Source organism: Shewanella khirikhana, from assembly GCF_003957745.1.
Taxonomy (GTDB): Bacteria; Pseudomonadota; Gammaproteobacteria; order Enterobacterales; family Shewanellaceae; genus Shewanella; species Shewanella khirikhana.
The window spans coordinates 2,017,319-2,074,989 of record NZ_CP020373.1 but is presented as its reverse complement, the minus strand read 5'-3'; the positions used below and the strand labels follow the sequence as shown (position 1 = coordinate 2,074,989).

General features: G+C 53.6%; 45 protein-coding genes, 4 tRNA genes and 1 pseudogene (2 of these 50 running past the window's edge). 29 read left to right on the top strand and 21 right to left on the bottom strand.

The window, feature by feature from the left end:
- The 5 genes from STH12_RS09025 to STH12_RS09005 form a co-directional block, all read left to right on the top strand.
- Positions 1 to 66: transfer RNA gene (locus STH12_RS09025), tRNA-Lys, on the top strand; it begins 10 nt to the left of the window's first position.
- Between the two features lie 42 nt (positions 67 to 108).
- Positions 109 to 184 (top strand) — tRNA-Lys (locus STH12_RS09020).
- A gap of 38 nt (positions 185 to 222) precedes the next feature.
- Positions 223 to 298, top strand: a tRNA-Lys gene (locus STH12_RS09015).
- 39 nt (positions 299 to 337) lie between these two features.
- Positions 338 to 413: transfer RNA gene (locus tag STH12_RS09010), tRNA-Lys, on the top strand.
- Between the two features lie 120 nt (positions 414 to 533).
- On the top strand, positions 534 to 1,682 hold the full coding sequence (locus STH12_RS09005) for a DcaP family trimeric outer membrane transporter (RefSeq protein WP_126167237.1): 1,149 nt from the start codon (positions 534 to 536) through the stop codon (positions 1,680 to 1,682).
- Positions 1,683 to 1,814: 132 nt separating this feature from the next.
- Here the strand turns inward: STH12_RS09005 and STH12_RS09000 are convergent, their stop codons facing one another.
- The 5 genes from STH12_RS09000 to acs form a co-directional block, all read right to left on the bottom strand.
- Entirely contained in the window at positions 1,815 to 2,783 is a 969-nt protein-coding gene (locus tag STH12_RS09000; RefSeq protein WP_126167236.1) for a sensor histidine kinase, read from the bottom strand.
- A 9-nt stretch (positions 2,784 to 2,792) separates the two neighbouring features.
- Positions 2,793 to 3,137, bottom strand: coding sequence for a hypothetical protein (locus STH12_RS08995; RefSeq protein ID WP_126167235.1), 345 nt, complete (start codon positions 3,135 to 3,137; stop codon positions 2,793 to 2,795).
- Positions 3,138 to 3,293: 156 nt separating this feature from the next.
- A complete protein-coding gene (locus STH12_RS08990) occupies positions 3,294 to 3,554 on the bottom strand; it encodes a GrxA family glutaredoxin (RefSeq protein ID WP_126167234.1) in 261 nt (86 codons plus the stop codon).
- A gap of 74 nt (positions 3,555 to 3,628) precedes the next feature.
- Entirely contained in the window at positions 3,629 to 5,404 is a 1,776-nt protein-coding gene (gene radD / locus STH12_RS08985) for a DNA repair helicase RadD (protein WP_126167233.1), read from the bottom strand.
- A gap of 150 nt (positions 5,405 to 5,554) precedes the next feature.
- Positions 5,555 to 7,507, bottom strand: coding sequence for an acetate--CoA ligase (gene acs, locus STH12_RS08980; protein WP_126167232.1), 1,953 nt, complete (start codon positions 7,505 to 7,507; stop codon positions 5,555 to 5,557).
- 179 nt (positions 7,508 to 7,686) lie between these two features.
- Here acs and STH12_RS08975 point away from each other — a divergent pair, with 179 nt between their 5' ends.
- Together STH12_RS08975 and STH12_RS08970 are read left to right on the top strand one after the other, a co-directional pair.
- Positions 7,687 to 11,127, top strand: coding sequence for a hybrid sensor histidine kinase/response regulator (locus tag STH12_RS08975; protein ID WP_126167231.1), 3,441 nt, complete (start codon positions 7,687 to 7,689; stop codon positions 11,125 to 11,127).
- Between the two features lie 95 nt (positions 11,128 to 11,222).
- Positions 11,223 to 12,512 carry an NAD(P)/FAD-dependent oxidoreductase gene (locus tag STH12_RS08970; RefSeq protein WP_126167230.1) on the top strand — a complete coding sequence of 430 codons (1,290 nt, stop codon included), beginning with the start codon at positions 11,223 to 11,225 and terminating at the stop codon, positions 12,510 to 12,512.
- A 55-nt stretch (positions 12,513 to 12,567) separates the two neighbouring features.
- Here the strand turns inward: STH12_RS08970 and STH12_RS08965 are convergent, their stop codons facing one another.
- The gene (locus tag STH12_RS08965) at positions 12,568 to 13,230 is read right to left on the bottom strand and encodes a response regulator transcription factor (RefSeq protein WP_126167229.1); all 663 of its coding nucleotides are present in this window, start codon (positions 13,228 to 13,230) and stop codon (positions 12,568 to 12,570) included.
- 202 nt (positions 13,231 to 13,432) lie between these two features.
- Positions 13,433 to 13,858 (bottom strand): acyl-CoA thioesterase, encoded by a 426-nt coding sequence (locus STH12_RS08960; protein ID WP_126167228.1) that lies wholly within the window; start codon positions 13,856 to 13,858, stop codon positions 13,433 to 13,435.
- A 357-nt stretch (positions 13,859 to 14,215) separates the two neighbouring features.
- Here STH12_RS08960 and STH12_RS08955 point away from each other — a divergent pair, with 357 nt between their 5' ends.
- On the top strand, positions 14,216 to 17,605 hold the full coding sequence (locus STH12_RS08955) for a glycosyl hydrolase family 18 protein (protein WP_237158812.1): 3,390 nt from the start codon (positions 14,216 to 14,218) through the stop codon (positions 17,603 to 17,605).
- 79 nt (positions 17,606 to 17,684) lie between these two features.
- Positions 17,685 to 19,277: a lytic polysaccharide monooxygenase gene (locus STH12_RS08950; RefSeq protein WP_126167227.1), complete on the top strand. Its 1,593-nt coding sequence runs from the start codon at positions 17,685 to 17,687 to the stop codon at positions 19,275 to 19,277.
- 95 nt (positions 19,278 to 19,372) lie between these two features.
- On the opposite strand, the gene STH12_RS08945 is transcribed toward STH12_RS08950, so the two are convergent.
- The gene (locus STH12_RS08945) at positions 19,373 to 20,434 is read right to left on the bottom strand and encodes a 3-deoxy-7-phosphoheptulonate synthase (protein ID WP_126167226.1); all 1,062 of its coding nucleotides are present in this window, start codon (positions 20,432 to 20,434) and stop codon (positions 19,373 to 19,375) included.
- Positions 20,435 to 20,583: 149 nt separating this feature from the next.
- Positions 20,584 to 21,396, bottom strand: coding sequence for a posphoenolpyruvate synthetase regulatory kinase/phosphorylase PpsR (gene ppsR, locus STH12_RS08940; RefSeq protein WP_126167225.1), 813 nt, complete (start codon positions 21,394 to 21,396; stop codon positions 20,584 to 20,586).
- A 124-nt stretch (positions 21,397 to 21,520) separates the two neighbouring features.
- Between ppsR and ppsA the strand changes: the two genes are divergently transcribed.
- The 4 genes and pseudogenes from ppsA (at position 21,521) to STH12_RS08920 (ending at position 28,096) form a co-directional block, all read left to right on the top strand.
- A complete protein-coding gene (ppsA, locus tag STH12_RS08935) occupies positions 21,521 to 23,890 on the top strand; it encodes a phosphoenolpyruvate synthase (RefSeq protein ID WP_126167224.1) in 2,370 nt (789 codons plus the stop codon).
- Positions 23,891 to 24,049: 159 nt separating this feature from the next.
- A pseudogene (gene ydiJ / locus STH12_RS08930) lies at positions 24,050 to 27,072 on the top strand (D-2-hydroxyglutarate dehydrogenase YdiJ).
- 48 nt (positions 27,073 to 27,120) lie between these two features.
- Positions 27,121 to 27,579, top strand: coding sequence for a DUF1285 domain-containing protein (locus tag STH12_RS08925; RefSeq protein WP_126167223.1), 459 nt, complete (start codon positions 27,121 to 27,123; stop codon positions 27,577 to 27,579).
- A gap of 103 nt (positions 27,580 to 27,682) precedes the next feature.
- The gene (locus STH12_RS08920; protein ID WP_126167222.1) at positions 27,683 to 28,096 is read left to right on the top strand and encodes a MarR family winged helix-turn-helix transcriptional regulator; all 414 of its coding nucleotides are present in this window, start codon (positions 27,683 to 27,685) and stop codon (positions 28,094 to 28,096) included.
- 197 nt (positions 28,097 to 28,293) lie between these two features.
- Here the strand turns inward: STH12_RS08920 and STH12_RS08915 are convergent, their stop codons facing one another.
- Both STH12_RS08915 and STH12_RS08910 read right to left on the bottom strand, forming a co-directional pair.
- Positions 28,294 to 28,647: a hypothetical protein gene (locus STH12_RS08915; RefSeq protein ID WP_126167221.1), complete on the bottom strand. Its 354-nt coding sequence runs from the start codon at positions 28,645 to 28,647 to the stop codon at positions 28,294 to 28,296.
- 214 nt (positions 28,648 to 28,861) lie between these two features.
- On the bottom strand, positions 28,862 to 29,896 hold the full coding sequence (locus STH12_RS08910; RefSeq protein WP_126167220.1) for a Glu/Leu/Phe/Val dehydrogenase dimerization domain-containing protein: 1,035 nt from the start codon (positions 29,894 to 29,896) through the stop codon (positions 28,862 to 28,864).
- A 253-nt stretch (positions 29,897 to 30,149) separates the two neighbouring features.
- Between STH12_RS08910 and STH12_RS08905 the strand changes: the two genes are divergently transcribed.
- Positions 30,150 to 30,593, top strand: a complete 444-nt coding sequence (locus STH12_RS08905) for a DUF4826 family protein (protein ID WP_126167219.1) — start codon at positions 30,150 to 30,152, stop codon at positions 30,591 to 30,593.
- 163 nt (positions 30,594 to 30,756) lie between these two features.
- On the opposite strand, the gene STH12_RS08900 is transcribed toward STH12_RS08905, so the two are convergent.
- The 6 genes from STH12_RS08900 to STH12_RS08875 all read right to left on the bottom strand — a co-directional run bounded on the left by STH12_RS08900 (position 30,757) and on the right by STH12_RS08875 (position 36,546).
- Positions 30,757 to 31,875, bottom strand: a complete 1,119-nt coding sequence (locus STH12_RS08900) for a cupin domain-containing protein (RefSeq protein WP_126167218.1) — start codon at positions 31,873 to 31,875, stop codon at positions 30,757 to 30,759.
- A 50-nt stretch (positions 31,876 to 31,925) separates the two neighbouring features.
- A complete protein-coding gene (purB, locus tag STH12_RS08895) occupies positions 31,926 to 33,296 on the bottom strand; it encodes an adenylosuccinate lyase (RefSeq protein WP_126167217.1) in 1,371 nt (456 codons plus the stop codon).
- Between the two features lie 33 nt (positions 33,297 to 33,329).
- Positions 33,330 to 33,944, bottom strand: coding sequence for a high frequency lysogenization protein HflD (gene hflD, locus STH12_RS08890; RefSeq protein ID WP_126167216.1), 615 nt, complete (start codon positions 33,942 to 33,944; stop codon positions 33,330 to 33,332).
- A 3-nt stretch (positions 33,945 to 33,947) separates the two neighbouring features.
- Positions 33,948 to 35,081: a tRNA 2-thiouridine(34) synthase MnmA gene (mnmA, locus tag STH12_RS08885; RefSeq protein WP_126167215.1), complete on the bottom strand. Its 1,134-nt coding sequence runs from the start codon at positions 35,079 to 35,081 to the stop codon at positions 33,948 to 33,950.
- Between the two features lie 181 nt (positions 35,082 to 35,262).
- The gene (locus STH12_RS08880) at positions 35,263 to 35,736 is read right to left on the bottom strand and encodes an NUDIX hydrolase (protein ID WP_126167214.1); all 474 of its coding nucleotides are present in this window, start codon (positions 35,734 to 35,736) and stop codon (positions 35,263 to 35,265) included.
- Positions 35,737 to 35,745: 9 nt separating this feature from the next.
- A complete protein-coding gene (locus STH12_RS08875) occupies positions 35,746 to 36,546 on the bottom strand; it encodes an rRNA large subunit pseudouridine synthase E (protein WP_237158811.1) in 801 nt (266 codons plus the stop codon).
- 270 nt (positions 36,547 to 36,816) lie between these two features.
- Here STH12_RS08875 and STH12_RS08870 point away from each other — a divergent pair, with 270 nt between their 5' ends.
- Positions 36,817 to 39,042 (top strand): NADP-dependent isocitrate dehydrogenase, encoded by a 2,226-nt coding sequence (locus tag STH12_RS08870; RefSeq protein ID WP_126167213.1) that lies wholly within the window; start codon positions 36,817 to 36,819, stop codon positions 39,040 to 39,042.
- 249 nt (positions 39,043 to 39,291) lie between these two features.
- On the opposite strand, the gene cspD is transcribed toward STH12_RS08870, so the two are convergent.
- Positions 39,292 to 39,498 carry a cold shock domain-containing protein CspD gene (gene cspD, locus STH12_RS08865; protein WP_011760171.1) on the bottom strand — a complete coding sequence of 69 codons (207 nt, stop codon included), beginning with the start codon at positions 39,496 to 39,498 and terminating at the stop codon, positions 39,292 to 39,294.
- A 204-nt stretch (positions 39,499 to 39,702) separates the two neighbouring features.
- On the opposite strand from cspD, the gene clpS reads away from it, so the two are divergent.
- Positions 39,703 to 40,011, top strand: coding sequence for an ATP-dependent Clp protease adapter ClpS (gene clpS / locus STH12_RS08860; protein WP_126167212.1), 309 nt, complete (start codon positions 39,703 to 39,705; stop codon positions 40,009 to 40,011).
- 53 nt (positions 40,012 to 40,064) lie between these two features.
- The gene (gene clpA, locus STH12_RS08855; protein WP_126167211.1) at positions 40,065 to 42,326 is read left to right on the top strand and encodes an ATP-dependent Clp protease ATP-binding subunit ClpA; all 2,262 of its coding nucleotides are present in this window, start codon (positions 40,065 to 40,067) and stop codon (positions 42,324 to 42,326) included.
- Between the two features lie 228 nt (positions 42,327 to 42,554).
- Here the strand turns inward: clpA and infA are convergent, their stop codons facing one another.
- The 3 genes from infA to aat form a co-directional block, all read right to left on the bottom strand.
- The gene (infA, locus tag STH12_RS08850; protein WP_006081934.1) at positions 42,555 to 42,773 is read right to left on the bottom strand and encodes a translation initiation factor IF-1; all 219 of its coding nucleotides are present in this window, start codon (positions 42,771 to 42,773) and stop codon (positions 42,555 to 42,557) included.
- 110 nt (positions 42,774 to 42,883) lie between these two features.
- Positions 42,884 to 43,597, bottom strand: a complete 714-nt coding sequence (locus STH12_RS08845) for an arginyltransferase (protein ID WP_126167210.1) — start codon at positions 43,595 to 43,597, stop codon at positions 42,884 to 42,886.
- Positions 43,587 to 44,297: a leucyl/phenylalanyl-tRNA--protein transferase gene (aat, locus tag STH12_RS08840; RefSeq protein ID WP_126167209.1), complete on the bottom strand. Its 711-nt coding sequence runs from the start codon at positions 44,295 to 44,297 to the stop codon at positions 43,587 to 43,589. Before aat ends, STH12_RS08845 begins: the two co-directional genes overlap by 11 nt.
- A 51-nt stretch (positions 44,298 to 44,348) precedes the next feature.
- On the opposite strand from aat, the gene STH12_RS08835 reads away from it, so the two are divergent.
- The 12 genes from STH12_RS08835 to STH12_RS08780 form a co-directional block, all read left to right on the top strand.
- Positions 44,349 to 44,816, top strand: coding sequence for an outer membrane lipoprotein (locus STH12_RS08835; RefSeq protein WP_126167208.1), 468 nt, complete (start codon positions 44,349 to 44,351; stop codon positions 44,814 to 44,816).
- Positions 44,817 to 45,733: 917 nt separating this feature from the next.
- Positions 45,734 to 46,228 carry a type VI secretion system contractile sheath small subunit gene (tssB, locus tag STH12_RS08830; RefSeq protein WP_126167207.1) on the top strand — a complete coding sequence of 165 codons (495 nt, stop codon included), beginning with the start codon at positions 45,734 to 45,736 and terminating at the stop codon, positions 46,226 to 46,228.
- A 65-nt stretch (positions 46,229 to 46,293) separates the two neighbouring features.
- On the top strand, positions 46,294 to 47,769 hold the full coding sequence (gene tssC / locus STH12_RS08825) for a type VI secretion system contractile sheath large subunit (protein ID WP_126167206.1): 1,476 nt from the start codon (positions 46,294 to 46,296) through the stop codon (positions 47,767 to 47,769).
- Positions 47,770 to 47,775: 6 nt separating this feature from the next.
- Positions 47,776 to 48,204, top strand: a complete 429-nt coding sequence (gene tssE / locus STH12_RS08820) for a type VI secretion system baseplate subunit TssE (protein ID WP_126167205.1) — start codon at positions 47,776 to 47,778, stop codon at positions 48,202 to 48,204.
- A 3-nt stretch (positions 48,205 to 48,207) separates the two neighbouring features.
- A complete protein-coding gene (gene tssF / locus STH12_RS08815) occupies positions 48,208 to 49,974 on the top strand; it encodes a type VI secretion system baseplate subunit TssF (RefSeq protein WP_126167204.1) in 1,767 nt (588 codons plus the stop codon).
- Entirely contained in the window at positions 49,938 to 50,939 is a 1,002-nt protein-coding gene (tssG, locus tag STH12_RS08810) for a type VI secretion system baseplate subunit TssG (RefSeq protein ID WP_218567781.1), read from the top strand. The genes tssF and tssG overlap by 37 nt, the downstream gene beginning before the upstream one ends.
- 10 nt (positions 50,940 to 50,949) lie before the next feature.
- Complete coding sequence (tagH, locus tag STH12_RS08805; RefSeq protein WP_126167203.1) at positions 50,950 to 52,293, top strand: type VI secretion system-associated FHA domain protein TagH; 1,344 nt, start codon at positions 50,950 to 50,952, stop codon at positions 52,291 to 52,293.
- Entirely contained in the window at positions 52,293 to 52,826 is a 534-nt protein-coding gene (gene tssJ, locus STH12_RS08800) for a type VI secretion system lipoprotein TssJ (RefSeq protein ID WP_174234579.1), read from the top strand. The genes tagH and tssJ overlap by 1 nt, the downstream gene beginning before the upstream one ends.
- Positions 52,827 to 52,828: 2 nt before the next feature.
- The gene (gene tssK / locus STH12_RS08795) at positions 52,829 to 54,160 is read left to right on the top strand and encodes a type VI secretion system baseplate subunit TssK (protein ID WP_126167201.1); all 1,332 of its coding nucleotides are present in this window, start codon (positions 52,829 to 52,831) and stop codon (positions 54,158 to 54,160) included.
- A 3-nt stretch (positions 54,161 to 54,163) separates the two neighbouring features.
- Positions 54,164 to 54,955, top strand: a complete 792-nt coding sequence (icmH, locus tag STH12_RS08790) for a type IVB secretion system protein IcmH/DotU (protein ID WP_164551173.1) — start codon at positions 54,164 to 54,166, stop codon at positions 54,953 to 54,955.
- 9 nt (positions 54,956 to 54,964) lie between these two features.
- Positions 54,965 to 57,556 carry a type VI secretion system ATPase TssH gene (gene tssH, locus STH12_RS08785; protein WP_126167200.1) on the top strand — a complete coding sequence of 864 codons (2,592 nt, stop codon included), beginning with the start codon at positions 54,965 to 54,967 and terminating at the stop codon, positions 57,554 to 57,556.
- An 86-nt stretch (positions 57,557 to 57,642) separates the two neighbouring features.
- Positions 57,643 to 57,671, top strand: the 5' end (the start) of a protein-coding gene (locus STH12_RS08780; RefSeq protein WP_126167199.1) for a sigma-54 interaction domain-containing protein. The gene runs 1,432 nt beyond the window's last position; 29 of the gene's 1,461 nt are visible here — the first part of the coding sequence; it begins with the start codon at positions 57,643 to 57,645; its stop codon lies beyond the right edge, outside the window.

Here is a 57,671-nt window from a genome sequence, read left to right as displayed (position 1 = left end):
CTCAGTCGGTAGAGCAGTTGGCTTTTAACCAATTGGTCGAAGGTTCGAATCCTTCACGACCCACCACTCGCTTACAGCGAACATTCCCCAGGCACCGCACCTCAAGTTGGGTCGTTAGCTCAGTCGGTAGAGCAGTTGGCTTTTAACCAATTGGTCGAAGGTTCGAATCCTTCACGACCCACCACTTCCTTGAAGTGAACAATTCGCAGTATCGCACCAGATGGGTCGTTAGCTCAGTCGGTAGAGCAGTTGGCTTTTAACCAATTGGTCGAAGGTTCGAATCCTTCACGACCCACCACTTCCTCGAAGTGAACCTTTCGCGATATCGCACCCAGATGGGTCGTTAGCTCAGTCGGTAGAGCAGTTGGCTTTTAACCAATTGGTCGAAGGTTCGAATCCTTCACGACCCACCATCTTCCTGCTTCAGCTCTCCCTTTTCTACTTTTGTCTCATAGACCTATTGCTAATATTTAAGCGTTAACAAATTGTTCATAGTGCCTCAGATTAATAATAACAATCAGGGAGCAACGAGCATGAAACAAGCACCAGTCTCAATTGCACTGGCAACCGCCCTTATGGCGATGGCAGGCAGCGCTGCGGCTGAAGTTGGCAAAACCGACTTTAAGTTTGGTGGTTACATTAAAGCCGATGTGATGTTCAGCGATTACAGTAACGGCGCACCGGATTCCGGCAATCTTTCCCGTCAGTTTTATGTCCCCGGCACCATTTATGGTACCGCCGGCAATGGCAAACAAGTTGTTGATTTCCAAGCCCGCGAAACCCGATTTAACTTCAAAACAGTTACCGATCTCGATGGCCATAAACTGTCTGGCTTTATCGAACTCGACTTTATGACCCACACTGACGGCAACGAGCGTGTATCCAACAGCTACTCGCCCCGTATTCGCCACGCCTTTGTCAGCTACGACAACTGGACAGTGGGTCAAACCTGGACCACTTTCCAAAACCCAGGCGCCTTGCCTGAAAACCTCGATTTCGTAGGCGCGGCTGACGGTACGCCCTTCGTGCGTCAGGCACAGGTTCGCTATACCAATGGCGGCTTCCAGTTTGCACTGGAAAACCCGGAAACCACCCTCAGCGCCAACGCTACCGGTGCCCGCATCACCAGCGGCAGCGGCATGATGCCCGATGTGGTGGCCCGCTATAACTTCAAGACCGAAGGTGGCGCCTCGTTCTCGCTGGCCGCTATCGGTCGTCAGCTGAATATCGAGCAGGGCACCTATGACGATTCTGCCATGGGTTACGGCGCAAGCTTCGCCGGTGTGATCCCGGTCGGCAAGGATGATCTTAAATTCACCGCCACCTGGGGTGAGGGCCTTGGCCGTTACTTTGCGCTGAACTACGCCAACGCCGGCGCGCTGGATGCCAATGGCAAGATTGAAACCATCGGCTCATACGGCGGCTTTATTTCTTACCGTCACTGGTGGAATGAGCAGTGGCGCTCAAGCTTCACCCTCTCTGGCATGAAAGCGGACAACCATGTTGATTTGACCGGTGAGAACGTTAACAAGGACGCCATGTCGGCCTATGTGAACCTGCTTTACTCGCCAAGTAAGCCACTGACCTTCGGTGTGGAATACATGTATGCCACCAACAGCAAGGAAAATGGCGTGGATGGCGACCTGAACCGGGTGATTTTCTCGGCCAAGTACGTACTCTGATAGCCATATCTGCTACATGAAAAAGCGAACCCTCGGGTTCGCTTTTTTGCTATGAGTTTATTATGAGCCAGGGCTTAGCCAATGCGTTTGTGGAAGCCTTTGGGCAGCAATTCACTCCCTTGCGCAGGTGCTCTAACCTTCGCCAAGATCCGGAAACACCATATCCAAGGCAAAGCCCCTTTCACTGGCGGGCAGAATGATTTTTCCGCCAAGCTGCTGATTAACCAAGTTAAATACAATACTCATCCCAAGACCTATGCCGCCTTTGGTGCGTGCCGTGGTGCAAAAGGGCTCAAAGATGTGCTTCCTGGCTTCGGGGCTCAGGCCCTTGCCGTTGTCCCGGTAGTGAATGCAATAGTTGCCATCGGCAAGGCGCTCACCGCTGATCTCTATCTTATTATCCGTGCCGGCATCGAAGGCGTGCATCACGCTGTTACTGAGCAAATTGGTCAGGGTTTGGGAGTGTACTCCGGGGATGGTCGTCAGGTTCCAGTCTTCGGGGATGTGAATACTGGCTTTGGCCTGCACCGATTTGAGCAGGGGCTTCAGTGCCAGCAGTACCTGGCGGTAATACTGGGCAAGGTTAATCAGCTCTTTGTCGGCACAGTGTTGGTCGGCGGCGGTGCGCTTAAAGCTTTCCACCAGTTCCACCGCCCGGTGCAGGTTCACATCGAGCAGCATCAGCGCACTGTCGGTCGTCTCTAGGTATTCGTCCAGCTCTTCGGTTGATAGCTCACCACTTTGATAATGGGTGCGAAGGGCATCGCGCTGCTCACTGAGCACGCTGTGGCTGGTAATGGCAACACCGAGCGGTGTATTGACCTCATGGGCAAGCCCGGCCACCAGATTACCCATGGCGGCCATTTTCTCTGACTCTACAAGCCGCTCCTGGGCGTCTTTAAGCTCACTGATAACCTTATCAAGATGCGCTGTGCGCTCAGCCACTTTCGACTCTAGCTGCTGATTGGCCCTTTCCAGCAGTCTTTCATGGGAAAGGCGGTCAAGTTCGGCCTCAATGCGGCCAGAGAAGAGTTTAAACAGCTCCAGCACCCGAGCTTCATCTTCAATGGGCCGTCGATACAGGGCGACGATAATGCCCATCACTTCGCCTTAAAGGTCGTGCAGCGGCGTGCCGAGGTAACCTTCGATTTGCATGTCTTTCAACAGCTTGTCGTTTGGAAAGCTGGCGGCGACATTGGCGCGGTAGCAACATACAGAGTCATCGGCGGCATTGGCGCAGGGGGTATCAGCGAGGGAATAGGAGATGTTGTCTACCAGGGCACCATCGGCCACCAGTGCCAGGGTATTGGAGCAATATTGTTCCTTATCCAGGGTGGCAACGAAGGTGTAATCGGCGTGGATGGCATCGTGCAGGGCGAGGGTAATGCTGTTGAAAAAGGCCTCTCCACGGGTGTTGGAGACCTTTTCTATGATGGTGGCAAGCATGGGATCCATTGGCAGTTCCTCGCGCTGTCATGGTTCCAGCTTAGCTGTTAACCGTGCGCCGTGCCAATAAGGTTGCGTGGCTACTGCAGCAGAGGGCGCCAACCAAGCCCGGTGCTTGCCAAATAAAAAGCCCGCCGGATGGCGGGCTTAAAAAGACCTGTAAAATCAATCCAGCAGATTGTTTTCGCGCACGTAGGCTTCGAAATCGGTGCAGCCACCCACGTGGGTTTTGTCTACAAAAATCTGTGGCACGGTTTCTACCGGTTTGCCAACAGTCTTGGACAGATCTTCTTTGCTGATCCCTTCGGCGTGGATATCCACGTAGCGGAAGCGGAAGTCTTCACGTTTTTCGGCAAGCTGCTCGCACAGTTGCTCGGCGCGAACACAGTAAGGGCAGCCGGGACGGCCAAAAATTACAACGTACATGTAGGCTCCTTTGGAGTTTAGCTTGGGGCTTTTATAACACAGGCCACCGGGATTTGATATTGGGATAGGCAGGATCAGAGTGCAAAACGTGCGCCCGTCTGATATTTGCCCCGATAATCAAAGAATTTGTCGATAAGTTGCCAGCCAAACTTGGTCTTTTTCAACAGCAGCATGTCCGGGGCACGAAACTTGTCCTTGTCGGCTACGATGGCGCCGGCATCCCTGTATTTGGGCAGCTTAATGCCGGGCGCTCTTTGGTGCCTGAGCAGGAAGGCGGCAAACAGTGCCTTGCGCTGGCCATCGGTCGCCAGTTTAAAGCGCTCGTTAAAGCTGTTGCCATCCATGTCCTGATAGATAATCGTCAGCCCCTCATCGCTCGCTTCAAGCAGCATATCCGCCACTTTGAACAAATGATGGTGCTTGTGGGACAGCACGGCTTTTAAGTGCTTATCTGGGTCCACCAAGGCGGAGTCGCAGCCTCGGCATATTCGGGCAGCGATATCGTTTTCAATGCCGCAGTCAGGGCAGATGCGTGCCCGGTAGCGAAAATCACACTGGTTGCCATCTTCCAGAAGTCCCTGACAGCGGCGCCCGTAATGCTCGACTATGTCGCCGTCAGCATCTGTCTTGCCCCAAAACAGGTTGGCAAAGCCGCAGGCCGGACAAGGCACCTGCACAGGCACACTTTTGCTGTCGGGTCTGGGCTTACCCACTTCGGGGTGGAACAGACTGAAGCCATTGGCGGCGTAATCGAGGATAAGGCACTCGCTTTTGCCGGGAAACAGCCTAAGACCACGGCCTACCATCTGCTGAAACAGACTGACAGACGCGGTGGGGCGCAAAATGGCAATCAGGTCCACATGGGGCGCATCGAAGCCCGTGGTGAGTACAGACACATTGACCAGAAACTGCAGCCGCTCGGCCTTAAAGTCATCGATAATTCGGTCTCGTTCATCGGCCGGGGTATCGGCGGTAATAAGCGCGGCGCTAAGCGGCGGCTCGGCGCCATTTTTCTCAAGCAGTTTCAGCACTTCCTTGGCGTGGCGTACCGTGGCGGCAAAGATAATGATGCCCCGTTTGGCTGACGCCAGGCCAGCTAACTGCTCCACAATCGCGGTGGTGGCACGGCCGCTCTGGTTCAGGACTGCGTTGACTTCAGCCTCTGAATAGTCGGCGTCGTCTTTTGGGATAAGGCTGTCGAAGTTGTACTGGGCTGCAAGGCCATCAAGCAGCCTTGGTGGTGTTAAAAAGCCCCTTTTAATCAATACCCGCATCGGCAAGTCGTAAATGCAGACATCAAAAACGGCTTTGTCTGGATTGCCCACGTGGCCGTGGATGTGGCGCTTATAGATGTAGCCTTCGCCGAGCCGATAGGGGGTGGCGGTAAGGCCCAGCAGCAGTAGCTTGGGGTTATTGGCCTTAAGGGCGGCAAACAGGCTGTGGTACTGGCTGTTGCTGTCGAGGCTCACCCGGTGGCACTCATCGATGATCACCAGTGAAAAGGGCTCGCTGAAGGCCTGCGGATTACGGGCCGCCGATTGGATCCCTGCAATTACGGTTTTACCGCTGCTGTCTTTCTCGCCAAGTCCGGCGGAATAAATGCTGCCTTCGCCTGCCAGCACTGCCACTTTCTCTGCATTTTGTGCCACCAACTCCTTCACGTGGGTCAGCACCAGCACCCGGCCTTTGGCAATGCGGGCAAGCTCTGCAATCACCAGGCTTTTTCCGGCGCCTGTGGGCAACACCAGCACCGCCGAGTCGCGACTGTGACGAAAGTGGTTAAGCGCGGCGTCGATGGCATCTTGCTGATAATCGCGAAGTTGGATTGTGGGCTTAGGCTTGGTCGTCATGGGCGTTGCGTCATGGGACATGGGAGTTGAGCAGACACGGGGTAGGGCGAGTGTAGCAGCAATCGGGGTGTGGCTGAAACCTGGCGAACAGGGACAGATAAAAAAGGCCCCTGAAACAGGGGCCAAACTTGAGGAGAAGACTGAGGTTGGTTAGTCAGCGCGGTTCAAGCGGCTCTCGATAAGGGTGTCGATAACCGATGGATCCGCCAGGGTAGAAGAATCGCCCAGGTTGGTGATTTCGTTTGCCGCAATCTTACGCAGGAAACGGCGCATGATTTTGCCTGAACGGGTCTTTGGCAGACCTGAGGCCCACTGGATAAGATCCGGTGTTGCCAGGGCGCCGATTTCTTTACGCACCCACTGACGCAGCTCCTGACGCAGCTCTTCAGTGGCTTCGGTGCCCTTGGTCAGGGTCACGTAGGCATAGATGCCCTGGCCCTTGATGTCGTGCGGGTAACCCACAACAGCGGCTTCTGCCACCAGATCGTGGGCTACGAGGGCGCTTTCCACTTCAGCGGTGCCGAGGCGGTGGCCGGATACGTTAATCACATCATCCACACGGCCGGTGATCCAGTAGTAACCATCTTCGTCACGGCGGGCACCGTCACCGGTGAAATACATGCCACGGAAGGTTTTGAAGTAGGTCAGCACGAAGCGCTCGTGATCGCCATACACGGTGCGCATCTGCCCAGGCCAGGAGTCCAGCAATACCAGGTTGCCTTCGGTGGCGCCTTCGAGGATGTTGCCTTCGTTGTCAACCAGTGCTGGCTGCACGCCAAAGAAGGGGCGGGTGGCCGAACCGGGTTTGGTGTCGGTAGCGCCGGGCAGTGGGGTGATCAGGATGCCGCCGGTTTCGGTTTGCCACCAGGTGTCCACAATCGGGCAATGCTCGTGACCAATAACTTCGTGGTACCAGCGCCAGGCTTCGGGGTTGATAGGCTCGCCCACCGAACCCATGATGCGCAGTGACTTGCCATCGAAGTTGTCGAAATGCTGCTTGCCTTCGGCCATCAGGGCGCGGATAAGGGTCGGCGCTGTGTAGAGGATGTTAACCTGATGACGGTCGACAATCTCACCCAGACGGGCAGGGCTTGGGTAGTTTGGAATGCCTTCATGGATGAGGATGGTGGCACCATTGGCCAGCGGACCATAAACCATATAGCTGTGGCCGGTGATCCAGCCCACATCGGCGGTACACCAGTACACTTCGCCTGGCTTGTAATCGAACACATATTCGTGGGTCATGGAGGCGTACACCATATAACCACCTGTGGTGTGCAACACGCCCTTGGGGTTACCGGTAGAGCCTGAGGTGTACAGCAAAAACAGTGGATCTTCAGCGCCCATTTCTTCGGCGGGGCAGTCATCAGATACGCTTGCTATCACATCGTGCCACCACACATCCCGGCCTTGCTGCCAGTCGACATTGCCACCGGTGCGCTTAAGCACAATCACGGTTTCCACTGTGGTAACTTCAGGGCGGTTCAGTGCTTCATCGATGTTGCCCTTAAGCGGAATTTTACGGCCGCCACGCACGCCTTCATCGGCGGTTATCAGTACCTTGGATTTGCCATCAATCACGCGGGAAGCGATGGAGTCAGGTGAGAAACCACCAAACACCACTGAGTGGATGGCGCCAATGCGGGCACAGGCCAACATGGCAACTGTGGCTTCAACCACCATGGGCATATAGATGGTTACCACATCGCCTTTTTGCACGCCTTGTGCTTTCAGGGCGTTGGCAAAGCGGCACACTTCACCGTGCAGCTCACGGTAGGTGACTTTGCGCTGTTCGCTGGCATCATCGCCTTCCCAGATGATGGCGATATCATCGCCCTTGGTGGCCAGATGGCGGTCAAGGCAGTTGGCGGATGCGTTCAGGGTGCCATCGTGGAACCATTTGATATACAGATTCTGGTCGTCGTAGGAAGTGTCTTTGACCTGGGTAAATGGCTTTATCCAGTCGATGCGCTTGGCTTGCTCTCCCCAGAAACCCTCAGGGTTGGAAACGGATTCCTGGTACATCTTCTGATATTGTTCGTTGTTTACCAGTGAGTTTTGTGCAATGTCGGCAGGCACTGAGTAGAGAGACTGCGTGCTCATAGGGCTTCCCTTTTTATAATTTGTTGCGTGGCTTCGAGTATGGGCATCGGGCCCGCGTCACACTATTAGACCTTGGTCTAGTTTGTTTTTTTCCTTATTTTTTAGCCTGTTGCGCCTTGTTTGTTGGCTGGATTTCCCGCAGATTTCGAGGCACAATGGGTTAAAAAAATGAGCATACTATGAATCTGACCCTCTTTGTCGCCGTGATTGCGGTTTTTTACGTGTTTCTGTTGTTCCTGCTGGCGTGGGGCGCAGAGCGCTGGTTCAGCGGTGTTACCAAAAAACTGCAAACCTGGATTTATGGCCTGAGTCTGGCGGTGTACTGCTCGTCATGGAGCTTTTTGGGCACTGTGGGGCAATCCGCCGGTGACCTCTGGTCCTTTCTGCCCATCTTCCTCGGACCCATACTGATTTTTACCCTTGGCTTTGGCATGCTGCGCAAAATGGTGGTGGTGTCCAAGGCGCAAAATATCACCTCGGTGGCCGACTTTATTGCCGCCCGCTACGGCAAATCCCAGGTACTTGCGGCACTGGTTACCCTGATAGCCCTCTTTGGCATCATGCCCTATATCGCGCTGCAGCTGAAAGCCATGGTGGCGTCGCTCAATTTGTTCCAGCCAGAGGGCAAGCCCCTTGATGGGATAAGTGTGGCGCTGATCATCTCCGTGGTGCTGGCGGTGTTTGCCATCCTGTTTGGTACCCGCAAACTCGATGCCACCGAACACAACCCGGGGATGATGCTCGCCATTGCCTTTGAATCTTTGGTGAAAATTGCCGCCTTTCTGTTAGTGGGCATTGTCATCAGTTTTGGGGTGTTTGGCGGCTTTGGCGATATTTGGGATCAGGCGCTGTCGGCCAATCTGATTGAGCATCCCAAGCTCAGGCTCGAAACCATACTGCCGGATTTGGTGGTGGGGATTGCGGCCTTTTTGTGTATGCCGCGCCAGTTCCACGTGATGGTGGTGGAGTGTGCCAGCGAAAAGACCCTGAGCCGGGGCCGCTGGATTTTCCCGATTTATATTGCCCTGTTTGGTCTCTTTGTGGCGCCACTTGCACTGTCCGGCAAGTTGCTGCTGGGCGACAGCGTGCCAGCCGATACCTATGTCATCAATATGCCGCTGTTTATCGGCGCCGACTGGCTGGCTGTGGTGGCGCTGCTTGGAACCCTCTCGGCCGCGACCGGCATGGTGATAGTGGCGGTGGTGACCATTTCCATCATGGTCAGCAACGAGTGGCTGGTGCCGCTGATGCTTAGAGGCGGTCGCATCCGCGAAAAGAACTTTGCGCAGTTTTCGCAGTTTCTCTTGAACGCCCGTCGTCTGGCCATTGTGCTTATTCTTGGCATTGGTTATTTGTCGTTTTTGTATCTGGCCGACAGCGACTCGCTGGCGCATCTGGGGATGCTGGCGTTTGGCGCTTTTGCCCAGCTGGCACCGGCCCTGGTCGGCGGCCTTTACTGGAAACACGGTAACCGCGGTGGGGTGTTTCTCGGCCTTGGCGCCGGTTTTGGCTTGTGGATTTGGGTGCTGCTGCAAGGTGCAGGCGAGCGTCTTGCCAGCGCCGGACTGTCCGATGTCTGGCTGCTGTCCTATATCAGCCCCAATGTGAGCGATACCCTGCTGGCGCTGATGGTCAACACCATGTTTTACATTCTGGGCTCGCTGTGGTTTCGCGCCGGGGTGGTGGAACGTATTCAGGCGAGCAGCTTCGTCTCCCCCGGTGAGCTTAAGGGCGCCGGCGGCCGCAAAACCGGGCCTATCTCGCAGCAGGAGCTGCTGATCCTTGCCAGCCGCTTTGTCAGCCCCACCCGTGCCTATCAAAGTTTCAGTCGCTTCTCGGCGGAGGCGGTGAACCACGAAAGCTGGAATAAGGCCGCAAGCCCTGAGCTGATTGCCCATGCAGAACACATGCTCTCTGGGGTGCTTGGCGCTTCCAGTGCCGCGCTGGTGCTCGATTCGGTGATTGCCGGGCGGGATCTGGCCCTCGACGAAGTGCTCTCTTTAGTGGATGAAGCCTCCTCCAAGGTGATGTTGAGTCAGGAGATTTTGCGCGGCGCCATCGAGCATGCCTACGAGGGCATCAGCGTTGTCGATAAGGATCTGAATCTGGTTGCCTGGAACGCCCGTTACAGCGAGCTCTATCAGTACCCGGAAGACTTTTTACAGGCTGGCATGCCCATCAGTGAAGTGGTGCGCTTTAATGCCGCCCGCGGCTATTGCGGTGTCGGCGACATAGAAGATCAGGTGGAGCGGCGGGTGCAGCATATGCGAGATGGCACGCCTCACACCTCGGAGCGGGAGCGCAGCGACGGCAAGGTCATCAAAATTCAGGGTAACCCCATGCCCGATGGCGGTTTTGTGATGACCTTTACCGACATTACCCAGTACCGGGCTCAGGAGCGGGCGCTCAAGGATGCCAACGAGACCCTGGAGTCGCGGGTAAAAGAGCGCACCTACGAGCTTGCCATGCTCAACAGCCAGCTGCTGGAAGCCAAGGCCCAGGAAGAAATGGCCAACGCCTCAAAGAGCCGTTTCCTTGCCGCCGTGGGCCACGACCTGATGCAGCCGCTCAATGCCGCAAGGCTCTTTACCGCGTCGCTCTCCCAGTACACCAACCTCGATGACGAGGCGCGCACCACCCTATCCCACGTTAACAGCTCGCTGAAAATTGCCGGAGAGCTGCTTACCGATCTTTTGGACATTTCCAAGCTGGATTCCGGGATGGTGGAAGTAAACCGGCGCGACTTTTCAGTGTCGGAAATTCTTTCGGGGCTCGCGGTGGAGTTCGATGCCATGGGCAAGGACAATCAAATCCGCTTCACCATGGTATCGTCCAGCGCCACGGTCAACTCTGATCCGGCGCTGCTGAGAAGGGTGCTGCAAAACTTTCTCACCAATGCCTACCGCTATGCCCGCGGTGGCCGGGTGCTGCTGGGTTGTCGTCATCGTCCGGGTGAGCTTGAAATTCAGGTGCTGGACACCGGCTGTGGCATAGATGAAACCGAGCTGCATGAAATTTTTAAAGAATTCAAACGTCTCGCCAATCCGCAAAGCAAGGGTGTGAGTGGCCTGGGGCTGGGGCTTGCCATTGCCGATCGTATCAGCAAGGTACTGGGCCATGATATCAAGGTGGCTTCTGTGCTGGGGCGTGGCTCGGTGTTTTCTATCTGCGTGCCCCTTGGGAAAACTATCTCGACTCCGATGCCTGCCCGCCGCCCCGCGGTATTGCAGCCGCTGGCTGGGGTAAAGGTGCTTTGTATCGATAACGAAGAAGCCATTCTTGCCGGCCTTGAAAGCCTTCTCAGACGCTGGCAGTGCGAGGTGATTTGTGCCCGTGACCTTGGCGATGCCCGTATCAAGCTTGGTCTGAAGGGCGTTGCCCCCGACATAGTGCTGGCCGATTACCATCTGGACGATGGCCAGAATGGGGTGGATGCCATGGACGGTATTCGTTCGCTCTATGGCGAGCATTTGCCGGGGATCCTCATTACCGCCAACACCCGCAAGGATCTGGTGGAGGATGTGCAGCGCCGCGGTTATCACTACATGGCCAAGATGGTTAAACCCGCCGCGTTGAGGGCATTGATCTCCAGCCTGGTGAAGTCTTCCTCTGTTGCATAAATTAAGCGGGGTGAACAAAATCTTGTTCACCCCATTGACCCATCGTTGCATATATCGTTAACATCCGTAAAAAATAAAAAACAACGGAGTTTTCCATGCAAGCTCGCTGCGGTTCTTACTACAACGCCACCATCAAGCAGGAAACCGATTATCCGCCGCTTGCGGGGGATATTCAGGCCGATGTGGCCATTATCGGTGGCGGTTTTACCGGTGTGAACACAGCGCTGGAGCTGGCCGAACGCGGTTACAGCGTGGTCTTGCTGGAAGCCAATAAAATCGCCTGGGGCGCGACCGGTCGAAACGGCGGTCAGGTCACAGGTTCATTATCGGGCGACAACGCCATGACCAAACAGCTCAGAAACCGCATAGGCTTGGAAGCCGAAGACTATGTATGGGCACTGCGCTGGCGCGGTCATGACATCATCAAAAACAGGGTGGCCAAGTACAATATCGATTGTGATTTGCGCTTTGGCCACCTGCATACCGCCTTTAAACCAGCCCACATGGATGAGCTTAAATCCATGCTGGATGAAGCCGAGCGCCGGGGTATGGGCGATTTGGTGTCGCTGGTGCAAAAGGACGAGATGCCGCAGTATCTCGAATCGCCGCTGTATCACGGCGGTTTGCTCAACAAAAAGAACATGCATCTGCACTCAGTCAACCTCTGTATTGGTGAGGCGAGGGCGGCTGAAAGCCTGGGAGTACGGATTTTTGAAGGCAGCCAGGTGCTGGATATCGTGGATGGCCCCCGGCCAGTGGTGAAAACTGCCTTCGGCAGCGTGACTGCCGACAAGGTGATGATTGCCGGTAACGCCTATCACAAGCTGGGACGCCCACGTCTGAAGGGGATGCTGTTTCCGGCCTCCCTTGGCAACTGTGCCACTGTGCAGTTGTCTGACGAGGTCGCCAGGGCCATCAATCCCCATAACCTGGCAGTGTACGATTGCCGTTTTGTGCTTGATTATTATCGTCTTACCGCTGATAACCGCTTGATGTTCGGTGGCGGTACCAACTACAGCGGTCGCGATCCCAAAAACGTGGCCGAAGAGCTGCGCCCCGCCATCGAGCGCACCTTCCCGCGTCTCAAAGGGGTTGAGATTGAATTTGCCTGGGCCGGTATGGCCGGAATTGTGATTAACCGCATTCCTCAGCTTGGCAAGGTCTCTGAATATGTTTACTACTGCCAGGGCTATTCAGGCCACGGGGTGGCGACAAGCCACATTATGTCGGAAATCATGGCCAAGGCCATCGATGGCGATCTGCGGGAGTTTGGCCTGTTCGCCGGCATGAAACACTGGCGCATTCCGCTCAACGAATGGTTTGGTAATCAGGCGCTTGCGGTAGGGATGTTGTATTATCAGCTGCGGGAAAGCCTGCGTGGCTGACGTGAATTGAAAAAGGCCGCATGATGCGGCCTTTTGATGTTTTGCAAAGGTGTGATTAACCCAAATCGACTTTATCCATTTCCAGTTGCTGCAGCGCAATCACCGCCTGGGTGCGGTTTCTCACGCCAAGCTTACGGAAAATCGCAGTGGCGTGGGCCTTGATGGTGGCCTCGGATACCCCCAAATCATAGGCGATTTGTTTATTGAGCAGACCTTCGGCAAACATCTGCAATACCCGGTATTGCTGCGGGGTCAGATCCGCAAGCTTGCCTGCCATCTGATCGGTGCCATCTTCCTCAATTTTGATGATCTCAACCCCTGACGGCAGCCAGATATCACCGTAAAGCACGGCGCTCATGGCTTCGGTGAGGGTTTCCATCGAGGCAGATTTGGGGATAAAACCGGCGCTGCCGTAATGGATGGCACGGCTGATGGTCTGCGCATCTTCGTGGGCTGAAATTACCACCACCGGGATATCGGGGTAGTGGGAGCGAAGATGGATGAGGGTGGAATAACCGTGGGAGCCGGGCATCTGCAAATCGAGCAGCACCAAGTCGTACTCGGCATCGGTGTTATCCAGTACCTGCTGCAATGCATCTGCACTGTCGGCCTCAAACCAACGGGTATCGGCAAAGGCACTGGACAAGGCTTGTCTCAGAGCGTTGCGAAACAATGGGTGATCATCGGCAATGATGATATTGAGATTCTCGAGCTTCATGTTGTTGCAGGGTTCTTATTGTTCTTGAATGTGCAATGAACCAATGTAACAGAAAAAACCAGCAGGATCCTACGGATTTATCCTGGGTAAATACTTTAAATCCTTAGAATTTCTATCAGCCTAGACTAAAGTATAATCCGCAGTTTGTGTGAAAGGTTGGTGTAATTTTGGCCAATCACACCAGCTGGCAGAAGAATTTTGGTCAGTCGTGCTGCCACACCTGGGTGGGCTTTCGGTTTTCATCCACGGCAACAAAGGTAAACACGCCGCGAATGGCATGTTCTCTTTTGTCCTGATACATGTCTTCGACAAAAATGTTCACTTCCACCTTCAAACTGGTGTTGCCGACGTGGATAACCCGGGCAATTAGTTCCGCCAAACTGCCGGCCGGAATCGCCTTGTTGAAATCGATTCTGTCGGAACTCACGGTTACCAGTGGTTTACGGCAAAAGCGGGTGGCGGCGATAAAGGCGGTTTCATCCATCCAGGCCAGGGCTTCGCCACCGAACAGGGTGTTGTGGTGGTTGGTATTGGAGGGGAAAACCGCTTTGATTACACGGGCTTCCGATGAATCAATACGGCGGGCAATGGCCTCAGGAAACTGGGGCAGGGTATCAGTCAGTGGCATACGGCAACCTTGTGGTTATGCAGACAAATCTGGTGTTTAGTTGAAAGGCGCGCAGTATACGATTTTCGGCTGATCTCTGCCATTGCTTAAAGCGTACGCTATATTCATAAGCGCTAATTTTGTAGCAAAACTGCAACTCTGTTTCAAAAATAATCCCTTTTTAATTCAGTTAGATCGAATATGTTGGTATAAAATGTAATCAAATTTCATATTCAGGTAGTTAACTTTTGGGAATTTCGCGGCTAAGTTAAAAATACCGATGCTGTCCTCGAAGCAATTCGGCCGCTTACCCGCTTTGCCGGGGTTCGGAAAAGCTAAAAGCTAATTAAATTAATAAAATAAATTGAGGTCCTGAGTATGAAACAACCCCCCTACAGCGGGCGCCCCATGGGCGTGAACCGCTTGGCTTTGTGTACCGCTTTGGCGCTGTCGGGCGCATTTGCCCAGCAAGCCTTCGCCGCAGACTGCCAGGGCGTTGCCCCCTGGGCTGCCCAAACCATCTATGCAACCACCACCCAGGTGACCCACCAGAACACCCTGTTCCGGAACAAGTGGTGGACCCAAAACGAAGACCCATCGCTATCCGGCGACTGGGGCGTTTGGAAAAACCTCGGCGCCTGTGAAGGCAGCAATCAGGCGCCTGATGTGACCATCAGCTCACCGATGGCGGGTGCACAGTACAATCTGGGCGACCAGCTATTGCTGGAAGCCAGTGCCTCCGATGCCGATGGTCAGGTAGTCAGCCTTGAGTGGTTTGCCAATGGCGCGGCCATCAGCTCTCCCTGGTCAGTTGATAAAACCGGCAGCGTAGTGATTGTGGCCAAAGCCACCGATGACAAGGGCGCAGCCACCGAGGCCAATGTACAAATTCTGGTGGTGAATGCCAATAATTTACCGCCCCAGACCGCAATTTCTGCACCTCAAAATGACAGCGTTGTCACTGCGGGTGATAGTGTATCCGTGACCGTGGACGCCAGCGATTCTGACAGTAACGATGCCGTTGCCTCGGTGGAACTCTGGGTTAACGGCAGCAAGTTTGCTACCGACTCTGCCGCGCCCTGGGCCTTTAACTGGTCGCCGCAGACTGCAGGCAGCTATCGTCTTGAAAGCCGTGCTTTCGATGGCAGCGGCGCAGAAGGGCGCTCGGCCGAGGTCAGCGTTACCGTCAAGGCCGCCAATCAGGCGCCGGTGGTGAGTCTTACTCAGCCCACGGCGGGCTTCACCCTCGCCAGTGGTGGCAGTCTCAGTATCAGCGCCGATGCCAGTGATGCCGATGGCAGCGTTGCCTCGGTCAGTTTTTATGCCAATGGCAGCCTTGTCGGCGTTGATGACAGTGTGCCGTTCGAATTCAGTTTCACGCCGGCCGATGGCAGCCTGAGCCTGCAGGCGCGTGCGCTGGACGACCAGGGGCTTGAAAGCAGCTCTGCAGCCGTTAGCGGTTATGTGGGTGAGATGCCAAGCGATCATGAGGCGTGTCGCCCCGATGGCCTGGTGGGCAACTCGCTTTACTGCCTGGTGTACGACGAACAAGGCCGCGAGAAAATGGGCTCTGACCATGCCCGCCGTGTTATCGGTTATTTCACTTCCTGGCGCACAGGCAAAAATGGTCAACCATCGTACCTGGCCAAGGACATCCCCTGGGACAAGATCACCCACATCAACTACGCCTTTGCCCATGTGGATGCCAACAACAAGGTGTCTATCGGCAACCCGCAGGCGGCCGATAACGCGGCCATCAACATGACCTGGCCTGGCGTTGCCGGTGCCGAAATGGACCCGGGCTTCAGCTATTCCGGCCACTTTAACCTGCTGAATAAGTTCAAGAAGCAGCACCCAGATGTGAAAACGCTGATTTCCATCGGTGGCTGGGCCGAAACCGGTGGTTATTTCGATGACAACGGCAATCGGGTCGCCAGCGGTGGTTTCTATGAAATGACCAAGACCCAGGCCGGAATCGACACCTTTGCCGATTCCGTGGTGGCCTTCCTGCGCAGCTATGGTTTTGATGGCGCCGACATCGACTACGAGTACGCCAGCTCCATGGGCAAGGCGGGTAACCCGGATGACTTCTGGATTTCCGAACCTCTGCGTGGCTCACTGTTCAAGCAGTACGATGCGCTGATGAAGACCCTGCGTGAGAAGCTGGATGCGGCTGGTCGTGAAGATGGCAAGCACTATATGCTGACCGTGGCGGCACCTGCGTCAGGCTATTTGCTGCGCGGTATGGAAGCCTACCAGATGACCAAATATCTGGATTACGTCAACATCATGAGCTACGACCTGCACGGTGCCTGGAACGACTTCGTCGGCCATAATGCCGCGCTGTTCGATACAGGTCTCGATGCTGAGCTGGCGCACTGGGATGTGTACAGCACTGCGCAATACGGCGGTATTGGTTACCTCAACACCGATTGGGCCTATCACTACTTCCGCGGCTCACTGCCATCGGGCCGTATCAACATAGGTCTGCCTTACTACACCCGCGGCTGGCAGGGCGTGAATGGCGGTAACAACGGTCTGTGGGGACTGGCTCCTGCGCCGGATCAGAATGCCTGCCCGGCAGGTACCGGCGAAGGCACCGCCAACTGCGGTTATGGCGCCGAAGGTATTGATAACCTGTGGCACGATCTGGATGTGAACGGCAATGAAGTGTTTGCAGGCTCCAACCCCATGTGGCATGCCAAGAACCTCGAAGCTGGCGTGGTGCCATCGTATCTGGCCGACTATGGTTTGGATCCGCTGAACAACCCGGCCGATAAGCTTTCCGGCAACTATCAGCGTCATTACGATGCAGTCGCGGTAGCGCCCTGGCTGTGGAATGCTGACAAGAAGGTGTTTATCTCCACCGAAGATGAAGAGTCCATGCGCGCCAAGGTGCAGTATGTGGTGGATAAGGGCATCGGCGGCGTGATGTTCTGGGAACTGGCGGGTGACTACAGCTGGTATCCAGAGCGCAATGGCGGCAGCGGTGAGTTCTTTATGGGCGACACTCTGACCAGCATCGCCTACAACGCCTTTGCCAGCGCTGCGCCTTACGGCAACAAGGTCGCCTCCGGCGAGATGCCAACGTCAACCCTGGCGCTGTCCGCCTCTCTTGGCGGCTTTAAAGAAGGGGATAACAACTATCCCATCACCCCAACCCTGACCATCAGCAACAACAGCAGTGTGACCATCCCCGGCGGCGCCGTGTTCGAGTTTGATATCTCAAGCTCTACCTCGTCGCAAATCAGCGATCAGTCGGGTCTGAATCTCACCGTGAAAACCGATGGCTCCAACGCCGCAGGTAACAACATCGGTGGTCTGGAAAATGATTTCCACCGGGTGAAATTTACCTTGCCGGGTTGGCAGAGTCTGGCGCCCGGCGCCTCTCTCGATGGGGTGATTAAGTACTACCTGCCGGTGTCTATGCCGTCCAACTTTACCGTCACCTTTGATGGCAAAACCTATGGTTTTGGCAGCGCCGATTCGGGGAATGGCGATGGCGGAACTCCGCCGGTGGATTGCTCGGTAACGCCAGACGATCCGGCCTGCAACACGCCACCGTCGGACAGCTGTGAGGCCAAAGGCATTGATGCCAGTGCTGTGCCTGCCTATCCCAACTTCCCACAAACCGATTGGGCCGGTAACCCAAGCCATGCTGCGGGCGGCGATCGCATGAAAAATGCCACCGCCGTATTCGTGGCCAAGTGGTGGACCAACACCGAGCCTGGCACTTCTGCCGATTGGGACTTTGTCTGCAACATCTAATCTCACCATAAAGGCGCCCGCGGGCGCCTTTTCCTCATGCCCGACCTGAACAAAGGGCAAAGGATTGGAGGATATATCTATGAATAAACATAAGCTTATCTTGTCGCTTGCCTTGCTTGGTGCAAGTTCACAGGCGCTGGCCCATGGCCTGATGGAATACCCCAAAGCCAGGCAGGAATTTTGTACCGAGCAGGGAGGCTACTGGTGGCCCGATGATGGCAGCGCCATTCCCAATGCCGCCTGCCGCGCGGCCTTTTTGGCATCGGGCACGGTGCAATTTGTACAAAACCATGAGTTTTCCATCAACGTTGCCGATTTTCGTAATATGGATGCCGTCAAAGCGGCCATTCCCGACGGCAAGCTGTGCGCCGCGGCTGACCATGCCAAACGCGGTATGGATGTGGTGTCGCGCGATTGGCAACGTACGGCAATGACGGTGGATGCCGATGGCACAGTGGAGCTGCTGTTTGCCGCTCACACGCCCCACAATCCCAGCTTCTGGCAGTTTTATTTATCGACCCCGGATTACGATGCGGCCACTGAGGCGCTGAGCTGGGGCAAGCTTGAGCTGATTGCCGAGCTTGGCGATCAGCCCATTAGCCTGATTGGCGATAAAAAGTATTATCGGATGCGGATTGCTATTCCGGCGGGGCGCAGCGGCGAGGCCACCTTGTACACCCGTTGGCAGCGCGACGATGCCGCAGGCGAGGGCTTCTATAACTGCTCAGATATAGTGCTGGATCAGGGGGGCAGCGTGCCTGACTGGCAAACGCTGGGGGCATTTGTGCCATCGGGGCTTAATGTTGCGCCAGGGGATGTGCTCTGGTTCAGGGTGTTTGATGGCGCAGGCGCTGAGAAAGTATTTGAAAAGCGCACTGTCGCCGAAGCCGAACTTGAGGGCGACATATGGGCGAAAAACCTCGCCGCTCAGGTGGGCTCCGCCACCAGTCTGGTGGCCATTGGCGTAAAAGCGCAGGATGGCAGCATCAGTTACCGCGATGTGCTTGGCGACAACAAGGTGTGGACCCGCGAGGCCGGACTTAGCTATCGGCTCGACCTTAAGTCTTCGCCGCCAGCGGTGACGATAAATGGCCTCAAGCCGTCCTACACCCTGCAAAACACAAGTGTTGAGGTGACTTATGAGCTTAATGCCAGCAAGCCGGTGGCAGTGACGCTGCTGCTGGAAAAAGACTCGGCACTCGTCAGTGAAGAGAGCTTGCAGCTTGCCCAGGGCTCGCTTGCCAGAAGTCTTGCTTTGACTGAGGTTGGCAGCTACAGGCTGATGCTGCAAAACCTCGAAACGGGCGGCAAAGAAAGCCGAGATTTTAACGTTATCGCAGCGGATGATTGCAGCGTGTCTGATCCCGATGCGCTCAATCACCCCGCCTGGGCGGCGGCGACTATCTACAACAGTGGCGATAAGGTGAGCTTCAATTCGCTGGTGTGGCGCGCCAATTGGTGGAATCAGGGCAGTGAGCCTTCGGCGTCGAACGGCGCCTGGACCTTGGTCAGTCAGGTGTTGCTGCCCTGGGATGCGGCCATCGCCTACGCCCAGGGTAAGCAGGCAACCTTCAATGGCAAACTTTGGCAGGCCAACTGGTGGACCCAGGGCGAAGCCCCCGGCAGCGGCAGCGCCTGGCAGGATAGGGGGCCGTGGCAATGCGGCCAGTGATGGGCCTTAAGCCGTCAAAAGCTTAGGTGTCACCGCGAAATAAAAAAGCCTCCGTTTGGAGGCTTTTTATCAAACCAGATGGTGCTGGCTTAGGATTACTTTCTCAGCTCGCGGCGCACCCGGGCTGCGGCAGCGAGGCTGCGCAGCAGCGGCTCGGTATCGCCCCAGCTCAGGCAGGCATCGGTAATTGACTTGCCGTAGCAAAGCGGCTGACCTTCCACCACGCTCTGGTTGCCTTCTTCGATAAAGCTTTCGGCCATGATCCCGGCGATGGCGTTGGAACCGGCGCGAATTTGTGCCATCACGTCTTCGGCCACTTCGAGCTGCTTCATGTGCTGCTTCTGGCTGTTGCCGTGGGAGAAGTCAATCACCATGCCGGTGTCGATGCCAGTGGCTTTGAGCTGTTCATGGGCCTTTTGTACATGCTCTTGGGCGTAGTTGGGGTTCTTGCCACCACGCAGAATGATGTGGCCGTAAGGGTTACCGTGGGTGCGGTAAACCGACATATGGCCGTCTTTGTCCGGCGAGTAGAAGATGTGTGGCACCTTGGCGGCGCGCACGGCATCCACGGCAATATTGATATTGCCGTCGGTGCCGTTTTTAAAGCCTACCGGGCAAGACAGTGCCGAGGCCATTTCGCGGTGGATTTGGCTCTCTGTGGTGCGGGCACCGATGGCGCCCCAGGTGATAAGATCCGCGATGTACTGACCGTTCACCATATCCAAAAATTCGGTGGCGATAGGCAGTTTAAGTTCGGTAATTTGCTGCAGCAGATGACGGGCCATACGCAGGCCTTTGTTGGCACTGAAACTACCGTCCAGATCCGGGTCGGAAATCAGGCCTTTCCAGCCAACAATGGTGCGTGGCTTTTCAAAATACACCCGCATCAGGATGCACAAATCGTCTTTCAGTTCGTGGTGCAGTTTCGCCAGGCGTCCGGCGTATTCCAGTGCGGCTTCGGTATCGTGAATAGAGCAGGGGCCGATGATCACCAGAAGGCGTGGATCCTGACCGGTCAGAATGGCTTCTACTTCACGGCGCTGGGCAACCAGATAGTCAGCCGCTTCCTGAGTGAGCGGATATTCGGCCGCCAGTTGCGAAGGTGAAATTACTTTACAAAGAAGGGATGTGCGTAGTTCGTCAGTCTTAATCGTCATTCAGCATACCGGTTTGGTGCGGGCTTATCGCCAGATTGAACCGGATTATAACCAATAGTGACGTGCTGCACAGTGCCGATTGTGTAATAAATCGACAACTGTGCAACGAAATTGATTTAAGTTAGATCCGTTTGCTCATTGCAGCAGGATCAGAACATATGACGCTCCATGCCCGTCATGTCGAGGATTTTGGTGGCAATTTCTTCCACCGAGTGGTTGGTGGTGTCTATATAAGGAATGCGTTCCTTCTTAAACAGCATCTCCACTTCTTTGACTTCCAGTCGGCATTGGCGCAGTGATGAGTAACGGCTGTTCTCCATCCGGCTCTGGCGGATTTCCTGCAGGCGCACCGGATCTATGGTCAGGCCGAACACTTTTCCTTTATTACGCTTAAGCGCTTCAGGCAGCTTTAAGTTGTCCATGTCATCCTCTGTAAAAGGATAGTTGGCGGCTTTAATTCCGAACTGCATCGACAAATACAGACTAGATGGGGTTTTGCCGCAGCGGGACACGCCGCACAGAATAATATCTGCCTTATCCATGTGCTTTAAGGTTTGACCGTCATCATTCTCCATGGCGAAGTTGATGGCATCGATACGCGCCTCATAGCTGTGGTTGGCTTTACCGTGGGTGCGATGCAGCACCGGCGCCGCACTGACGCCCAATTGTTGTTCAAGTGGCGCCACGAAGGTGTTCAAAAAGTCGTAATCCAGGCCTTCACTGGAATAGATAACATCCCTGATCTCCGGCTTCACGATGGAATGAAATACCAGTGGCCGCTCTCCTGTTGTAATAAAACTATCATTTATCTGCTTTTTAACCGCTTCAGCCTTGGCATTCGTTTCCACGAATGGGATGGTAATTGCTTCAAATTCCATGGGAAATTGTGAAAGTACTGCATGGCCGAAAACTTCTGCCGTGATCGCCGTTCCGTCGGAAATGTAGAAAACTTTACGAGCCATACCAACCTCATGTAGTAATAAAATTACAAAGAAAATTATAGATTTACGCTTATTGCCCCGAAGTGTAAAATGCCGCTGCCCCGGTGTGAAGGGGCCAACTAAATAAACATGCGGAGATAGAACTGTGCAGCAATATGTACTCTGGTATCAGGAATTGGGCATGGGCGACGTCAACAAGGTTGGCGGAAAGAATGCTTCACTTGGTGAGATGATCAGCAATCTGGCCAACGCAGGTGTTCAAGTCCCCGGTGGCTTTGCAACCACGGCTCATGCATTCAATGAGTTCCTAGAGCAAAGCGGAGTAAACCAGAAGATTTACGACATTCTTGACACTCTGGACGTCGACGATGTTAACGCACTGGCGAAAGTGGGTGCACAGATCAGACAGTGGGTTATTGAAACCCCCTTCCAACCCGAACTCGAAAAGGCCATCCACGAGGCCTATGACCAACTCTGCGGCGAGACCAAGGATGCTTCCTTCGCCGTACGTTCCTCTGCCACCGCCGAAGACATGCCTGATGCCTCTTTTGCCGGTCAGCAGGAAACCTTCCTGAACGTGAAAGGTTACGACTCTGTGCTGGTGGCTATCAAGCACGTGTTTGCCTCTCTGTTTAACGATCGCGCGATTTCTTATCGTGTTCACCAGGGCTACGACCACCGTGGTGTGGCGCTGTCTGCCGGTGTGCAGCGCATGGTGCGCTCCGACATGGCTTCCTCTGGTGTGATGTTCACCATCGATACTGAGTCAGGTAACGACGACGTGGTTTTCGTGACCTCTTCTTACGGTCTCGGTGAAATGGTGGTGCAGGGCGCAGTAAACCCTGACGAATTTTATGTTCACAAGCCAACCCTGACCGCCGGCCATCAGGCCGTGGTTCGCCGCAACATCGGTTCCAAGCTTATCCAGATGGTCTACTCAGACGATCTTTCACACGGTAAGCAGGTGAAAATTGAAGATGTGGCAGTTGAGAATCGTCGTCAGTTCTCCATCAGCGATGCTGAAGTGATGGAACTGGCCAAGCAGGCGATGATCATCGAGAAGCACTACGGTCGTCCAATGGACATCGAGTGGGCCAAAGATGGCAACGACGGCAAGCTGTACATTGTTCAGGCCCGTCCTGAAACCGTACGTTCGCGTGAAGACGTTCAGCTGATTGAACGTTATCACTTAAAGAGCCGCGGCCCTGTGATCAGCGAAGGCCGTGCCATCGGTCACAAGGTGGGCAGCGGTGTTGCCAAGGTGCTGAAATCCATTGATGAAATGGACAAAATCCAGCCAGGTGACGTACTGGTTACCGACATGACCGACCCGGATTGGGAACCTATCATGAAGCGCGCCAGCGCCATCGTGACCAACCGTGGCGGCCGCACCTGTCACGCTGCCATTATCGCCCGTGAGCTGGGCGTGCCAGCCGTAGTGGGTTGTGGCGATGTGACTGACCGTATCCAGAACGGCCAGATGGTGACTGTCTCCTGCGCCGAAGGCGACACCGGTTACATCTACGATGGCAAGCAGGAGTTCGAAGTGATCTCCAGCCGCGTGGATTCCATGCCTGATCTGCCAATGAAGATAATGATGAACGTGGGTAACCCTGACCGCGCCTTCGACTTCGCCCGTCTGCCAAACGAGGGTGTGGGTCTGGCCCGTCTTGAGTTCATCATCAACCGCATGATTGGTATTCACCCCAAGGCACTGCTCGAATTCAACCAGCAGGAAGCTGCCCTGCAGGAAGAAATCAACGAGATGATTGCCGGTTACGACTCGCCTGTTGAGTACTACGTAGCCCGTCTGGTTGAAGGTATCGCCACCATCGCGGCCGCCTTCCATCCGAAGAAGGTGATCGTGCGTATGTCTGACTTCAAGTCTAACGAGTACGCCAACCTGGTGGGCGGTGACCGCTACGAGCCAGAAGAAGAGAACCCAATGCTGGGCTTCCGCGGTGCCAGCCGTTATATCTCTGAGTCATTCCGCGACTGTTTCGCCCTCGAATGTGAAGCCATCAAGCGCGTTCGCAACGATATGGGCCTGAAGAACGTGGAAATCATGATCCCATTCGTGCGCACCCTGGGTGAGGCCGAGCAGGTGATTGAACTCCTGAAAGAGCAGGGCCTGGAGCGTGGTAAAGATGGTCTGCGGGTTATCATGATGTGCGAACTGCCATCCAACGCCCTGTTGGCCGAGCAGTTCCTGGAGCACTTCGATGGTTTCTCCATCGGCTCTAACGACCTGACCCAGCTGACTCTGGGTCTGGACCGTGACTCCGGCATCATCAGCCACCTGTTCGATGAGCGTAACGAAGCCGTGAAGGCGCTGCTGGCCATGGCCATCAAAGCTGCCAAGGCCAAGGGCGCTTACGTGGGTATTTGTGGTCAGGGTCCATCGGATCACGCCGACTTCGCCGCCTGGCTGGTGGAGCAGGGCATTGATACCGTGTCACTGAACCCTGATACAGTAATTGATACCTGGCTGTACCTGGCCGAGGCCCACGGTTAATCCGGGCAAAACCTTGGGTTAATCCGGACAAAAATCGCCGCATTCTGAAAAGGTCGGCGCCACCGGCGCCCCTTTTTACCGATGTGTAACAAAAGCCGCTTTTTAGCGGCTTTTTTTTGTTTATAATGCCCGCATAAAACAACAACACAGACGCCGTGCATGTTACCCCTGCTTTCTCACCAGCAAACTCTGGAACCCGTTTATCTGGCCTTTCTCGAGGCGCTTGCCGCTGATTTTGACGGCGAGATAGATACCCGTTACAGCGCCCGCATAGTGCAGGCTACAGACAACTCCGTGTATCAGTTTCTGCCCCAGGCGGTGCTGTATCCCAAGAGCACCCTGGATGTGCAGCGGGTGATGCAGCTCGCCGCCAAAGACGAGTTCCGCGAGGTAGTTTTCAGTGCCCGCGGCGGCGGCACCGGCACCAATGGTCAGTCGCTGACCCACGGGCTTATCCTCGATTTATCGCGCCATATGAACAAGGTGCTGGAAGTCAACGCCGAGGAAGGCTGGGCACGGGTACAGGCTGGCGTGGTGAAAGATGCCCTCAACGATGCCTTAAGGCCCCATGGCTTTTTTTTCAGCCCCGATTTGTCGACCTCTAACCGCGCCACCCTGGGCGGCATGATTAACACCGACGCCTCGGGCGCAGGCTCGCTGGTGTACGGCAAAACCTCAGATCATGTGCTCGGCCTCAAGAGCGTGCTTATCGATGGCTCTGTGCTGGATTCAGCCCCGATGGCCGCCGAAAACCTGGATGTGGTGGACAGCTCAAGTCTTGCCGGTAAGCTGATTGCCAACATCTCAGCCGTGTGCCGCGATAAGCGCGAGCTGGTGAAAACCCGCTTCCCCCGGCTTAACCGCTTTTTGACCGGTTACGATTTGGAGCATGTGTGGAACGATGAACTCAGCCAGTTCGATTTAAGCCGTATTCTTACCGGCTCCGAAGGCACTCTGGCCGTTATCACCGAAGCAAAGGTGAATCTCACGCCGCTGCCCAAGCAGCGTGCCATGGTCAATATCAAATACGATTCGTTCGAGTCGGCGCTGCGTCACGCGCCATCGCTGGTGGCTGCCAATGCCACAGTCGTGGAAACCGTCGACTCCAAGGTGCTTGGCCTTGCCCGTGAAGATATCGTTTGGCACTCGGTGAGTGAGCTTATCCAGGAGGTGCCCGGCAAGCATATCGATGGCCTCAATATGGTGGAGTTTGCCGGTGACGAAGCCGATGTAAACGCCAAACTGGCGGCACTCGAAGCTGTGCTTGCTCAGCAAATCAAAAACGGCGAGTGCGGCGTGGTGGGCTTTCAGAGCACCCACGATAAGGGCAGCATCGAGAAAATCTACGCCATGCGCAAAAAGGCCGTGGGCCTCTTGGGCGCCGCCAAGGGCAGCCGCAAACCCATCGCCTTTGCCGAAGACACTGCCGTGCCGCCTGAGAAGCTCGCCGACTTTATTATGGAGTTTCGGGCGCTGCTCGATGGCCATAAGCTGCAATACGGCATGTTCGGCCACGTGGATGCGGGTGTGCTGCACGTCCGTCCGGCGCTGGATATGTGCGATCCCTTGGATGAACAGCTCCTTCGCACCATTTCCGATGAAGTGGCAGCGCTGACGCTCAAATACGGCGGTCTGATGTGGGGCGAGCACGGCAAGGGCGTCCGCGGTGAATACGGTCCGGCGGTGTTTGGCGATGAGCTTTATGGCGTGCTGCAGGACATCAAGGGCTGGTTTGACCCTGACAATCGCTTAAACCCCGGCAAGCTGGTGGCGCCAAAGGATAATGGCGAGCTCTTTTACAACGTCGACAGCGCCAAGCGCGGCAGTTTCGATAGGCAAATTCCCGTTAAAGTGCGCGAAGCCTTCCCCGATGTGATGAACTGCAACGGTAACGGCCTGTGCTTTAACTACTCGGCCTATTCGCCCATGTGCCCGTCATTCAAGGCGACCGGCGATCGTATTCAATCCCCAAGGGCCGCTCGTCGCTGATGCGCGAATGGTTAAGGCTTTTGGAAACCGAAGGCGTGGATGTGGAGCAGCTTGCCAAGTCCAAGCCGCTTGGGCTGCTGCAGCGGGCGCAAAATACCTTAAAAGCCAAGGAAGAGTACGATTACTCCCACGAGGTGATGGAGTCCTTAAAGGGCTGTCTTGCCTGTAAGGCCTGCTCGGGTCAGTGCCCGGTCAAGGTGGATGTGCCCAAGTTCCGCGCCCAGTTCTTTAATATCTACTATCAGCGTTATTTGCGCCCGCCCAAAGACTATCTGGTGGCCGGTATCGAAGATGCGCTGCCGCTGATGGCCAAAGCGCCTAAGCTGATGAATGCGCTGTCGCAAAACACCGTGTCCCAGTGGGTGATTAAAAAGGCCATCGGCTATGTGGATGCGCCCAAGCTGTCGGTGCCTACTTTGACTCAAAGGCTTGAGAGCCATCAGAGTCTGGGGTATGACCTTGAATCACTGAAACGTATTCCGGCCGCCGAGCGCAGCCGTTATGTGTTGGTGGCCCAGGACCCATTCAACAGCTTCTATGATGCAGGCCTGGTGTATCACTTTGTGAAGCTGATTGAAAAGCTTGGCTTCAGGCCGGTGCTGCTGCCATTCAAGCCAAACGGCAAGCCTGCCCATATCAAGGGTTTCCTCGATAAGTTTGCTGCCACAGCCGGCTCGGCGGCGGCCTTCTTCAACGAACTCAGTAAGCTTGAAATGCCCATGGTGGGGGTGGATCCTGCCATGGTGCTTGTGTACCGTGATGAGTACAAGGTGGCGCTGGGTAACGAGCGTGGCGACTTCAATATCAAGCTCACCAACGAGTGGTTGATGGAGGTGCTTGAGGCGTTGCCACAGCGTGAGTCCTCCGGCCGCGAGTACACCTGGTTCAGCCACTGTACGGAGTCTACTGCCAAGCCGGGCACCGCCAAAGAATGGAGTGCCGTGTTTGCCAAATTTGGCGCCACGCTCAAGGTCAAGAACCTTGGCTGCTGCGGCATGGCAGGCACCTACGGCCATGAGCTGGATAACCTGGAGCGCTCGCAAAAGCTGTATGATATGTCCTGGAAAGAAGGCATTGAGGGTACATCACAAGCCGAGATTTTGGTGTCAGGGTATTCATGCCGCTCTCAGGTAAAACGCTTCTCAGGCTTCAGGCCCAAGCATCCGCTGGAAGCGCTGCTGGAGCTTATCTAAGCTTGCCAAGGCCCTGCGGGGCCTTTTTGCTATAGGGGCTGTAAAAATATGAATTCCAAAGATAATGAAAACCCTGAGCAGGTATCAGCGGCGCTATCGAGCCTCAAAGGCAGTCGCCCACAGACCGTGCCGGCGCTTTGCAGTGAGCAGCCGCTCTTTAGCATAGATACCCACGGCCAGTGGCAATATCTCGGTGAGGCTCTGCCGCAGAAGTTTGCCAGGCTGTTTATGTCGGTGCTCAGGCGTGATGGCGAGCACTGGGCGCTGGTGACGCCGGTGGAGCGGGTGAGGGTGGCTGTGGCCCACACGCCTGTGGTTATCGTCGATTTTGAGCCAGCTGAAGGCGGTTATCGACTGATTTCAACGCTTGGACATGAATATCTGGTCAGTGCAAGTGATATCCGGCTCGCCGAGGATGGAGTGCTGATTGCACTGCAGAATGGCCTTAGCGCCAGCATGAGCCGCGCCTGCTTCTACCGTTTTGCCGAAACCCTGATTGACGACTGAAGTTGAATTTCCCGCATCATCCTAGTTTATTGCGCTTTAGGTGATAGTATTAAAGGAAGTGGTTAAGGAGCCTTAACGCTTGCTGGATGACGGGAGGTGCTGTTTGAATCGTCAGGAAAGTCTTGGTTATTTGGTTTCCCATCTCAATGTGGCTATTGCCAATGAGCTGGACCAACGCCTCAGGCGCTATCAGCTGGATATCAAGCTCTGGCCGGTGCTGTTTGCGCTGTGGCAGGAGGAAGGTATCAGCCAGACTGAGCTGTCGCGCCGCTGCGATGTGGCCAACTACACCATGACCCGGCTGTTGGATCAGTTGCAGGTGCAGGGGCTGATCACCCGCCATCAGGAAGCCGATAATCGCCGCGCATTCCAGATTTTCCTCACCGACGAAGCCAAGGCGCTGGAGCAGGACCTGATTTGTGAGGCCGAGCGGGTGAACGAGAAGTTTATGGCCGAACTGGACGATGAAGAACAGGCATTGCTGATGAAGCTGCTGAATAAGATAAACCGAACCTGAGTAAACCCGGTTACACAGCGCGCAAACCGCACAGACAAAAATAACAAGGCCGGCAATTGCCGGCCTTGTTATTGGATAGGGTTGCGGTCAGCTCAGCGCTGCGGCCGTGCATACCAGTATCGACTGACCAGTCTCAAGTGGCCAGTTTCGTTTGGCCAGATTCAGTCAGCAAGCGTTGGCGAGTCAGTTTCAGTCGATCAGTTCCAGTTGGCCAGGGTCAGCAACAGGCCGCCGCCCAGGCAGAGCATCAGCAGCAGCTGCCACATCATAGATTTGGTTTGCGCCAGGTTGTCCTTGCCCTGTTTAAGGCTTGCGATAAGCACACCTTTTTTGTAAATGCGGCACATGATCTCTTCAGTCTGAGGATCGATAAGTAGTTGAAATTTGGCCCTGTGTCCGTCTTTCAATGCGACAGTATGCTCACTTTGTCCGGCAAAATTCAGTTTGCTTGACACCATTTCACCGTTCACAAACACGCGCTCAATACCATTCCAATTGCTTGCCTGCAACTCCACTGCATCCTGATTCAGACTGTATTTGAAACAGACCATGAAGGGCTCCTGCTGTTGGGGGAGTGTCTAAGTCAAGCAAAGGATAAGAGGGTTCGCCAGCGAGGAAATCGTAAAAATGGATGACAAATTTCTATCCCCCTGATGGGCGGATAAAAATAGTTTGGCAAAAGATTTTCGCCGTATTTGAGCCTTAAGCTTAGCCATAAAAAAGGGGAAACCGGACTGGTTTCCCCTAAGTGACCGAGCGCTAAGCTTATTTGGCAGCGGCGTCGATAATGGCGCGCGCCATCTCGTCGGCGATTTCACCTGTGGTGCGATTTTGCGCATCCGCAGCGGTGAAGATGGTCAGCAGGGTATCGTAAATTTTTTCGACCTTGGCGGTCGACTTGGCCGCGTCGTAGTTGTTCTCAAACGACACGTTGATGATGCCACCGGCGTTAATCACATAGTCAGGGGCATAGAGAATACCCATGTCTTTCAGCAACTGTCCGTGGCGTGGCTCGGCCAGCTGGTTGTTGGCACAGCCCGCCACAATTTTTGCCTTGAGCAGCGGCAGGGTGGCATCGTTGATGGTGGCACCCAGGGCACAGGGGGCGTATACGTCCACGTCCTGAGAGTAGATATCCTGCGGCGCAACTACGGTGGCGCCAAACTCGGTGGCTACCCGGTCGAGGGAAGGCTGATGGATATCGGTCACGATAAGCTCGGCGCCTTCTTCGTGCAGGTGCTTACACAGGTAGTAACCTACGTGGCCAACGCCCTGTACGGAGATCTTAAGCCCTTTGAGGGTGTCCAGGCCGCGCTGATGCTTCACCGCTGCCTTGATACCCAGGTAGGTCCCCAGGGCGGTAAAAGGAGAAGGATCGCCACTCTTGCCTTCCAGACCCGCCATGTACGGAGTTTCCTGATGGGCAATCATGATGTCGGCGGTGGTAGTACCCACGTCTTCTGCTGAATAGTATTTGCCACCCAGGGTATTGATAAAACGGCCGAATGCGCGGAACAGGGCTTCTCTGTCCTGGGTTTTGGGATCGGCGATGATCACCGACTTGCCGCCGCCCATGGTCAGGCCGGCAAGGGCATTTTTATAGGTCATACCGCGGGAGAGACGCAGTACGTCGGTTAGGGCCTCGTCATCGGACTGGTAGTTCCACATACGGCAACCGCCCACCGCTGGGCCAAGGTTGGTGTTGTGAACCGCGATAATGGCCTTCAGGCCGCTTTCCTTGTCATGACAGAACACTACCTGTTCATGCTCGTCAAAAGATACATGATTGAATACAGCCACGTTAGAGGATCTCCGGATTGCTTATAAAAAGCCGCAGGGAAGGCCTGCGGTCGTTATATTTATTGCGAAACCATAGCATTTAGGGATACTCTCAACAAAGGCCGTGTGTGGAATATTTGTGATCACCGTGGCAATTTAGCTTTCCACTTTACGTCAACGTAAAGTTATGGCAGTCTCGACCCATCAACTCCCCGTTACAAATCCCGTCGTCGGTGTTTATTTGCACGGTATAACAATAAGATAGGAATGAAGTATGACTGAGCAAACCCAGGAACCCCAGGTAGAAACCGCAGCACAGGATCCCGAAGCGCTGCGTCAGGAGTGGGTGCGTACCCAGTTTCAAAAGGCCAACCGCTTTTTGGCCGAAAAAGGCATTTTGCCGGGTAAAGTGCTGGTCGATGAGAGCCGCTATCTGGCTCCGTATGTCGCCGTGTGGAAAATGGAAGCCCAGAAGCCTGCCAAGCAAACGTTTTGGGTCATGTCAGGCGATTTGCCAAGCGATTATGTGGATGTCAAAGTCGCTAAAACCGCCCGTGAAGCCCTGCGTCATTTCTCGATGATGTGGCAGCTCAAAGCGGAAAACCTTATTCAGTCCGGTGCGGTGAATGACCCGACCCAGGCCAAGTTTGCCAATCTGCTGATTTCCCGCGCCCAGAGCCTGCATCAAATCCAGCAGGATGAAAAACTCTGGGGCTAAGCTGAGCCGCTGTGAGCGGCAGCAAAGCCGGATACAAAATGTCGGATACAAAATGTCGGATACAAAATGACGGATACAAAAAAGGCACCTGAATGGTGCCTTTTTTAATGGGTGTTTCAATATGCTCAGGGCGCTTTCGCGCTGACGCTTACTCAGACTCGCTTCACGCCTCGGCCAGATAGAAATAGCCTTTCTTCAGCATGTCGGCAAAAAAGCGCTGCCAATGGGGTTGAAGGGCAATGTCGGCACTGACTGTCACATCATTCGCAACCTGACTCAGCTCTTCGTCAGTGGCGCCGGCAATCACATAGCCTTCACCGGCGATAAAGAGTCTTGGCTCGCTGTCGCCTTCCATCCTGAGCACCTTAAGCCCGCCAATGCGGCTAAGCAGGGCGCCTTCGTCCAGCGCAGCCTGCAGCTCGGCCTCATCCATGGACTCATCTTCCTGAATATCCAGATCGAAACGGTTTTGGCTCAGAAGCTTACCCAGCAGCTTGGCGACAGTATCGCTATCGTCACAGAGCTCTCGAATAAGCTGCATGATGCCCTGCTGCTCGGCAACGCTTACCAGACCTTTGCTGGCGGCGCCTTCGGCGGCAATAAAGCGCTTGTGGCCCTTGTCTTCATCCATCAGCTGATCGGCAATTTGTCCGGCAAGTTCTTGCTGGCTGGGGGCGCGGAAACCCATGGAGTAAGACAGCGCCAGGGTCAGGGTCTCGCCCTGATGGGGGAAGCCGGGCGGAATGTAGAGCACATCGCCCTTTTCCAGCACCACGTCGATAATGGGCTCAAAATCTTCAATCAGCATCGAGGTAGGGTTACCGCCACGGCGGCTGTAGCTGCCTTTTGGCCCAACGGTCCAGCGGCGATGGCCTTCACCCTGAATGATAAACACATCGTAGTTGTCGATGTGTGGTCCCACGCCGCCCTTGGGGGTGGCAAACGACACCATCAAATCATCGAAGCGCCAATCCGGCAAAAAACGGAATGCTTCTACCAAGGGCTGGGCGTCCGGGTACCAGTGGTTTACGGCCTGTACCAGCAGCTGCCAGCCCTGCTCGCCGAACTGGTCGTAGTCTTCGAATGGGCCGGAAATCACGTCCCAGTCTTCACCCTTGGTGACCACGACCCGGCTTGAGACTTCGTCTTCACAGGCAAGGCCTGCCAGCTCGTCTGCAGCAATGGGATCGGCAAATTCAGGGAAGGCACCCTTATAGACCTTGGGGGCCTGCTGCCAGTCGTTGGCGAGGAATGATTGAATATCGAGATTGAGCTTATACATAGTGTTAAAAAAGGCGGCTTGGTTTCCCTTGCCGCCTCTCCATTAGTGGATTAGATAAGGTCGTCCACGAAGGCTTCGGCGCGGCCAATGTAGCTGGCCGGGGTCATCAGCTTCAGCTCGGCCTTAACAGGCGCTGGCAGCTCCAGACCATCGATAAAGGCAGCCAGCTGAGGACCATCGATACGCTTGCCACGGGTCAGCTCTTTGAGCTTCTCGTATGGCTTTTCGATGCCGTAACGGCGCATCACTGTCTGTACTGGCTCAGCCAGAACTTCCCAGTTGCTGTCGAGTTCAGCGGCGAGGCTCGCTTCGTTCACTTCCAGCTTGCTGATGCCTTTGAGGGTAGCCTGGTAGGCAATCAAGCTGTGGGCAATACCCACGCCCAGGGTGCGCAGTACTGTGGAGTCGGTCAGGTCACGCTGCCAGCGGGAAACCGGCAGTTTAGAGGCCAGGTGCTGCATCAGTGCATTGGCGATACCCAGGTTGCCTTCGGAGTTTTCGAAGTCGATTGGGTTTACCTTGTGCGGCATGGTGGATGAACCGATTTCACCGGCGATGGTCTTCTGCTTGAAGTGACCCAGGGCAATGTAACCCCAGATGTCACGGTCGAAGTCAATCACGATGGTGTTGAAACGGGCCACGGCATCAAACAGCTCGGCAATGTAGTCGTGCGGCTCGATTTGGGTGGTGTAAGGGTTCCAGTTCAGGCCCAGGCTGGTGACAAAACGCTGGGACAGGGCATGCCAGTTCACTTCTGGATAGGCAGACAGGTGGGCGTTGTAGTTACCCACGGCGCCATTGATTTTACCGAGGATTTCAACGGCCTTGATCTGGTTCAGTTGACGCTCAAGACGCACAGCCACGTTAGCCATTTCCTTACCCAGCGTGGTAGGAGAGGCTGGCTGACCGTGGGTGCGTGACATCATAGGCACGCTCTTGTAGGTCTTGGCCAGTGCCTTGATGGCATCCAGCACTTTCTGGCAGTAAGGCACCAATACCTGCTCACGGGCTTCTTTGAGCATCAGGCCGTGTGACAGGTTGTTGATGTCTTCTGAGGTACAGGCAAAGTGAACGAATTCACCCACGGCGCTCAGTTCGGCACTTTCAGCAATTTTTTCTTTGATGAAGTACTCAACGGCTTTTACGTCGTGGTTGGTGGTGGCTTCGATGGTCTTTACGCGCTCGGCGTCGGTCACGCTGAAGTTATCTTTGATGCCATCGAGCAGTGCCAGAGCCTCTTCGCTGAAAGGAGGCACTTCTTCGATTTCTGGGCAGCTGGACAACAGCTTGAGCCAGTTGATTTCAACCTGAACACGGTACTTGGTGAGACCAAACTCGCTGAAGATCCCACGCAGTTCGGCGGCTTTGCTGCCATAGCGGCCGTCGACCGGAGAGATAGCTGTCAGTGCGGAAAGATCCATTGTTAAGCTCCTTAATGGAATGGCTTTATTTGTCTATAGGGTAAGATTTTTCTTGGCAGTATCGACGATGGCCTTGCGGGCAAACACCAGATGACGACGCTTGCCGCCCAGCTGGCGCCACAGTACGGCGCTGCGCATGGCGGCCAGCAGCAGGGCACGGATTTTCTGCTGTACCAGCGGCCGCTGCAGGACGTTGGGGTTGCCGGTGATCTGCAACTTGGGGCCAAGGTTACTGATGATATCGCTGTAAATACTGGCCAGATTGGCAACCACTTGCTCATCGGTGATGGCAAAATGGTTGAGCTGGCGATGAATTTGGTTGATGCGCTCAGACAGCATGCCAAGGGAGGCATTGCTGCGGGAAAGTTTGCGCTCAAGCGCCAGGAGTCCCACCAGATAGCGGGTCATCTCGACGTCTTTGCTTTCGCCGTCGCCAAGCTGATTCAAAATCCATTTGTAACCTACCTGAAGCTGCACTTTGTCGGCGTACACATCTTCGGGCTGCTCGGGATTGGTTACCAGAATGGTATTTAAGCTGGCGGCCATGGCGTCTGTGTCGCTGTCACCATGGCGGGCGATGTATTGCACCTGGGCGAGCGCCTGCAAGATACCGGCAAAGGCCATGGTGCGGGCTTGCATTTGGCTCATGGCTCAGTCCTTAATCAGGCTGTCGATGATGCCGCCACCAAGGCAGACTTCACCGTCATAAAACACCGCCGACTGCCCCGGGGTCACTGCGGCCACCGGCTCATCGAACAGCACTTCAATGGTCTGCTCGTCAATAATCTTCACGGTGCAGGGAATGTCCTGCTGGCGATAGCGGGTTTTCACGCTGATAAGCGCGCCATCAGCCGGGCCCTTACGGTCAACCCAGTGCAGCTGGTTAACGCGCATGCCTTTGGACATAAGCCTTGGGTGCTCGTGGCCCTGGGCCACCACCAATACATTGCGGGCCATGTCTTTGTCGACCACATACCAGGGGTCGTCGTTTGAATTTTTCATGCCGCCGATACCCAGGCCTTTGCGCTGGCCGAGGGTGTGGTACATCAGGCCTTCATGGCGGCCAATGATGTCGCCTTCTGGAGTCTCAATGTTGCCTGGCTGGGCGGGCAGGTAGGTGGCGAGGAAGTCTTTGAACTTGCGCTCACCAATAAAGCAGATGCCGGTGGAATCTTTCTTATCGTGGGTGATAAGACCTTGCTCTTCGGCGATGCGGCGCACTTCCGGCTTTTCCAACTCGCCAACCGGGAACAGGCTGCGGGCAACCTGCTCATGGCTTAAGGTGTACAGGAAGTAGCTCTGATCTTTATTGCCATCGATGCCGCGCAGCATTTCGGTTTTGCCATCGGTGTCGCGGCGGCGCACATAGTGGCCCATGGCGATGTAGTCAGCATCGAGGATGTCATCGGCAAACTCAAGGAAGGCTTTGAATTTGATTTCCTTATTGCACATGATGTCGGGATTGGGCGTACGGCCAGCCTTGTATTCGGCGAGGAAGTACTCAAACACGTTATCCCAATACTCGGCGGCAAAGTTCACTGTGTGCAGCTTGATGCCGAGCTTGTCGCACACGGCCTGAGCATCTTTCAGATCCTCAGCGGCGGCGCAGTATTCGTCGGTGTCGTCTTCTTCCCAGTTTTTCATGAACAGGCCTTCAACCTGATACCCCTGTTGTTTCAAAAGGTAAGCAGAGACAGAAGAGTCCACACCGCCGGACATGCCGACAATGACTTTTTTGCTGCTGTTGGCAGCGATTTCAGCGGGAGAAGCTGTTGTTGACGTCATACGTTGAAAATGATCCTTTCGAGTAACCAGTCACCGCGGTGTTTGCCCTGTGCTGCTTATAAGCGCAAGCAAATTGCAGGCAAAACTCAGATAAAACAATGGCTAAGCAATGCTTGGCTCAGCGCCTGTTGTTTATCTGTTCGGCATTGAAACTGCGGCGTTTTTTCGGGGGCGTATTCTATCACGGATTGCCACTAGCGGCTATGGAAAGAAGTTCGCTGTCGAGGATGCTGAGTTCTGCACCTTTGCCAGCCAGGTAGTCGTCGATGCAGCGGCTGACCAACGGGCTTCGAAGGTGGCGCAGAGCGTCGTTGATTTCGGCCTGAGTAAACCAGTGCAGGGCATGGATAGCCGCATCCTGTGGCGCGCTTTGCACTATGTCATCGAGTTCACAGACAAAGGTGAAGCGCAAAAACGCAAGCTCGGCACTGGCGCTGAACTGATAAATGCCAACGAGGCGGCTGGGCTCGGCGTTGATACCGGTTTCTTCCCACAATTCGCGCTTGCAGGCATCAATCAGCGACTCCGCCGCTTCAAGGTGACCTGCCGGTTGGTTGAACACAGATCTGCCGTCGATGATTTCTTCCACCATCAGAAACTTGCCCTGGCAGTGGACTATGCAGGCCACGGTGACATTGGGTTTGTAGCGCTCCATCGGACTTCCTTACGGGTAAAATTCGCGTTTGAGACCAAGACCGGCGCCGAGACGGCTTATTTCATCCCGGCTAAGCTCCCGGTACTCGCCGCTGCCAAGTTGTCCAAGGCTTATCTCACCGATGGCGGCGCGCACCAGCCTTAATGTGGGATAGCCAATGTGGGCCGTCATGCGCCGAACCTGGCGGTTGCGACCTTCACAAATCTGAATTTCGAGCCAGCAGTCGGGAATGCTCTTTCGCTCCCGCACCGGCGGATTGCGCGGCCATATTGGAGGCGCATCGATACGGCGCACTCTGGCTGGCAGAGTAGGGCCGTCTTTTAGTTCAACACCCTCGCGCAGTTTATCCAGCGCCGACTCATCGGGAATGCCTTCGACCTGCACCCAATAGGTTTTATAGGTTTGCTTTTTCGGCTCGGTAAGCCGGGATTGCAGCTGGCCATCGTTGGTGAGCAGCAACAGGCCTTCGCTGTCTCTGTCGAGCCTGCCTGCGGCGTAGACGCCGGGCAAGGGAATAAAGTCCTTGAGGGTTTGCCTGCCGGCTTCGTCGGTGAACTGGCACAACACATCGAAGGGCTTGTTGAACAGCACGACCTGGGTGACAGCCTTGGCGTTTGCCCTTTTTGCGGTTTTCTCTGACAGCCGTTTGCCAGTGCCGGGCCCTTTGCCATTGGATGATTTGCGGTGTTTGGCGGTTGCCTGCTGGCTGGTGGTTGCAAAACCTTTTTTCTGACCCTGTGCTTGCCGCTTCGATGAGCTGCTGGAAGGGCGCTTGGCCGAGGGTTTATTGGCGCGAGAAGGGGACGACACGGCGTGTGGATTTCCTTTGTAGCTCTAACTGTACAGTTACCTGGCTATAGGGTAACCCCTGTTCGCCCTAAGTGGAATTTGAATATTGGGCCGAATGCTCTATGATGTCGGCCATCAAAATGTGATCCATGCCCATATCGGCAGCCCAGCTTTCCGGTAACCCCAGGACGACAGGTTACCGTGCGGTGAAATCAGCGGTTTATGCTGCTTGCCGTGCATATCGAATAAAAACTATAAATCTTTAAATTATACAATCACGTAGGAAGCAAAATGAAAGATAATTCCCCAACGATTATTTACACTGAAACCGATGAGGCGCCAGCACTCGCTACCCTGTCCCTGCTGCCTATCCTTCAGACATTTGCCGAGCCTGCCGGCGTGAAGATCGAAACCCGCGATATCTCTCTGTCCGGTCGCGTTATTGCTGCTTTCCCTGAGAAGCTGACCGATGCCCAGCGCATTGGCGATCACCTGGCTGAACTGGGCGAGCTGGCCACCAAGCCAGAAGCCAACATCATCAAGTTGCCAAACATTTCTGCCTCTATTCCTCAGCTGAAAGCCTGTATTAAAGAGCTGCAGGCTCAGGGTTACGACATCCCGAACTACCCTGAAGAGTCAAAGACTGATGAAGAGAAGTCTATCCAGGCCCGTTACGACAAGATTAAAGGCAGTGCGGTAAACCCTGTGCTGCGTGAAGGTAACTCCGACCGCCGCGCGCCGCTGTCGGTGAAAAACTATGCCCGCAAGAACCCACATTCTATGGGTAAGTGGGCCAGCGACTCCAAGTCTCATGTGTCTCACATGGAAGCCGGTGACTTCTACGGCTCTGAGCAGTCTGTGACTCTGGCCGATGCTGATAGCGTCAGCATAGTGCACACCAGCAAAGCCGGTGTTGAAACCGTTCTGAAATCAGGCCTTAAGCTGCAAGCCGGTGAAATCATCGACTCAGCCGTGATGAGCAAAAACGCCCTGGTTGCCTTCTTCGAGCGCGAAATCGACGCCGCCAAGTCCGAAGATGTGCTGCTGTCGCTGCACCTCAAAGCCACCATGATGAAGGTGTCTGACCCCATCATGTTCGGCCACGCCGTGAAAGCTTTCTTCAAGCCGCTGTTTGCCAAGCATGCCGAGACCTTTGAGCGTCTGGGTGTGGATGTAAACAACGGTTTTGGTGACGTGGTAGCCAAAATCCAGGCGCTGCCGGAAGCCGAGCGCGCCGCCATCGAAGCCGATATTCAGGCTGTGTATGCCGAGCGTCCTGCCATGGCCATGGTGAACTCTGACAAGGGCATCACCAACCTGCACGTGCCAAGCGACATCATCATCGATGCCTCCATGCCTGCCGCTATCCGCTCTTCAGGCCAGATGTGGGGCCCGGACGGTCAGCTTAAAGACACCAAGTTTATCATTCCGGATCGCTGCTACGCCGGCGTGTACGATGCCACCATCAACTTCTGTAAAGCGCATGGCGCCTTCGACCCACGCACCATGGGTACCATCCCTAACGTGGGCCTGATGGCACAAAAAGCCGAAGAGTACGGCAGCCACGACAAGACCTTTGAAATCGCTGAAGATGGCGTGGTGACTGTGGTGAATGCCGCCGGTGCTGTGCTGATGAGCCATAACGTGGAAGCCGGTGACATATTCCGTATGTGTCAGGTGAAAGATGCCCCAATCCAGGATTGGGTGAAACTGGCCGTGAAGCGTGCCCGTCTGTCTGAAACCCCAGCGGTATTTTGGCTGGACAAGAACCGTGCCCACGACGCTGAGCTTATCAAGAAAGTTGAAGCTTACCTGCCGCAGCACGACACTGCTGGCCTTGAGCTGCACATTCTGTCTCCGGTTGAAGCAACCCAGTTCTCACTGGCGCGCATGAAAGATGGCAAAGACACCATCTCTGTAACCGGTAACGTTTTGCGTGACTACCTGACTGACCTGTTCCCCATCCTTGAGCTGGGCACCAGCGCCAAGATGCTGTCAATCGTGCCGCTGATGAACGGCGGCGGCCTGTTTGAAACCGGTGCCGGTGGCAGCGCGCCCAAGCACGTTGAACAGGTTCAAAGTGAAAACTATCTGCGTTGGGATTCTCTGGGTGAGTTCCTGGCCCTGGCTGCGTCTTTCGAGCATCTGGCACAAACTGCCGGTGTTGCCAAGGCGCAAGTGTTGGCTGATACCCTGGATACCGCTATCGGTAAGTTCCTGGATGAGAACAAGTCACCAGCCCGCCGCGTCGGTCAAATCGACAACCGTGGCAGCCACTTCTATCTGGCCATGTACTGGGCCCAGGCTCTGGCCACCCAAACTGCCGATGCCGAGCTTGCCGCACACTTCGGTCAGCTGGCTGATAAGCTTGCTGCCAACGAAGAAACCATTCTGGCTGAGCTGATTGGCGTACAGGGCCACAGCGTGGATCTCGGTGGTTACTATCGCCCAGATTTTGCCAAGGCAAGCGCAGTAATGCGCCCAAGCGCGACCCTGAACGGCCTGATGAGCCACTGATTACCGGGTTGATTGCTAAATGAAAAAGAGAGCTTCGGCTCTCTTTTTTTATGGGCTGATTGTATGACTGGTGCTATGGGCTGACTTTTGGAGAAAGCTGCGGGCAACCCCAGAGTAATGCGATAAGCGGAATGAATCAAGGCGGGGAGTAAAGAGTGCCAGTGGCCCGCAATCTGGCGGTGAGTCACAAAAAGCCAAACAAAAAGGCAGGGACGTGTCCCTGCCTTTTTAACCTGGCCACCCGATAAGTTATCGAGCAGGCGTTATAGCTGAAGCGTGCATCCCCTTTGGACCTTGCTCAACTTCGAACTGGACTGGTTGGCCTGCTTTTAGAGTTCGATAGCCTTCCATTTCGATAGTTGAATAGTGGGCAAATACATCCTCACCACCTTCATCAGGGCAGATAAACCCGAATCCTTTGGCGTTGTTGAACCATTTAACAGTTCCGCTTGCCATACTTCCACTTCCTTCTGTTGTCTACTTCCCAGTAAGATAGTAAAACCAAATAAACGGGTTCCTAACTCCGTTCGTTGAACAGAATGAAAGCAGTAAAAGCGGATGTCAAGCTAAAATTAACAAAGAGGCAACATCTGCTTAATCTGGTGGTATCAATTGGTCAGGCCAGTTGGTGCCCCGTATTTGAGAGGCTAATATTGCTATATGGCAAAAGCAGGAAATGTTGAACGTGTCGTCGAGCGGGCCGACACCGAACTGATGCCACCATCCATGTATAAGGTAATCCTGAATAATGACGATTACACACCCATGGATTTTGTGGTAGAAGTACTTCAGCTGTTCTTTAAGATGAATGAGTATCAGGCAACAGAGATAATGTTGCAGATCCATCATCAAGGGAAAGCGGTATGCGGTGTGTTTCCGTTCGGCATTGCCGAAACCAAGGTGGCGCAGGTGAATCAGTTTGCCAGGCAAAACCAACATCCGTTACTGTGTTCTCTGGAGAAAGCCTAAAGCCTTTTGTCAGTTCGTTGTATGCGCTTTAGCAGCAGTTTTAGGGGGTGTTTATGCTGAACAAAGATCTTGAAGTGACGTTGAATCTGGCGTTTCAGCAGGCAAGGGATGCCCGCCACGAATATATGACCGTGGAGCATTTGCTGCTCGCGCTCATTGATAACCCGTCGGCTCAGGATGCCCTGGTCGCCTGTGGTGCAGATATTGACAGACTCAGGGAAGATGTCGCGACTTTTATTTCCCAAACCACGCCGGTGATCACCGACCCCAATGACGACCGTGAAACTCAGCCAACGCTTGGGTTTCAGCGGGTGTTGCAACGGGCGGTGTTCCATGTGCAGTCCTCCGGTCGTAACGAAGTGACCGGCGCCAATGTGTTGGTGGCCATTTTCAGTGAGCAGGAATCTCAGGCCGTGTACTTGCTGCGTCGAAGCGATATTACCCGCCTCGATGTGGTGAACTATATTTCCCACGGATTTTCCAAGAGTGAAGATGCGCCTCAGGAAACTGAGCAGGAGCGCATTGAAGATCAATCCGAGCAGGCCGAAGAGCAGCGCAGCATGCTGTCGCAGTTTGCCTCTAACCTCAATTTGATGGCCGCCCAGGGGATTATTGACCCACTTATCGGCCGCGATAATGAGATTGAACGCTCAATCCAAATCCTCTGCCGTCGCCGTAAAAACAACCCACTGCTGGTGGGTGAGGCCGGTGTGGGCAAAACCGCCATTGCTGAAGGTCTGGCATACCGGATTGTGAATGACGAAGTGCCTGACGTAATGCGCGATGCCACTGTGTATTCACTGGATTTGGGCGCGCTGCTGGCGGGCACCAAGTACCGCGGCGATTTCGAGAAGCGCTTTAAGAGCCTGCTAAAGGAACTTACCGCTGACAAGCACGCTATTCTCTTTATCGACGAAATTCATACCATCATAGGTGCCGGCGCCGCCTCCGGTGGAGTGATGGATGCTTCCAACCTGCTTAAACCGCTGCTTTCAAGCGGAACGCTACGTTGTATGGGCTCTACCACCTTCCAGGAATACCAGAGCATTTTTGAGAAGGACAGGGCACTTGCCCGCCGTTTCCAGAAGGTGGATATCAACGAGCCATCGGTGGCCGAAACCACCAAGATTTTGATGGGCCTTAAGAGCAAGTACGAAGAGTATCACGGGGTGCGATACACCCAGGCTGCGCTCGCCAGTGCTGCAGAGCTTAGCGCCAAGCACATTAATGACCGACATCTGCCCGACAAGGCCATTGATGTTATTGATGAGGCCGGTGCCCGCATGGCGATGTTGCCTGCCAGTAAGCGCCGCAAAACCATAGGTCAGCCCGATATCGAGGCCATCATTGCCAAGATTGCCCGTATTCCTGAGAAGTCGGTGTCTACCTCAGACAAAGAAATGCTCAAGAACCTTGAGCGCAACCTTAAAATGGTGGTATTCGGTCAGGACAAGGCCATTGAAGGCCTGAGCGCTGCTATTCGCCTCTCTCGCAGTGGCCTTGGCGCAGAGAACAAGCCCGTGGGCAGCTTCCTGTTTGCCGGACCAACCGGTGTGGGTAAAACCGAGGTGACCAACCAACTTGCCAAGTGCCTGGGGCTGAAACTCATCCGTTTCGATATGTCCGAGTACATGGAGGCGCATACTGTGTCGCGCTTGATTGGTGCGCCGCCAGGCTATGTTGGTTACGATCAGGGTGGTTTGCTCACCGACGCGGTTATCAAGCATCCCCACAGTGTGGTGCTGCTCGATGAAATCGAAAAGGCACACCCGGACGTGTACAACCTGCTGCTGCAGGTAATGGACCACGGTACCTTGACCGATAACAATGGTCGTAAGGCAGATTTCCGCCACGTCACCCTGGTGATGACTACCAACGCAGGGGTACAGGAAACGGTACGTAAATCCATTGGCTTTAAGCAGCAGGATCACAGTCACGATGCCATGTCGGAAATTAATCGGGTGTTCTCACCTGAATTCCGTAACCGGCTCGATTCCATCATCTGGTTCAACCATCTGGATCTGACCATCATTGCCAAGGTGGTGGACAAGTTCCTCACCGAGTTGCAGGCCCAGCTTGATGCCAAGCGGGTAACCTTGGTGGTGAGTGATGAAGCCAGAACCTTGCTGGCCGAGAAGGGCTATGACAAGGCCATGGGCGCACGGCCAATGGCGCGAGTGGTCAAAGATCTGATTAAACGGCCGCTGGCCGATGAAATCCTCTTTGGCGAACTGGAGCAGGGCGGCTTTGCCCATGTGGATGCGCAGGATGGCGAGATAGTGATAAGTGCAGAGAAGCTGGAAAAGGTGACCTGATCTCAGTCATGACCTGATCTCAGTCAAGTGTTCCAGCCACGAGTGCTTTGACCTAAGCGACAAGTGCTAAGGCCTAAGCCCCATCAGTGAATGGGGCTTTTATTTGGCGCATTAAGTAGCTTTAACCACAGCTTGTATGTGCATCAACATCACTTGCGCAGCAGCCTGGTTTGATAGACCAAACAAAAAACCCGGCATTGCCGGGTTTTTCTCATTTGAAAGCTTATGTCAACGGGCGCGGAAGACGATACGACCCTTGGTCAGATCATAAGGGGTCAACTGAACGGTAACCTTGTCGCCGGTCAGGATACGGATGTAGTTTTTGCGCATTTTGCCGGAGATGTGGGCGATAACCACGTGACCATTCTCGAGCTCTACGCGAAACATTGTGTTAGGCAGAGTTTCCAGGATGGTGCCCTGCATCTCAATGTTGTCTTCTTTCGCCATTAAATAAGTGTCCCATTAGCCTTCAAATATGAAAAACGGGCGTATCATGCCGCAAATTGCCCTGAGTGTAAAGGGGAACACCGGGATCTGGGTGATGGAATTTCGGTCTTTCAGGCTGGAACCTCATCATCAAACTCCCAACCGTCGGCGGTGAGGATTTGATAGGGCCGGTAGAGTCGCTTGTAACGCATTTTCCGATTTTCATCAATTTGATAGCCAAGATAAACAAATGACTTGCCGAGGGATTTCGCTTGCGTCAATTGAGTAAGGATCAGCTGGCTGCCAAGGGAGCGGTCGTCAAAATCCGGGTCGAAAAAGCTGTAGATTGCCGACAGGCTGGTGGGCAGCACATCGGTGACAGCCACGGCAATAAGGCGGCCATCAAGTCTGAGTTCCAGAAAAGCCGGCGGTGCCCAATCGCACAACACGAAGTGATCGTATTGGCCGCGACTCGGTGGATACATGGGTCCATCAAAATGGCGTAAATTGATGTATTTTTCATACAGCTGATAGTGTTCCTGGCTGCTTTGCTCAGCCCAGTGCACTGTTAAATCGCGATTCTTCGCCAGAGTCCGCTTCTGCCGCTTGGAGGGCACAAAAGTATTGACCGGGACCCTGAGCGCCATACAGGCATTGCAACTTGGGCAGCGTGGCTTATAAATGGCATCGCCGCTTCGACGAAAACCCAGTTGCAGGAGTCGTTCAAACAATAAGCTGTCTAAAAAATGTTCCTGAATAATCAGCAGTTGTTCCTGCTGATCGTCAAGATAGCTGCAAGGAAACAGTTGGCTTATGCCAACACTTACATGGGTACTACTCTCCAATCAGCACCTCCCTCGTACACCAGCAGCCATCGGCAACCTTTTCGTCACGGTAGCGTTTAAGCAGGCTTAAAAAGGCGCTGCGACTCACCTCTTTGGCTCCGAGGCTGGCCAGATGCGGGTTCATCACCTGGGCATCGAGCAGTTTAAAGCCATTGCGCTGCAAATGCCGGTGCAGTGCCAACATAGCGATTTTGGAGGCGTCTGTTTCACGGTGGAACATGGACTCACCGCAAAAAACCTGACCAATCGCCAAGCCGTAAAGACCGCCCACCAAACGCTCACCAAGCCAGACCTCCAGCGAGTGCGCATGACCCTGACTGTGCATCTCCAGATAAGCCAATTGGATTTCCTGGGTGATCCAGGTGTCTTTTTGTTTACTGCGGGGCTGGGCACAGCCGGCCATCACATCGGCAAAGGCCTGGTTCAGCGTGATGCGCCAGGGCTGCCTGCGCAGGCTCTTTTTCAGGCTGCGACTGACATTCAGCTCGCCGGGGACAAAGATGGCGCGGGGATCCGGTGACCACCATAAAATCGGGTCTTCCGCGTTAAACCAAGGGAAAATGCCATCGTAATACGCCGCCAACAGACGCTTGGGGTGCAATGAACCGCCAATGGCAAGCAGACCATTGGGATCGCTTAACGCGAGTTCCGGTGAGGGAAACCGCATGTGCTCATCATCAATAAAAGACAGGCCGTTCACAAAGGCGTACTATCAAGAAGTCCATCTTTATAAAGTAGCGGAAATTGGAATATGTGGAAACCTGCCCTCTGTTGCCTGATGCTGTTGACTGCGTGTTTTTCAGCCAATCTGAGCGCTGCCTATGAGCGCAATCAGGCGATGCCGGTCGAAAAAGTACTTTATGGTGAACTTGTCTCAGTTCGGCGAGTGACACAACAAGAGTTGGTAGAAGACAGACACAGTGGCTGGCGCACCTTCGGCGGTGCCTTGCTGGGCGGCGTAATAGGCCATCAATTCGGTGGTGGCAGTGGCCAGGATGTGGCGACTGTGCTGGGTGCCCTCGTGGGCGGCGCCCTGGCTAATCGCGCTGGTGGTGATTATTACCGCCAACTGCATTTGATTGAGTTGATGATAAGGCAGGAAGACGATACCCAAATCATGATTTTGCAGGATGAAGACTCCGGCATGCCGCTGCAGGCAGGTGACGAAGTCAGAGTTGTGTATCTTCAGGGCATGGTCAGAGTGGATAAGGCGATGTGAAGTTAAGGTTTGCACATTGTTAATACACAAAAGCCCGGCAACGCCGGGCTTTTTGCTGCGCGTTTGGCCGCAGTTTGGCCGCGCTTCTGTCTGCGCCGTTACTTTACGCCGCGGGGCAGGGTATTGCCTTTGGCCAGCAATGGCGTGAGCTATAAGACCGGGCGTGAATTTAGTTCATCTCTTGGTGAGCAGCATGTGGCGTTGGCACTTAGTCAAGAATCCTGATGTTTCTGAGTCAATTGGTATAGGTTGCTTATGGCAGGGGCAGCCGCTTGTGTTATCTCGCGAGTGGCAGTCTGTATTGGGATAATACCCAGCGAATAGTTAGTGTCGTTCATTATGATCCCAATAAATATGGAGGCTATTGAAATAACATGGTTAATTACTCAAATTTAAGTTTTAGTTAATGTCTTTTAGTTTTCTGTCGGGCGATACGTTTCATCGATTTATGTTCTTAAAACCCACCCTCTATGTTTTATAATTGTTTAAATAATGTTTCTTGTGGATTTTTTAAAATAGTAATGTTGGGTGTGTTATTTCTGAAGTTATGCCTTTATGGGTGTAATACCTAGTGATGTGCTTATTTTTATTTAAATACCTTTATATTAATCAAAGGCGATCTTTGTCATGATGAATATTCAGCGGCTTATTCCGTATGGTTATACTGATAACACATATAGTTCGTGAGATTCCTTTGTGTGGGTGTTGGCTAAATTGTTGATATATAAATAAATGATCTGATTTTAATTTATTTTTTATAGCAATCGATTATTTAAATTCATTATCATAAATATCGAACTTTAGAATTATTTTAGATGTGAAAACTAAATCGTCTTGACCCATGCTTTTTAATTGTTATTTAATTCGCGTTGAAAGGAATGGCATCTTAAAGTTGTAAAATGGAGGTTACCAATACCATGTCAAAAAATGGTTCTGTTGCGCCTAAAGAGCGCATCAACATCAAGTATGTTCCCGCCACTGGCGATCAACAGCAAGAACTCGAACTGCCCCTTAAATTATTAGTGTTGGGTGACTATAAAGGCCATCCCGATGAGGCGGTGCTGGAAGATAGAAAGGCAATTCAGGTAGATAAATCGAACTTTGAATCTGTCATGAAAGAAGCACAACTTTCTATCTCAGCCAATGTCGACAATAAGCTTAGTGAAGATGCCGCTGACGGTGCTGAGCTTTCGATTGATCTCAAGTTTGAATCAATGCGTGACTTCACTCCGGACGCTGTTGCTGCTCAGGTACCTGAATTGCAAAAGTTAATTGAGCTGCGTGAAGCCCTGGTCGCTCTCAAAGGGCCATTGGGTAACATCCCTGCATTTCGTGCAAAGCTTCAGGATCTGATTGCGTCAGAAGAATCCCGTGAGGCGCTCTTAAGTGAGCTGCAATCACTGGAAAACTGAGACCGATTTCGCCCTTTGTAGTCGGCATGGGTCGACAGATTACTGTTTCACCAAGGAAATTTTTCATGGATGTTCAATCTCAATCAGAAGCATTGGCACCGTCTGCCAATGTGAACCTGCTCGATCAAATCATGGAGCAGTCCAAGATCACACCTGTAGACGAAGGTTATGACATAGCCCGTAAGGGCGTTGCCGCGTTTGTCGCAAACCTGCTGCGTACTGACAACAGCGAAGAGCCTGTCAATAAAGCCTTGGTTGACAAGATGCTCGTCGAACTTGACCGTAAAATCAGCAGCCAAATGGATGCGATTTTACACAACGAAAAATTCCAGCAGATGGAGTCCGCCTGGCGCAGTCTGAAGTTGCTGATTGACCGCACAGATTTTCGTGAAAATATCAAAATTGAAATGCTGCACGTCACAAAAGACGAGCTGTTGGATGATTTTGAGTTTTCGCCTGAAACGGCTCAGTCCGGTCTTTACAAGCACGTATACTCCGCTGGCTATGGCCAGTTTGGCGGTGAGCCGGTTGCAGCAATCGTAGGTAACTATGCCTTTTCCCCATCAAGCCAGGATATGAAGCTGCTTCAGTATGTTGGTTCTGTGGGAGCAATGGCTCACGCGCCGTTCCTGTCGTCCGTTTCCCACGAGTTTTTTGGTGTCGAGTCCTTTGAGGAATTACCTAATATCAAGGATTTAAAGGCTGCATTTGAGAGCCCTAAGTACACCAAGTGGCGCGGGCTGCGTGAGTCAGAAGATGCGCGTTACATTGGTTTGACTGCGCCTCGGTTCCTGCTGCGAGTGCCTTACGATCCGGTCGATAATCCCGTCCGTAGTTTCAATTACCGTGAAGATGTATCGGCCAGTCACGAGCATTATCTTTGGGGTAACACAGCTTTCGCTCTTGCTACCCGTCTCACTGAGAGCTTTGCCCGTTACCGCTGGTGCCCAAATATTATTGGGCCGCAAAGTGGTGGTTCCGTTGATGACTTGCCGGTACATGTTTTTGAATCAATGGGCGCGTTGGAAAGCAAAATCCCTACAGAAGTTCTGATCACAGATCGTAAAGAGTTCGAACTTGCTGATGAAGGCTTTATCTCACTGACAATGCGTAAGGGAAGCGACAATGCGGCGTTTTTCTCTGCAAATTCAATTCAGAAGCCCAAGGTGTTCCCTAACACTAAAGAAGGTAAGGAAGCGGAGACCAACTACAAGTTGGGTACTCAAATCCCTTACATGATGATCATCAACCGCCTTGCTCACTACATCAAAGTGCTGCAGCGCGAACAGATTGGTGCATGGAAAGAACGTCAGGATTTGGAACGTGAACTGAACAACTGGATTAGGCAGTACGTAGCCGATCAGGAGAACCCTCCGGCAGATGTTCGTAGCCGCCGTCCACTTCGTGCTGCACGTATTGAAGTGAAGGATGTGCAGGGCGATCCGGGTTGGTATCAGGTTTCCATGGCAGTTCGTCCCCACTTTAAGTACATGGGAGCCAATTTTGAGCTCTCCCTGGTAGGTCGTTTGGATCAGGAGTAACCCTCCTTGGCCTTTGACGAGTCCAATACATTCAGCGTCGGTTTCTTTGAACGTTTGGGAACCGACTTACGTTCCCCCCGAGAGCGAGTATTGGATGTAGGAGACACCTTGGAGTCGATAAAGCGCAATATCTCCAGGGTGCTCAATACCAGAGTGGGGGAGAGTCAGAGTTGCCCCGAAATGGGGCTGTTCGATTTCAATGATGCCAGTGCCGGCAGTATGGATCTCTGTTGCAGGATGCAGCAATGGATCTACCAGTGTATTTGTCGGTACGAGCCCAGGCTATCGGAACTGCAAGTCACAGTTCTCTATGATGATTCCACCCCGGTTTTGCTCAAGTTTATGTTGCAGGGAAGGGTGAGGGTGTCAAATCGGGAAGACTTGCTGAAAATCGATTTGCTGTTGGATGCCAATCGCAGATATAGAGTGGTTTAGCAATTGTCGCAGGATAAATACTTCAGGGATGAGCTCGCATTTCTACGGGAGCAGGGGAAGGAATTTTCTCAGCTTCATCCAGAACTGGCTCGTTATCTTCATGGAAATCATACCGATCCGGATATCGAGCGGTTGTTGGAGGGGTTTGCCTTTCTGACCGGTCGACTGAGGGAGAAAATCGACGATGACTTCCCTGAATTTACCCATTCGATGATCAATATGCTCTGGCCCAATTATCTGCGGCCAGTGCCAAGCTACACCATAGTACGCTTCACTCCGCTTGGCAGCGGCATCACTCAACGGCAAACCATTGCTGGCGCAACACTACTTGACAGTCATCCTGTGGATGGTCAGGTTTGCCATTTTCGCACCTGTCGGCCACTGGATGTTTACCCAATAAACCTGGTTGACATCCATGCCGTCCATTCCAGAGAAGCATCCAGTATCACGCTGGAATTCAAGGTCGAATCCGGACAGTCGTTACAACAAATTTTGCTCGACAGCATGGAGTTTTATCTGGGGGGACAGACGTACAGTGCGCAGATGTTGTATTTGTGGCTGAACCATTACCTTGACTCCATCGAGTTTCGCTGCGGTGAGCACAGTGTTTCTGTACCTAGGTCATTTTGCCGTGCCATGGGATTTGAACCCAGCGACAGCGTATTGCCTTACCCCAAAAACGTATATGACGGTTATCGGGTTATTCAGGAATACCTGACGTTTCCCGATGCTTTTCGCTTTTTCAGGGTGAGCTCACTTTCCAAGATAGTGCCGGAGTTTTTCGAAGGGGATTTTTCCCTGCGATTCCATTTTACCAAGACCTTGCCCGCCGATGTACGCATCAATGACGATACATTTCAGCTTTATTGTGTACCGGCGATCAACTTATTCGACCACGATGCTGATCCCATTGATTTAACTGGTCGGAAAGTGGAATACCCCGTTATGCCGTCCAGTCGGCACCCAGCGCATTTTGAAATCTTCAGTATCGATAGGGTGGAAGGTTGGCTTGAGCAAGGTGATGGCAGACATCGGGGACAAACACGCCTTTATCATTCTTTTGAGAGTTTCCAGCATGAAGTTGAGCGTAGCAGACATAGGACCGCGCTCTACTATCGGACCCGGGTGAAAACCAGTTTGCGTCATGAAGGTCTGGATCATTTCTTGTCGTTCGTCCGTGCAGATGAAACGGCCTGTGTCGGGGTAAATGAATGTATTTCGCTTAAGTTGACCTGTTCCAATCGGCAGCTGCCAATGCGTTTGGGTAAGGGCGATATCTGTGTGGCGACCGACAATTCCCCAAGCTTTACCAGTTTTGAAAACATTACTGAACCCAGTGCACCGGTAAGGCCTGTGCTGGATGGCAGCTTATTGTGGACGCTTATCTCCAACCTGTCTTTGAACTACCTGTCTCTGCTTTCCCGGGATGCCATTTGCAGCATTATCCGAAGTTACGATTTCAGAGCCTTGGTAGACAGACAGGCTGAACGCGTCACCCGAATGCGAATGGACGGCATTGTGGCTATTGAGTCCAGACCATCAGAGCGGATCATCCGCGGGCTGCCAGTCAGGGGGCTTAAAACCATCCTCAGGCTGGATCAACAGTGTTTTGCTTCTGAAGGTGACTTGTATTTGTTCGGCGCTGTATTGAATCGCTTCTTCGCGCTTTACGCCAGTATCAACTCGTTTCATGAGTTGCAGGTCATCAATGTGCACAACAAGGAAAGTTATACATGGGATCTCGAACTGGGACAGCAGCCATTGATATGACCGATATATCCAGGGTGGCTTTTCCAGAGCGGTACAGACAATACAACTTTTTCCAGTTGGTTGAACTGTTGCATCGGCTACATGGCCACGATCCAGAGAATGAAGATTGGGAGCGGGATGCCAAGCTCAGCTTTCGTGCCAACCCAAGTCTTGGCTTTGCTGCGGCAGATATTTCTTCGTTAACCCATGAGAATGGTCGTTTGCAGCTGGAAACCTGCTTTATGGGCCTCGGTGGTGCCCAGTCTCCTTTGCCCAACTACATGTTGGATATGTTGATTGAGGATGAGGAGGGAACACGTGCACGCTTTCTGGATTTCTTCAGCAATAGGCTGACCTCTCTGTTGTATCGAAGCTGGCGTAAGTACAGGTATTACGTTCAGTTCCAACATGATGCCAAAGATTCATTTTCCAGCCAGGTGTTTGCACTGGTGGGCTTGTCCAGTGATGCACTGCGTCAGGACGACAGCATCAACTGGAGCAAGATGTTGGCTTATGCCGGCATGTTGGCCGGACGTAGCCGCTCACCTCAGGTGTTAAGTGGCATCGTGGCACATTGCTTTGATTTAACCGACGTCAGTGTCCGTGAATGGCAGTTTCGCTGGGTGCCGATCCCCGATGATCAACGCAGTACCTTGGGACGAGCCAACGTCCAGCTTGGTAGAACCAGCCTCCTTGGGCAGAAGACGCCGGATGTGAGTGGGAAATTTGTCCTATGTATTAATGAGTTAACCCAGGAACGTTTCAGAGATTTATTACCATCCGGACGAGAGTTTACGTCTCTGTGCCGACTGATAGAGATGGTGCTGCGCGAACAAATGGCATTTGACCTCGAATTAACTCTCAGGGACGACGAAGACCCGATGCTCACGCTTGATGGTAACACCGCCAGTCAGCTGGGTTGGTCATCTTTTCTGGGACAGCCCAACAGCGGCCAGAAGCGGGTCTTGATCCAAATTAGAGAATAGGAGTGGAACGGTGGAGCAAATCATTGCACTGAATGTAGTGAACTCTCAGGCACTGGAGTCAGGGTTGTTACCGCAAATCCAAATGGATGCCGAAGGCGGCAGCATTGGGGCCGCCAGTAGCAATCGCTGGGTTCTGAGAGACAGAGCCGGCGATATTCCGGGCATTTTTTGTCGTATCCAGATGATAGATGGTGCTTTTTGCGTCGAAGATCTCTGTGGCTCGCTTTGTGTCAATGGCGCCACTCAGACCTTGGGTATCGGCAAGAAGGCACGTCTGAACGACAACGACTCATTGGCCATTGGGCCTTATCTGGTGCGGGCTTCCATTTTGGATGCTCAGCATGGTGCAGACAACGCCAGACGGGAGCTGTCAGGTTGGCTTGGCGTCCCCGATGACGCTCTGCTGTGTGTGCCTGAAGAAAAGGGGGCTGAAGATGAGGCTACACTGACCGATCCTGCCATTGACGACCCCTTGCTTGCACTCGACGCAGAACTCGGCGTACTCGACGAGACAACGTTGCTTGGCGATACCCCTAGTCACTCAGTGGTGGAAAACCACGGTTTGGTGCCGGAAGCCCTGTTGGCGGTCGGTAAAATGCAGGGTGGCCAGGCAGATACCAATTTTGACCCACGCTCGGCAATCACTTTGTCGGGCCATAAGCATCAAGGAATGGAAGTACACATGGAACACAGTGATCAGGTAACTATGCCAAATGAATTGGACCAAATGTTTGCCGATTGGGAAGAACAGGGTGGGCAACATCTCGCCGCTGTTCCGATGATGAAGGGCTTGGGCGTATCACTTGGGAAAACCGGCAATGTTGACGAGCAGCAAGCACTGTCGATGGAAATGGGGGCCGCGCTGCAAGCCGCTATCAAAGGCTTGCTTTCACTGCATCTGGACGCAGGTAATGGGCGATATGATCTGATTAATAAGAATCTGCAACCGATTGAAGACAATCCATTACGGCTCGGGCTGGGGTATGAGGAAACCGTGCGTACCCTCTTTGATGATGAGTGTCGCAGTGAAGTGCATTTGTCTCCGGCTGCGGCCATCAGTGAAAGCCTGCAAACCCTTGCCAACCATAATCAAGCGGTAAATTTTGCTATCGGTGAAGCACTGGAAAATATCCTGGCGTCCTTTTCGCCTGACGTGCTTCAGCGCCGCTTTTCCCAATATCGCAAGGCCAGTGATATTGGCAGACAGCAACCGGAAAGTTGGTCTTGGACCATGTACCAGCATTATTACCGTGAATTGACCTCATCACGCCAACAGGGCTTCTCCAAACTTTTCTGGGAAGTATTTGAACAGGCTTACGACAAAAAAATCAGGGAACTGCAGAGGGCTGTGTGATGGAGAGTCTGGCCCGTTGGTCGGTCGCTGCACTGATGTTGTTTCTGCTGGGTGGTTGCAGTTCAGCCTGGAACGCTACCAAAAAAACCGCCCAGGTCATTTGGGATCCTTCGATTCCCGTTGGGGAAATGACCGACCGTGAAACGCTGCTTACATTCAGCATGTATGCGCAAACGACAGTGAATCCCAACGCGGAAGGCGAACCGACGCCGATTGAGATGGTGGTCTTTGAACTGGAGGACGACTCTAAGTTTCTGGCTGCGGATTTTGACTCTTTAATAGCCGATTTCGAAAAGGCCCTGGGTTCCAACTATGTGGACCACAGTGATTTCACCTTGCTGCCTGGGCAGTTCAAATTTGTAGACCCCATGAAGGTTGATGGTGATGTCAGATACATAGGTGTGATGGCCAAGTTTAGTCAGCCAGAACAATCGCAATGGAAAAAGGTTATCAAAATCAAACCTGTAGGTCATGAATATCACTTGCTGATGTTCTTCGATGACCACAGCATTATTTTGGACAAAGTGGAATAAGCATGTCAGCAAGAAACCGAGTGATCTGGAATGAAGGGCTTTTTATCCGTCCCCAGCATTTTCAGCAGCAACAGCGATACCAGGAGTACCTGCTTGACTCCCGGCTCGACGCCGTTGGCGGCTATTTCTATGGCGTCGAATGGTTGGAACTAAACCCAGAATATCTGAGTTTTGGGCGTATCGCGTTGCAAACCGCAAAGGGTGTTATGCCTGATGGTACGGCGTTTAATATTCCCCAGGAAGATGTGTTGCCCGATGCATTGGAGATCCCGGATAGCTCGTACGCAAACCAGATTGTCTACCTGGCGTTGCCATTACGTACCGACAGTATTAAAGAGGTGGCGCAATCGGAAAGCGATGCCGGACGTTATTTGCAAAGACGTTTCGATGTCAGGGATATTCACACTGAACAGGGCGATTTTTCCCCCATTGATGTCAGTCCCGTGCGTATGCGGCTGATGTTGGAGCGCGATGACCGCAGTGCGTTCAGCTACCTGGCCATTGCCCGCATTCTGGAGAAACGTCCAGATGGCAGCCTGGTGCTGGATCCTGCGTTTATTCCCTGTCATTTCAATGTGCGCGCCGTAACCTCGTTGTACCGATTCCTCGCAGAAATGGCAGGTTTGGTGCGCGAGCGGGCCAGAAACATTGCCCATCGGTTAGGGTCTCCAAGCCAGGGCGGCGTGGCAGATGTCGCCGATTTTATGTTGCTTCAAACCCTGAATCGGGTTCAGCCGCGGCTGAATCATTTGTCCTTGCTCAGAACGCTGCATCCAGAAGCACTCTATCGCGAGCTGATAGGGATCTGCGGTGAGCTGTTTACCTTTACCGATGACAGCCGAATGGCGCCCGAGTTTGCAGCATATGACCACGACATGCCGGTCAGGAGCTTTTTACGCCTGATGTCTATGATGCGCCAGGCACTCAGTACCGTACTGGAGCCAAAGGCCGTTTCACTGCAGCTACAGAAGCGAAACTATGGACTTATGGTTGCGCCCATCCAGGATCAGGAGCTGGTTAAGCAGGCCGACTTTATCCTGGCTGTGCGTGCCCGTATGCCGCTTGAAGAGCTTAAGCGGTTGTTCGTGCAGCAGACCAAAATTGCCTCGGTGGAAAAAATTCGTGAGCTGATTTCCTTGCAATTGCCAGGCGTCCCACTCATCCCGCTGCCGGTTGCGCCGCGCCAGTTGCCCTATCACGCCGGCTACAGCTACTTCCAACTTGAACGCAGCAGCAAGAGCTGGGAAATGCTGACTAACTCCAGTGGCTTTGCCTTCCATGTCGCAGGAGATATCCCGGATCTTGAACTGCAATTCTGGGCGATCAGGAGTTAATTCATGGAAAAGAAAATGCACGCGCAGCCAATGTCGGCAGAGCAATTGGATAGCTTATTGTTTGATGAGGTTCAGAAAGTTAACGCAGACAAGGAGTACTGGTTTCAACTGCGTGGTCATGGCATTAACCCCTTGATTGATGCGGCTACGCCCTTATTTGGCATGGTACTCAGGGTTCGACGCTTGACCCAGCTGGATGACGTACCGTCCCTGTATTACAGCACGGTTGATGACATTATGGCCATTGAGTCTGAGTTGACCAATCAGGGATACGAGCGGGCTGAAATTCTTGCCTATCGGTACGTCCTTTGCTCGTTCATCGACGAAGCCGTGATGATGACGCCATGGGGGACCGACAGTGTCTGGGCTGAGCACTCACTGCTGACTCGTTTTCACAACGAAACCTGGGGCGGGGAGAAAGTATTTGGGATTTTGCAGCGATTGGAGACCGAGCCTGCCCGTTACCAGCAGCTGCTTGAGTTTATTTACCTGTGCTTTTGTCTTGGGTTCGAGGGGCGCTACAAAGTCATCAGCAACGGCCGCGAAGAATTCGACAAGATTATCTCACGCCTATACGAAACCCTGAGGTTATTGAGGGAAGAAGAACCCAACCTGTTACCCAGTGCGACTGAGCACGTGGTTCAGGCCCGTTACCGTTTGGGACGTCAACTGCCTATCTGGAGTGTGTTTGCGGGCTTCGCGGTGATGTTGTCGGTGATCTTCATCTTTTACTCGGTGTCGCTTTCTCAGAAATCCAGCGATGTCCTCAATCAACTTCATCAGATCCTGAACTAAGGAAAGTACATGATCAGAATCGAATTGCCGACCTTGATTGGCAAACTTAACAGCCAGAGCAAAACGGCCCTCGAAGAGGCCGCCTCACTGTGTATCAGCAGACAAAATGCTGAAGTGACCTTTTTACATCTCCTGTGCTGCCTGCTGGATAATCCCCTGGGCGATGTGCGGTTGTTGTTAAAGTCATTTGAATTGGATGCAGACCAGATCCGCCAGCAGGCTCTGGAGTCCATGGCCAAAGACACCAGCCTGGATACCTATCCTGTATTTTCCCCGCTATTGATTGAGTTGATGCAGGATGCTTGGCTGCTCTCTTCCACAGAGTTGGGGCAGACTCAGCTGCGCTCAGGCGCACTGCTCGTCTGCAGTTTGATCCATGCTGAGCGGTATCTGCCCGCGGCATTGATTGACAGCTTCAGTGCGGTTAACCGTGAGTCTTTGCGGCGTAATTTCACCGTGCTGCTGCGCGATTCATCGGAATCACACAAAGTTGAACAAACCGCAGCGCAAACTTCACCTCAGCCTGCAACAGCCCTTGGCAAATACACCACTGACTTTACGGCTCTGGCGCGGCAGCAACAGCTGGATCCTGTTTTGTGCCGTGATGATGAAATCAGCCTGATGATAGACATCCTTTGTCGTCGCCGTAAGAACAATCCCATCGTGGTTGGCGATGCCGGGGTTGGGAAAAGTGCGGTTGTTGAGGGACTGGCGCAGAGAATTGCCCAGGGCATGGTGCCCGATAAACTAAAGGACGTAACCCTGCTGTCGCTGGATCTGGGGCTTCTTCAAGCTGGCGCATCGGTTAAAGGGGAGTTCGAAAAACGGCTAAAGAACATCATTGATGAAGTGAAGCAGTCGCCTGTGCCTGTGGTGCTGTTTATCGATGAGGCCCACACCTTGATTGGTGCAGGCAACCAGGAGGGTGGTGGCGACGCTGCCAACTTACTCAAACCTGCGTTGGCGAGAGGTGAGTTGATGACAGTCGCCGCCACCACCTGGAAAGAATATAAAAAGTATGTTGAGAAGGACCCGGCGCTCAGCCGCCGTTTCCAGTTGGTCAAACTGGATGAGCCCAGCGCAGCGCAAACGGTCAATATCCTGCGCGGCTTGCACAGTATTTACGAACAGCAGCATCAAGTATTTATTCAGGATGCCGCACTGAAAGCGGCGGCATTTCTTTCCGACCGATATCTCTCTGGACGTCAGTTGCCGGATAAAGCCATCGATGTTTTGGACACCGCTTGTGCCCGGGTTGCTATCAATATGAGCACGCCGCCAAGGCGATTAAGCCTGATTGAGAACTTGCGTCATCAATATCGAATGGAACTCGGGCTGATTGAGCGTCAGCAGGGTATTGGCTATGACATAGATGCAGAGCGCCAGCAGCAGCTGCAACAATTGCTCAGTGGTGTGGATGAGGAATATCAGGAGCTGTCCGCCAGCTGGGAATTACAGCGCAATCTCAGCCAACAAATCATCGAAATACGCCGCTCTTTGCTTGAAAACATCCATGACGACGGTGCCAATACCGAAGAGCTCAGAGCTGAACTTCGCAGGCTTGAGTCAGAACTCACTGAATTGTCAGGACCCGAACGACTGGTATTTCCCCAAGTGGACGAGGCTCAAATAGCCGCGGTAATAGGTGATTGGACCGGTGTGCCAGTGTCGCAAATGACCGGCAATGAATTGGATATCCTGACACATCTGCCCCAGCGGCTTGAGCAAAGTCTGAAAGGTCAATCGCCGGCGCTGGCACGATTGCATCGTCATCTGTTAACCGCAAGGGCCGACTTGCGTAGAGCGGGGCGTCCCAAAGGTGCTTTCTTGTTGGTGGGTCCCAGCGGCGTGGGAAAAACCGAGACAGTCGTGCAGATAGCCGAGCAGCTTTATGGTGGTAAGCAGTTTATGACCACCATCAATATGTCGGAATATCAGGAAAAACATACCGTTTCGCGCCTTATTGGCTCGCCGCCCGGCTATGTTGGCTATGGGGAAGGTGGTCTGTTGACAGAGGCCATACGTAAGAAGCCCTATTCAGTGGTGTTATTGGATGAGGTTGAAAAGGCGCATCCGGATGTACTGAACCTGTTCTATCAAGCTTTTGACAAAGGGGAGTTGGCCGATGGCGAGGGCAGGCTGATTGATTGCCAGAACGTACTGTTTTTCCTGACCTCGAACCTAGGTTTCCAAACCATAGTCGACCATGCACATCAGGTTGAATTACTTGAGGAGGCACTTTATCCAGAGCTTGCTGCCTTCTTTAAACCGGCGCTGCTGGCTCGCATGGAAATTGTACCTTACTTGCCGCTTGGTGAGGATGTGCTGAAGGACATCATAGTGTACAAGTTGGGTGCACTGAAAAACCGTCTGATCGACAAATACAAGGCTGATGTTTCCATTGCTGATGCCTTGGTTGAAGCTATTCAAAGTCGTGCCACCCGCAGTGAAAATGGTGCCCGTATGTTGGAAGCCATTATCGATGGACAGGTGCTGCCACCGGTCTCGCTGGCATTGCTGAACCGACTTGCCCTGAAAGAACCTGTATCGAAAATTTGCCTGGATTATCGCGATGGTGAGTTTGTAGGAGAGGTGTGTTAGTGGCGTCTGAACCTTGGTTAAATCGTGCTGCTGCATTGCTGGGCGTGCAGCAGGAGGGGGCTTTGGTGGCGGCTTTTTGTACCACCTTGCAAACCTTACTGCCCGCTCAACGCGC

Bases quoted from the DNA above. Each gene is read 5' to 3' on its own strand.
- mnmA (WP_126167215.1), bottom strand. From the start codon at position 35,081: ATGACGTCAACAACAGCTTCTCCCGCTGAAATCGCTGCCAACAGCAGC.
- STH12_RS08960 (WP_126167228.1), bottom strand. From the start codon at position 13,858: ATGCCACTGACTGATACCCTGCCCCAGTTTCCTGAGGCCATTGCCCGC.
- tssH (WP_126167200.1), top strand. From the start codon at position 54,965: ATGATCAGAATCGAATTGCCGACCTTGATTGGCAAACTTAACAGCCAG.
- STH12_RS08870 (WP_126167213.1), top strand. From the start codon at position 36,817: ATGAAAGATAATTCCCCAACGATTATTTACACTGAAACCGATGAGGCG.
- STH12_RS08905 (WP_126167219.1), top strand. From the start codon at position 30,150: ATGACTGAGCAAACCCAGGAACCCCAGGTAGAAACCGCAGCACAGGAT.
- tssK (WP_126167201.1), top strand. From the start codon at position 52,829: ATGTCAGCAAGAAACCGAGTGATCTGGAATGAAGGGCTTTTTATCCGT.
- icmH (WP_164551173.1), top strand. From the start codon at position 54,164: ATGGAAAAGAAAATGCACGCGCAGCCAATGTCGGCAGAGCAATTGGAT.
- infA (WP_006081934.1), bottom strand. From the start codon at position 42,773: ATGGCGAAAGAAGACAACATTGAGATGCAGGGCACCATCCTGGAAACT.
- STH12_RS08900 (WP_126167218.1), bottom strand. From the start codon at position 31,875: ATGTATAAGCTCAATCTCGATATTCAATCATTCCTCGCCAACGACTGG.
- tssJ (WP_174234579.1), top strand. From the start codon at position 52,293: ATGGAGAGTCTGGCCCGTTGGTCGGTCGCTGCACTGATGTTGTTTCTG.
- STH12_RS08945 (WP_126167226.1), bottom strand. From the start codon at position 20,434: ATGACGATTAAGACTGACGAACTACGCACATCCCTTCTTTGTAAAGTA.
- clpS (WP_126167212.1), top strand. From the start codon at position 39,703: ATGGCAAAAGCAGGAAATGTTGAACGTGTCGTCGAGCGGGCCGACACC.
- hflD (WP_126167216.1), bottom strand. From the start codon at position 33,944: ATGAGCCAAATGCAAGCCCGCACCATGGCCTTTGCCGGTATCTTGCAG.
- STH12_RS08955 (WP_237158812.1), top strand. From the start codon at position 14,216: ATGAAACAACCCCCCTACAGCGGGCGCCCCATGGGCGTGAACCGCTTG.
- radD (WP_126167233.1), bottom strand. From the start codon at position 5,404: ATGACGACCAAGCCTAAGCCCACAATCCAACTTCGCGATTATCAGCAA.
- ppsR (WP_126167225.1), bottom strand. From the start codon at position 21,396: ATGGCTCGTAAAGTTTTCTACATTTCCGACGGAACGGCGATCACGGCA.
- purB (WP_126167217.1), bottom strand. From the start codon at position 33,296: ATGGATCTTTCCGCACTGACAGCTATCTCTCCGGTCGACGGCCGCTAT.
- clpA (WP_126167211.1), top strand. From the start codon at position 40,065: ATGCTGAACAAAGATCTTGAAGTGACGTTGAATCTGGCGTTTCAGCAG.
- STH12_RS08990 (WP_126167234.1), bottom strand. From the start codon at position 3,554: ATGTACGTTGTAATTTTTGGCCGTCCCGGCTGCCCTTACTGTGTTCGC.
- tssC (WP_126167206.1), top strand. From the start codon at position 46,294: ATGGATGTTCAATCTCAATCAGAAGCATTGGCACCGTCTGCCAATGTG.
- STH12_RS09005 (WP_126167237.1), top strand. From the start codon at position 534: ATGAAACAAGCACCAGTCTCAATTGCACTGGCAACCGCCCTTATGGCG.
- STH12_RS08835 (WP_126167208.1), top strand. From the start codon at position 44,349: ATGTGGAAACCTGCCCTCTGTTGCCTGATGCTGTTGACTGCGTGTTTT.
- STH12_RS08965 (WP_126167229.1), bottom strand. From the start codon at position 13,230: ATGAAGCTCGAGAATCTCAATATCATCATTGCCGATGATCACCCATTG.
- tssB (WP_126167207.1), top strand. From the start codon at position 45,734: ATGTCAAAAAATGGTTCTGTTGCGCCTAAAGAGCGCATCAACATCAAG.
- STH12_RS08915 (WP_126167221.1), bottom strand. From the start codon at position 28,647: ATGGTCTGTTTCAAATACAGTCTGAATCAGGATGCAGTGGAGTTGCAG.
- tssG (WP_218567781.1), top strand. From the start codon at position 49,938: ATGGGATCTCGAACTGGGACAGCAGCCATTGATATGACCGATATATCC.
- STH12_RS08995 (WP_126167235.1), bottom strand. From the start codon at position 3,137: ATGGATCCCATGCTTGCCACCATCATAGAAAAGGTCTCCAACACCCGT.
- STH12_RS08950 (WP_126167227.1), top strand. From the start codon at position 17,685: ATGAATAAACATAAGCTTATCTTGTCGCTTGCCTTGCTTGGTGCAAGT.
- STH12_RS09000 (WP_126167236.1), bottom strand. From the start codon at position 2,783: ATGGGCATTATCGTCGCCCTGTATCGACGGCCCATTGAAGATGAAGCT.
- STH12_RS08970 (WP_126167230.1), top strand. From the start codon at position 11,223: ATGCAAGCTCGCTGCGGTTCTTACTACAACGCCACCATCAAGCAGGAA.
- cspD (WP_011760171.1), bottom strand. From the start codon at position 39,498: ATGGCAAGCGGAACTGTTAAATGGTTCAACAACGCCAAAGGATTCGGG.
- STH12_RS08880 (WP_126167214.1), bottom strand. From the start codon at position 35,736: ATGGAGCGCTACAAACCCAATGTCACCGTGGCCTGCATAGTCCACTGC.
- STH12_RS08925 (WP_126167223.1), top strand. From the start codon at position 27,121: ATGAATTCCAAAGATAATGAAAACCCTGAGCAGGTATCAGCGGCGCTA.
- acs (WP_126167232.1), bottom strand. From the start codon at position 7,507: ATGAGCACGCAGTCTCTCTACTCAGTGCCTGCCGACATTGCACAAAAC.
- STH12_RS08975 (WP_126167231.1), top strand. From the start codon at position 7,687: ATGAATCTGACCCTCTTTGTCGCCGTGATTGCGGTTTTTTACGTGTTT.